37 protein-coding genes (1 of these 37 running past the window's edge) are annotated in these 48,222 nt (G+C 32.9%); 36 read left to right on the forward strand and 1 reads right to left on the reverse strand.

Annotated elements, in window-relative coordinates; translation table 11 throughout:
- The 35 genes from LBP67_09210 to LBP67_09380 all read left to right on the forward strand — a co-directional run.
- On the forward strand, nt 1-64 hold the end of the coding sequence (locus LBP67_09210) for an NAD-dependent 4,6-dehydratase LegB (GenBank protein ID MDR2085156.1). 914 nt of this gene lie to the left of the window's left edge; the window shows 64 of its 978 coding nt (coding positions 915-978); its start codon lies beyond the left edge, outside the window; the stop codon is at nt 62-64.
- Complete coding sequence (locus LBP67_09215; protein ID MDR2085157.1) at nt 57-1,199, forward strand: LegC family aminotransferase; 1,143 nt, start codon at nt 57-59, stop codon at nt 1,197-1,199. Before LBP67_09210 ends, LBP67_09215 begins: the two co-directional genes overlap by 8 nt.
- Nucleotides 1,186-1,824 (forward strand): acetyltransferase, encoded by a 639-nt coding sequence (locus tag LBP67_09220; GenBank protein MDR2085158.1) that lies wholly within the window; start codon nt 1,186-1,188, stop codon nt 1,822-1,824. Before LBP67_09215 ends, LBP67_09220 begins: the two co-directional genes overlap by 14 nt.
- Nucleotides 1,825-1,827: 3 nt before the next feature.
- Nucleotides 1,828-2,832: an N-acetylneuraminate synthase gene (gene neuB / locus LBP67_09225; GenBank protein ID MDR2085159.1), complete on the forward strand. Its 1,005-nt coding sequence runs from the start codon at nt 1,828-1,830 to the stop codon at nt 2,830-2,832.
- Complete coding sequence (gene neuC, locus LBP67_09230; GenBank protein MDR2085160.1) at nt 2,829-3,983, forward strand: UDP-N-acetylglucosamine 2-epimerase; 1,155 nt, start codon at nt 2,829-2,831, stop codon at nt 3,981-3,983. The genes neuB and neuC overlap by 4 nt, the downstream gene beginning before the upstream one ends.
- Nucleotides 3,984-3,988: 5 nt before the next feature.
- Nucleotides 3,989-5,029: a nucleotidyltransferase family protein gene (locus LBP67_09235; GenBank protein ID MDR2085161.1), complete on the forward strand. Its 1,041-nt coding sequence runs from the start codon at nt 3,989-3,991 to the stop codon at nt 5,027-5,029.
- 6 nt (nt 5,030-5,035) lie between these two features.
- Nucleotides 5,036-5,758 carry an acylneuraminate cytidylyltransferase family protein gene (locus tag LBP67_09240; GenBank protein ID MDR2085162.1) on the forward strand — a complete coding sequence of 241 codons (723 nt, stop codon included), beginning with the start codon at nt 5,036-5,038 and terminating at the stop codon, nt 5,756-5,758.
- Between the two features lie 251 nt (nt 5,759-6,009).
- Nucleotides 6,010-7,221: an O-antigen ligase family protein gene (locus tag LBP67_09245; GenBank protein MDR2085163.1), complete on the forward strand. Its 1,212-nt coding sequence runs from the start codon at nt 6,010-6,012 to the stop codon at nt 7,219-7,221.
- A gap of 1 nt (nt 7,222) precedes the next feature.
- Nucleotides 7,223-8,746, forward strand: coding sequence for an oligosaccharide flippase family protein (locus LBP67_09250; protein MDR2085164.1), 1,524 nt, complete (start codon nt 7,223-7,225; stop codon nt 8,744-8,746).
- Complete coding sequence (locus tag LBP67_09255; GenBank protein MDR2085165.1) at nt 8,734-9,744, forward strand: nitroreductase family protein; 1,011 nt, start codon at nt 8,734-8,736, stop codon at nt 9,742-9,744. The genes LBP67_09250 and LBP67_09255 overlap by 13 nt, the downstream gene beginning before the upstream one ends.
- 2 nt (nt 9,745-9,746) lie before the next feature.
- Nucleotides 9,747-10,979 (forward strand): glycosyltransferase family 4 protein, encoded by a 1,233-nt coding sequence (locus tag LBP67_09260; GenBank protein ID MDR2085166.1) that lies wholly within the window; start codon nt 9,747-9,749, stop codon nt 10,977-10,979.
- 11 nt (nt 10,980-10,990) lie between these two features.
- Nucleotides 10,991-11,662, forward strand: a complete 672-nt coding sequence (locus tag LBP67_09265; GenBank protein MDR2085167.1) for a hypothetical protein — start codon at nt 10,991-10,993, stop codon at nt 11,660-11,662.
- A gap of 3 nt (nt 11,663-11,665) precedes the next feature.
- Complete coding sequence (locus LBP67_09270; GenBank protein ID MDR2085168.1) at nt 11,666-12,808, forward strand: polysaccharide pyruvyl transferase family protein; 1,143 nt, start codon at nt 11,666-11,668, stop codon at nt 12,806-12,808.
- Entirely contained in the window at nt 12,801-13,964 is a 1,164-nt protein-coding gene (locus tag LBP67_09275; protein MDR2085169.1) for a hypothetical protein, read from the forward strand. The genes LBP67_09270 and LBP67_09275 overlap by 8 nt, the downstream gene beginning before the upstream one ends.
- 23 nt (nt 13,965-13,987) lie before the next feature.
- Entirely contained in the window at nt 13,988-15,007 is a 1,020-nt protein-coding gene (locus LBP67_09280) for a polysaccharide biosynthesis protein (GenBank protein MDR2085170.1), read from the forward strand.
- Between the two features lie 19 nt (nt 15,008-15,026).
- Nucleotides 15,027-15,890: a sugar nucleotide-binding protein gene (locus LBP67_09285; protein ID MDR2085171.1), complete on the forward strand. Its 864-nt coding sequence runs from the start codon at nt 15,027-15,029 to the stop codon at nt 15,888-15,890.
- A complete protein-coding gene (wecB, locus tag LBP67_09290; protein ID MDR2085172.1) occupies nt 15,890-17,014 on the forward strand; it encodes a UDP-N-acetylglucosamine 2-epimerase (non-hydrolyzing) in 1,125 nt (374 codons plus the stop codon). Before LBP67_09285 ends, wecB begins: the two co-directional genes overlap by 1 nt.
- 11 nt (nt 17,015-17,025) lie before the next feature.
- Complete coding sequence (locus tag LBP67_09295) at nt 17,026-18,234, forward strand: glycosyltransferase family 4 protein (GenBank protein MDR2085173.1); 1,209 nt, start codon at nt 17,026-17,028, stop codon at nt 18,232-18,234.
- 107 nt (nt 18,235-18,341) lie between these two features.
- Nucleotides 18,342-18,854 (forward strand): DUF1016 N-terminal domain-containing protein, encoded by a 513-nt coding sequence (locus LBP67_09300; GenBank protein ID MDR2085174.1) that lies wholly within the window; start codon nt 18,342-18,344, stop codon nt 18,852-18,854.
- 6 nt (nt 18,855-18,860) lie between these two features.
- A complete protein-coding gene (locus LBP67_09305; protein MDR2085175.1) occupies nt 18,861-19,688 on the forward strand; it encodes a KilA-N domain-containing protein in 828 nt (275 codons plus the stop codon).
- Nucleotides 19,689-19,706: 18 nt separating this feature from the next.
- Nucleotides 19,707-20,312: a sugar transferase gene (locus tag LBP67_09310; GenBank protein ID MDR2085176.1), complete on the forward strand. Its 606-nt coding sequence runs from the start codon at nt 19,707-19,709 to the stop codon at nt 20,310-20,312.
- A gap of 111 nt (nt 20,313-20,423) precedes the next feature.
- Nucleotides 20,424-21,953: an amino acid adenylation domain-containing protein gene (locus LBP67_09315; protein ID MDR2085177.1), complete on the forward strand. Its 1,530-nt coding sequence runs from the start codon at nt 20,424-20,426 to the stop codon at nt 21,951-21,953.
- A complete protein-coding gene (locus LBP67_09320) occupies nt 21,946-22,764 on the forward strand; it encodes a GNAT family N-acetyltransferase (protein MDR2085178.1) in 819 nt (272 codons plus the stop codon). The genes LBP67_09315 and LBP67_09320 overlap by 8 nt, the downstream gene beginning before the upstream one ends.
- Before the next feature lie 8 nt (nt 22,765-22,772).
- The gene (locus LBP67_09325; protein ID MDR2085179.1) at nt 22,773-23,003 is read left to right on the forward strand and encodes an acyl carrier protein; all 231 of its coding nucleotides are present in this window, start codon (nt 22,773-22,775) and stop codon (nt 23,001-23,003) included.
- Between the two features lie 12 nt (nt 23,004-23,015).
- Nucleotides 23,016-24,080: a ketoacyl-ACP synthase III gene (locus tag LBP67_09330; GenBank protein ID MDR2085180.1), complete on the forward strand. Its 1,065-nt coding sequence runs from the start codon at nt 23,016-23,018 to the stop codon at nt 24,078-24,080.
- Between the two features lie 11 nt (nt 24,081-24,091).
- Nucleotides 24,092-24,301: a phosphopantetheine-binding protein gene (locus tag LBP67_09335; protein MDR2085181.1), complete on the forward strand. Its 210-nt coding sequence runs from the start codon at nt 24,092-24,094 to the stop codon at nt 24,299-24,301.
- Entirely contained in the window at nt 24,298-25,062 is a 765-nt protein-coding gene (locus LBP67_09340) for an SDR family oxidoreductase (protein MDR2085182.1), read from the forward strand. Before LBP67_09335 ends, LBP67_09340 begins: the two co-directional genes overlap by 4 nt.
- 9 nt (nt 25,063-25,071) lie before the next feature.
- Nucleotides 25,072-25,821: an SDR family oxidoreductase gene (locus tag LBP67_09345; GenBank protein ID MDR2085183.1), complete on the forward strand. Its 750-nt coding sequence runs from the start codon at nt 25,072-25,074 to the stop codon at nt 25,819-25,821.
- Nucleotides 25,821-26,450 (forward strand): MBL fold metallo-hydrolase, encoded by a 630-nt coding sequence (locus LBP67_09350; protein ID MDR2085184.1) that lies wholly within the window; start codon nt 25,821-25,823, stop codon nt 26,448-26,450. The genes LBP67_09345 and LBP67_09350 overlap by 1 nt, the downstream gene beginning before the upstream one ends.
- Before the next feature lie 2 nt (nt 26,451-26,452).
- Nucleotides 26,453-27,118, forward strand: a complete 666-nt coding sequence (locus LBP67_09355) for a hypothetical protein (protein MDR2085185.1) — start codon at nt 26,453-26,455, stop codon at nt 27,116-27,118.
- 1,016 nt (nt 27,119-28,134) lie between these two features.
- Nucleotides 28,135-29,088 carry a hypothetical protein gene (locus tag LBP67_09360; GenBank protein ID MDR2085186.1) on the forward strand — a complete coding sequence of 318 codons (954 nt, stop codon included), beginning with the start codon at nt 28,135-28,137 and terminating at the stop codon, nt 29,086-29,088.
- A 166-nt stretch (nt 29,089-29,254) separates the two neighbouring features.
- Nucleotides 29,255-38,275, forward strand: coding sequence for a PKD domain-containing protein (locus LBP67_09365; GenBank protein ID MDR2085187.1), 9,021 nt, complete (start codon nt 29,255-29,257; stop codon nt 38,273-38,275).
- Nucleotides 38,276-38,311: 36 nt separating this feature from the next.
- Nucleotides 38,312-39,784, forward strand: coding sequence for an OmpA family protein (locus tag LBP67_09370; protein ID MDR2085188.1), 1,473 nt, complete (start codon nt 38,312-38,314; stop codon nt 39,782-39,784).
- 259 nt (nt 39,785-40,043) lie between these two features.
- Nucleotides 40,044-41,192, forward strand: a complete 1,149-nt coding sequence (locus LBP67_09375; GenBank protein ID MDR2085189.1) for an aminotransferase class I/II-fold pyridoxal phosphate-dependent enzyme — start codon at nt 40,044-40,046, stop codon at nt 41,190-41,192.
- A 218-nt stretch (nt 41,193-41,410) separates the two neighbouring features.
- On the forward strand, nt 41,411-42,526 hold the full coding sequence (locus tag LBP67_09380) for an ATP-binding protein (protein MDR2085190.1): 1,116 nt from the start codon (nt 41,411-41,413) through the stop codon (nt 42,524-42,526).
- Nucleotides 42,527-42,530: 4 nt separating this feature from the next.
- Here LBP67_09380 and LBP67_09385 read toward each other — a convergent pair whose 3' ends face one another.
- Entirely contained in the window at nt 42,531-44,300 is a 1,770-nt protein-coding gene (locus LBP67_09385; protein ID MDR2085191.1) for a hypothetical protein, read from the reverse strand.
- Nucleotides 44,301-44,484: 184 nt separating this feature from the next.
- Between LBP67_09385 and LBP67_09390 the strand changes: the two genes are divergently transcribed.
- Complete coding sequence (locus tag LBP67_09390; protein MDR2085192.1) at nt 44,485-48,036, forward strand: T9SS type A sorting domain-containing protein; 3,552 nt, start codon at nt 44,485-44,487, stop codon at nt 48,034-48,036.
- Nucleotides 48,037-48,222: the final 186 nt, after the last annotated feature.

Here is a 48,222-nt window from a genome sequence, read left to right on the forward strand (position 1 = left end):
AATAGACTGGTTTTGTAATGATGAAAATCTAAAAAAATATAAAGCAGATATTTATAATGTATAAAGAAATTGTAGATTTTATCCGCGAATTATATAATAATGAAGATTTTGTTCCTCTTCATTCACCGGTTTTTATGGGTAAGGAAAAGGAATATTTAACGGAATGTATCGACACAACATATGTATCAAGTGTTGGAAAATTTGTCGATCGTTTCGAAAAAATGATTGAAGAATATACAGGAACTGCAAAAGCTGTAGTTTGTGTGAATGGTACCAACGCATTACATTTAGCTTTAATTTTATCCGGAGTTGAACGTGATGATGAAATTATTACCCAATCACTTACATTTGTTGCTACATGTAATGCAATATCATATACTGGAGCTTATCCTGTTTTCTTAGATATTGATACGGATACTTTGGGATTATCACCGGTTGCAATGAAGAATTGGTTGATAAATAATGCTGAAATAAAAGATAATGTTTGTTATAACAAGAATACAGGAAGATGTATTAAAGCCTGTGTGCCGATGCATACTTTCGGACATCCCGTTCATTTGGATGAACTGTTGGATGTGTGTAATGAATATCATCTCGACCTAATTGAAGATTCTGCAGAAAGTTTAGGCAGCTTTTACAAAGGAAAACACACGGGTACTTTTGGGAAAATTGGTATTCTTAGCTTTAACGGAAATAAAACTATAACAACAGGTGGCGGTGGAATGCTATTATTTAATGATATTTCTACCGGACAACATGCAAAGCACCTGACAACCCAGGCAAAGTTACCCCATAAATGGGAATTTATTCATGATACTGTTGGATATAACTATAGAATGCCTAATATTAATGCAGCCCTTGGGTGTGCTCAAATGGAAAACATAGAACTGTACTTGAATAACAAAAGAGATACAGCCGAAAAATATAAAGATTATTTTTCAAGATTTTCAGATATTGATTTTTTTGCTGAACCCGAAAACTGTAAATCGAATTATTGGTTAAACTCAATAATAATGAGCGATAAAAAAGCTCGAAACGGGTTCTTACAATATACGAATGATAATAATATAATGACTCGTCCCGCATGGCAGTTGATGAATAAATTGCCGATGTTCGACAAATGTCAAAGAGATGATTTGAAAAATACGTATTGGTTTGAAGAAAGAATTGTAAATATACCAAGCAGTGTTAGATTATAAAAAAATAATTCTTGTAGGTGGCGGAGGTCACTGCAAATCGGTAATTGATGTTATTGAAAACACAGATTATTCGATTCTCGGTGTTCTGGATATGCCGGATAAAATAGGTTCGGATGTATTGGGATATCCGATTATCGGTAGTGATGAAGATATTTCAATATATTTTGATAAAGCTCTATTTCTTGTTACTCTCGGACAAATAAATAACCCTGAGCCGAGAAAAATGTTGCATTGTAAAATTACTGAAGCAGGAGGAAAATTTGCGACTATAATATCTCCTACAGCATACGTTTCCAAGCATGCTGAAATAGGAGAGGGAACTGTGGTTTTGCATAAAGCCGTTGTTAATGCCGGAGTTTTAATAGGTAAAGGCTGTATTATTAATACTTGTGCCAATATTGATCATGATTCCGTTGTTGGAGATTATTCACATATATCAACAGGAGTAATGGTAAACGGTAATTGCAGAATTGGAAAAGAAGTTTTTATAGGAAGTCAAAGCACTGTTGCTAACAATATTTCGATTGTTGATAACACAGTTGTTAGCGCCGGTGTATTTATTGCAAAAAATATTGTTTCATCTGGAACTTATGTTTCCGAATCGAAAATCAGAAAGATCAGATAAACGATGAATAAAACAATAATAATAGCTGAGGCAGGAGTAAATCATAACGGTTCCATTGATATGGCAAAACAATTGATTTCCATAGCAGCTGAAGCCGGAGTTGATTATGTGAAATTTCAAACATTTAAAGCTGATAATCTTGTTTCCGAAAATGCAGTAAAAGCAGATTATCAAACACGTACGACAGATAAAAATGAATCTCAGCTTGAGATGTTAAAAAAGCTTCAACTTAGTCAGGAACAGCATTATGAACTTATAGAATATTGTAAATCTAAAAATACAAAATTTTTATCTACCGCTTTTGATCTTGATAGCATTGAGTTTCTTTCCGCCCTCAATCTGGGACTTTGGAAAATACCTTCGGGAGAAATTACCAATTATCCGTATTTAAAAACTATTGCAGAAAAAAACGAACCGGTATTAATGTCGACAGGTATGTCGAGTTTGGATGATATTGAACAGGCAATAAATGTATTAGTCGATAACGGACTTAGTCGCGAGAAAATTACCGTGTTACACTGTAATACCGAATATCCTACTCCTATGGAAGATGTTAATCTCTTGGCTATGAATACTATAAAAAACATTTTCAATGTAAAAATCGGGTACTCCGACCATACAGAAGGTATTGAAATACCGATTGCAGCCGTAGCTTTGGGAGCAACTGTTATTGAAAAGCATATAACACTTGATAGGAATCTTCCGGGACCCGATCATAAAGCATCTATTGAACCCGACGAACTAAAAGCGATGGTAAAAGCTATCCGTAATATTGAAAAAGCTTTGGGTAGCCCCGATAAAGTGGTGTCTTCGTCAGAAGAAAAAAATATTACAGTAGCCAGAAAAAGTATAGTTGCAAAAAGAAATATAGCAAAGGGAGAAAAATTCACAGGAGATAATATAACTACCAAACGTCCCGGTAGCGGAATATCTCCAATGCGCTGGAATGAAGTTTTAGGAATGACTGCGATAAAAGATTTTCAAAAAGACGACCTGATAGAATTATGAGAAAAATATGCGTTGTTACCGGTAGCAGAGCTGAATACGGCTTGTTATCACGATTAATGAAATTAATTAAAGATGATCCCGAACTTAATTTGCAGATTATTGCTACAAATATGCACCTTTCACCGGAGTTTGGGTTGACATATAAAGAGATTGAAAAAGACGGATTTGTAATCGATAAAAAAGTTGAAATGCTTTTATCATCTGATTCCAGTAATGCAACTGTAAAATCGGTTGGACTGGCGATGATAGGATTTGCTGATGCTTATGAAGATCTTAAACCCGACTTAATTGTTGTTTTAGGTGATCGTTTTGAAATATTGGCTGCTGTTTCGGCAGCTTTGTTTTTTAAAATACCTGTTGTACACCTGCATGGAGGAGAAATAACCGAAGGTGCTTACGACGATGCTATTCGTCATGCCATTACTAAAATGGCTCATTTACACTTTACTTCTACCGAGAGCTATCGGCAGCGTGTAATTCAAATGGGCGAAAAACCTGAGAATGTTTATTACGTAGGAGCTATTGGTTGCGATAACATCCGGCACATGCCTCTGATAAGCAAAGATGAACTGGAAGAATCATTAAATTTTAAATTAGACAGAAATACAATTTTAGTAACGTTTCATCCGGTTACAATGGAAAGTAATACGGCGGAAAAGCAGTTTGGAGAACTGATTTCTGCTCTGGATAAAATCAAAGATATACGAGTTATTTTCACCATGCCGAATTCGGATACGGATGGGCGAGTGATAATGGATATGATAAAACAATATGTAGAGAGAAATAAAGATAAGGCTATATGGTTTCACTCGCTTGGCGTACAACGTTATTTATCCGTATTACAATATATTGGAGCACTTGTGGGTAATTCTTCAAGTGGAATTATTGAAGCTCCCAGTTTTCATATTCCGACAGTCAATATTGGGAATAGACAAAAGGGGCGGATTTTTGCAGAAAGTGTATTGCATTGTGAATCCGAGACTGATAGTATCGTACGGAAATTAGAAAAAGCATTACAACCCGATTACAGAGAATCACTACAGACTGTTGAAAATCCGTATGATGTACCCGGTACGGCAGAAAAAATCCTGACAATTATTAAACAACATAAAATTGATAGTGCTGTAAAACAATTTTATGATCTAAACTGATTGACATGAATGATTTTTCAAAATATACAATTAATAAAACGGCCACGATTAAAGATGCCTTATTCAAACTGGATACTTTGTCAAGTGATGTGTTGACATTGTTCGTTATGGATGGAACGCGTTTGGTTGGAACATTAACAGACGGAGATATTCGCAGAGCATTAATACGCGATGTATCGTTAACGGACTCGGTTGAACATGTAATGAATGTTGATTATGAGTTTATTTGCTCTAAAGAGAAGAATATGAAAAATCTTCGTAAGATACGTGCAAAAGGGATACAACTTTTACCTTGCATAAATGATAAGAAGGAATTATTACGGGTTTATAATCTTAAAGAAATAAAATCAATATTACCGATAGATGCGGTAATAATGGCGGGAGGTAAAGGAGAACGTTTACGTCCGTTAACCGAAATAACTCCCAAACCGCTATTGAAAGTCGGAGATAAGGCTATTATTGATTACAATGTAGATAGTCTTATAAGTTACGGCGTTGAGGATATTCATATTACTGTAAATTATCTGGCAGATCAGATAGAACAGCATTTCAAGGAAAAGATTAACGGAGTACAGGTTTCATGTGTAAGAGAAAAAACATATTTAGGTACAATAGCCTCAGTAAAACTTATTTCTTCCTTAAAGAATGATGAGATATTGGTGATGAATTCGGATTTGTTCACTAATATTGATTTTGAAGACTTTTACAGACATTTCATAGAAAAGGATGCGGATATGTCGGTTGCAGCGATACCTTATTCAATAAATATTCCATACGGCATTTTTAATTTGGAAGGTAGAAATATTAAAGGTATAAATGAAAAACCTACTTATAACTATTATGCTAATGCGGGTATCTATCTGATTAAAAAGAAATTACTGGATCTCATTCCGGAAGATACTTTCTTTGATGCTACGGATTTTATAGAGATGCTTGTTGCTGAGAATAAAACAGTTATTCGTTATCCCTTAGTAGGTTACTGGGTTGATATCGGAAAACATGAAGATTATAAAAAAGTACAAGAATTTGTCAGACATATTAAATAATCAAAAATGAATATATTAATAACTATTTGTGCCAGAGGAGGTTCAAAAGGTATTCCGGGTAAAAATATAAAAGAGCTTAATGGAAAACCCTTAATAGCATATACCATTGATCTTGCTAAACAAATCCAAAATTTCATTCCGAACGTAGATATAGCTTTATCTACCGATTCTGATGAAATTATGAGTGTTGCAGAAAGATACGGTTTGCCGAGTAAGTATAAACGCCCCGATAATCTGGCAGACGATTTTGTAGGTAAAATTGCCGTAATAGCCGATGTTTTAAGATTTTCTGAAAAAGAAAAGTCCGTTATTTATGATTATGTGTTAGATCTGGATGTTACATCACCTTTACGTAATATTGACGATATACTGAAAGCATTCGAATTGATCCGTAATGATCCTGAAGCCATGAATATTTTTTCCGTTAGCGAAGCAGCCAGAAATCCATATTTTAATATGGTAGAACAACAGGCCAACGGATATTTTTCACAGGTAAAGAAAAAAGAAACTGCCTTTTTTACCCGCCAGTCTTCTCCTAAAGTGTACGACATAAACGGATCTTTTTATATTTATCGTCATGCTTTTTTTGAAAAAGGTTATCAAGAAGCTATTACCGATAAAACAATGATTTATATTATGCCTCATATTTGTTTTGATTTGGATCATCCGATAGATTATGATAAGATGTCTTATCTTATGGAAAATAATAAATTGGATTTTTCCTTATAAAGCACAAATATATTGATGTATGTTGTAGAAATTAGGTTTTATGAGTACAATTTATTTATACTATAATATATTGAAACAAAGCAAGTTCTTATAAATAAAATAAGACGTACTACGGCTATTATTTGCCGGTTGAAAGAAAAGCGACTGATTTTGAAAAGAAATTATTCTACAATAGCTGAATTATAGTAGGATTAGTGCTGAAAGTGTCGCAGAAATTATCTTAGAAAAAAATTATCATAATTGTTTGAGTAGTGAAAAAAAGTAAAGTATCCAAAATATTTTTTTTATTAGTAACTTTTTCCTTCATCTATTTTTTGGCCAGTGGCTTGGAAGAACTGTTTTATGGAAGGCTATCTCAACATTATTCAGGTATCACATATTCCATTTCGGCAATTTCTTCATTAATGCCGTTGGTACTGATTGTCCCCTATTTATTTAATAATAATAGAATCATATTGAATGCCAGATCAAAAATGGTAAAGATTTTTATTCTTTTTCCATTTTTGATATTCATTTCTTTTGTTTTTACTTCAAATGGGTTTACACTTTCTTCTATACAACAAGCTATAAGATTGTGTATTCCGTATTTATATTTTTTATTTTACTATACTGCCATAACTAAAAATCCGGAATGGAAAGATATAATGATTAACATAACAGCGTTAAGTTCTATTGTCATTTCTATTATATCTATACGGATGAATTTCTTTTTAATTTCTTTAGGAGATGTGGGCTCTGCTATGGGATATTTCTCCTTATTGATGTTGCCGTATATTTTATTGTGTAATAAAAAGATAATTAAGTATGCGGCTATCGCGTTTTTACTAGTGGCAATTTTTTCATCTTCGAAACGAGGTGGAATTTTATCATTTTTCTTTGCTTTTGCGGTATATTTCTTTATAAGATATTTTCTTATCGAAAAGAAAAATAAAATTTTAAAAACGGTCTATATTTCTTTCGTTTTTGTTGCCTTAATTGGAGTATTTTACTGGTTTGTAAACAGACAAAACAGTGATATAATAGAAAGAATTGAAAATATTGAAAATGATCAGGGATCCGGAAGAGTTGTTATATGGGAAAATGTTTTGGAATTGATGGGAGAGTCAACCTTAAGGGAATGGTTAATCGGACATGGTATATTTTCTACAGCAAAATATACTAGCGGAAATTTTTCTGCCCATAACGATTTTCTGCAACTCTTATTTGATAATGGAATTTTTGTCTTTTTACTACTTATAGGAATGCATATTTCCTTAATAAAAAAGCTCTTTTATTTAATTAGAATAAAATCTGTTTATGCCGCTTCTTTCGGCGGCATATATGTATGTTGTTTGTTTTTATCTATGATCAGCCATGTTGTAATTTACCCTTGGTTCCCTCTTTTAACCGCGTATTGGGGTATAGTTTACGGACTGAGAAAAGATGAATTGGTAAAAACATCTTCTATTGAAAGAAAAAATTAATATGTCTCAATTTTCTCCTAACCGAATTATAAACAACACATTTGTCTTAAGCATACGATTGATTATATCTATGTTTATTGCATTTTACACTACACGTGTAGTTTTAAATTCGTTAGGAATTACAGATTACGGGATCTACAACGTTGTAGGAGGATTTGTAACGATGTTCACATTTTTGACAGGTCCTTTAAAAACCGCAACTCAACGGTTTCTTAATTTTGAAATGGGGAAAAGTAATAATACCGGAGTTCGGCGGGTTTTTAACACATCGCTATTCTTATATATTATAACTTCTATTATTTTAATCATTATTCTGGAAACTATAGGATATTATATATTTACCGAAACCTTGAATATTCCTGAAAATAGAATGACAGCCGCTAAATGGGTATTCCATTTTACTGTATTTTCTTCTTTCTTTATACTAATTGCTATTCCTTTTGAAGCAATGCTTAATGCTCATGAAAAAATGAATATTATTGCGGGATTAGAATTATTCGGAAGTATATCGCGGTTGGTGGTAGCTTATGTTATAGTATATGTAGCATGTGATAATCTCATTATATATTCTTTTTTGCTTGCTATTATTCCGGTAATCATATTTCTATTTTTATTATTCTATTGTAAGCGAAAATATCCGGAAGTAAAGTATTTAAAAGTTAATGACAGAAAATTAATTAAGGAAATCGGTTTCTTCACGGGCTGGAATCTTTTTGGTGCTGTCGGCGGATCTCTACAACAATATGGAACAAATGTACTGCTGAATATTTTTTTCGGAACAGCCATAAATGCAGCTTATGGAGTATCAAGGCAAGTCAGTAACGCATTAGCAGGGTTTTCCTCAAATTTTATAAGAGCTGTAAGTCCGCAAATAACCCAATCATATTCATCAGGAGAAACAGATTACTGTTATAAATTAATATTCTCTTCATCAAAATATTCATTTTTTCTTTTGCTGACATTAATATTACCTTGCATGATAGAAATGCCGCGTATACTTGATATCTGGCTGAAAGAAATACCTCCTCATACAATACTTTTTTGCCGGCTGATATTGATCGAAGCTCTGATTAATTCGCTGTCTCAACCTTTAATGATTGCTGCACAGGCAACCGGAAAAATAAAGTTATATCAATCTGTAGTCGGAGGACTGATTATTCTGAACTTTCCTCTCTCATATATAGCTCTTACTATGGGTGCTAATGAGTATAGCGTTCTTATTATTGCAATTATAATAAGCATAGCTTGTTTTGTTGCCCGTCTTCTTATTCTAAAAAAAATAATGGATTTCCCGGTTAAAAGCTTTTTTAATTTTGTTATACAAAAAGCTTTACTTGTTTTAATAATAGCTCCGATTATTCCCCTTCTATTTTATCATTTTACAACTCAATTCCCTTTTAAAATACTTTTTACTTTTATTATTTCAGTATTGAGTTGCGTTATTATCATATATTTTCTAGGAATCAATAAATCCGAAAAAAGATATTTAACTGAATTAATTAAAAAAGTATTATGCAAACGATAATCAGAAAATTATTACCCGCAGGATTACGAAAATTTCTAAGGAAGATTAATAACAAAATCACTGCAAAAAAATATTATAATTATGATCTGAAAAGATATTTAAAATATTCTTCTCTTAACAATAATACCGACGATCCTGAAAAACTGATCCGTTCCATAATGCTGTCATATCATATAATAGAAAAGGGACTGACAATGCCCGAGACTAAATTAGGATTTGGGAAGGATGTTGTTAAAATATTAACAAACAATGTACAGGATTATATTGCTAAATATGGTAGCAACAATATTCAACTAATACATGCACAAGGCGTTTTGAACGAGTATATACATTTTCATATAAATAACAACTATACTCCGGATAAAGACCTGTCGGAACAAATATCAAAAATAAATATTTTAATTGGAAATGAATACCGTACAAATCAGAGAGTTATAAGTAATCAGGAATATTTCAATAAACTGGATATGCCTTTTCCCGATTTCTCTCAAAGCAGGCATTCAATAAGAAATTTTACTTCGGAAAACATTGATACTGATCTTATAATCAAATCTATTGATTTGGCGAGGAATACACCAACCGCCTGTAATCGTCAACCTGCCAAAGTACATATTTACGAAGACAAAGAAAGAATAAAGAAAATCTTGGATTTGCAAGGAGGTTCCAGAGGATTTTCACATTTGGTTAATGTCTTACTTATTATATCGGTAAAATTGGATGGTTTCGGAACATTGAGAGAAAGAAATGCTCCATATATCGACGGAGGTTTTTTCTCAATGAATTTATTATATGCACTTCATTACCATAAAATAGGAGTGTGTACATTAAATTGCAGTAATACTCCCGACAAAGATAAACTATTAAGAGAGCTATCGGAAATACCGGATAACGAAGAATTCGTAGTAATGTTAGCTTGCGGAAATGTTCCCGACTCTTTTAAAATTGCTTCTTCACCGCGTAATAACTTAACAGACTATTATTCATTCCATAAAATATAATAATGAAAGTTTTATATCTGGGCCCCAGCATCTATCTACCTAAACATGCATCGTTTAAGGACTGTTCGTCGGGATTTGATATGATGGTTTATGATATAATCGAAAATATATCCAATGATCCGGATAATAATGTAATTGTATTAACTTTAAAACTCACTGAAGAATTTGAACACAAAAAAATAACTTTCCTATCCCATACTAAAAAAGATATTATACGAAATATAAAATTTAAAAATGTAATTGAAGCCGTAAAGTCTTTTTTTATATTTAAACAACCATTTTCAGAAAGAGTAAAAACCGCCGTTTATCATTTAAATATAGGATATATAGAAAAGGTAATAAAATTACAGAAACCGGATATTATTCATATACACGGTATTACAAAAGATGCTATATCACAATTTAATACCTGCTTAAAAACGGGTGTACCTTTTATAGTAACTTTGCATGGATTGATAGGCTTAAGCGATACAATAAAAATACCTGATTTTTATAAAAAACTTGAATATAAATTATTAAAAAAAGCCGCACAGAATAATGTGCCGGTTACCGTTATAAGTCAGGGAATGATAAATAGAATTTCCGAAAAATATAATTTAAGCACAGATAATATTCATCTGATCTCGAACGGAGTAAAAATAAACAAGGTAGATAAAACAAACACAATAGATATAAAAAAAGAATACAATATTAATGATTCTAAAAAGATAATTTTATGTATCGGCAGTGTAACCGAAAACAAAAACCAACTGCAAATTGTAGATGCGGTAGAATTATTACCGGATGAGATCAAAAATAAATTTCTGATATTAATTATAGGATCAGACATGTTGGATGGAGCATTAGAAAAAAGAATTTCGGAGAAAAAGCTTGATGATTACATAAAATACGCCGGTTTCATAGAAAAAAATATGATATGGAATTATTATGAGCAAGGAGATTATGTTTTATTGGCAAGTAAAAATGAGGGCTTTGGACTTTCAATAGCAGAAGGGTTTTTTCATGGTTTACCTACTATCACTTTTTCGGATTTGGATGCTATTCCGGATTTGTATAATGAAAAAGTAATGATGTTAGCGTATGATCGAACAACAGAAAGCCTAACAAATGCTATTAATCAAGCAATCAGCAAAAACTGGGATAAAGAATATATTAAACAATATGCCTGCAAATTTTCTTATAATAATATGATTCGGAAATACCAACAATTATATGATTTATTAGTAAATAAATAACATTATTATCTATGAAATCAATTTTATCTTGTTCATTTTTAAAAACGGTTTATTTCAATTTTAAAATGTTACCCTTTAATCAGGCAATTAAATTTCCTTTTATTATAGGAAGGAAAACGCATTTTATCTCGTTGAAGGGCAATATTAAATTATTAAATCAAAAGTTATCTTCCGGCATTATTAAAATTGGTTTATCTAAAAGTGTATTATATGGAAAGCGGGAAACTGTCGATTTACATATAGACGGTACACTTGTTATTGATGGTTATGGAGAAATATTAAGAGGTTCGCGTATTTTTATCGGGGAAAATGGAAAATTATCTTTAATGAATGGATATTTTCATTTTAATGGAATTAGAATAATGTGTGCCAACGATATTCAAATAAATTGTCCGATTAGTGTCGGACAAAACACTCTTATTACTGATTCTGATTTTCATTATACAATTGATACGTTAACCGGAAAAAGAAACGTAGAAATAACCAAGCCTGTAATAATAGGTTCACACAATTGGATATCGATGGACGTTACTATTCTTAAAGGAACAGAAACTCCAAATTATTGCATTATTGGCGCTAAAAGTTTACTTAATAAAAAATATAATATTGAGGAAAATTGTTTAATTGCTGGTGTTCCGGCTCAGTTAAAACTAAAAAACATTAGAAGAGATTTTAATACATAAAACATGAAAAAAATCGGAATACTTACTTTTCAACGGGCACATAATTTAGGGGCGATGCTTCAGGCTTTTGCTCTCCAGCAGCAAATACTGGATTCGGGATATGAATGTGAACTTATCGACTATAGGAATATAGGAACTCCCGAATATTATGCCCGGTTATACAAAAAGAAAAATCCGAATATAATAAAATATTTTCTTTACCGTTTATTGCGCACATCTTTCTATCATAAATACCATAAAAAATTCAGGAATTTTCAAAAAGATAATCTTAAATATTCAAATTATTATTTTGAAGACAAAAATGTTCTGATAAAAAATAAAGTAGATGAAAATTATGATACGATAATCGTAGGAAGTGATCAGGTTTGGAATCTGGATCTTACTGATAATGATTTTTCTTATTTCCTTGACTTTTTTAATGATAATTCAAAGAAAGTTTCATATGCCGCCAGTTTGGGAAAAATAACTTATGAAGAGGATATTTTAAAAGAAATAGTATCTCTTATCAATAATTTTTCCATGGTTTCAGTACGCGAAACAGAAGGTGCTGCATTATTGAAAACATTAACAGATAAAGAAATTAAAACGGTTTTGGATCCCACATTGCTATACCCAAAAACATATTGGCTTAAAAAGGCAGCCGTTCCTAAAATAAAAGAAGAATTTATTTTCTGCTATGTAATAGGAACAGTACCTCAGAAAGCTATGGAATTATGCAGGTATTTATCTGATGTGTTCGGAATAAAAATAATAATAGGAGGTAATAATAGCTTCAGAAGAAAAAAAGAAGGAAATATCAAATATCTAAACTCATTGTCACCTTTCGAATTTGTAGGTTACATAGCAAATGCCAAAGTTGTTATTACCAGTTCCTTTCACGGAACAGCTTTTGCCATAAACCTTAATAAAGATTTTTATTCTATTCCCGTTAACTTTAATGACCCTAAATTATCAAGAAATTCCAGAATAACCAGCTTATTAAATTTAGCCGGATTGCAGAACAGATTTTTTAATAACGAAACCTCTTTACCTAAAATCGAAGAAATTTCTATTGATTACGAGGATGCAAATAAAAAAATGGAATTTGAACGCAAACAATCAATTGATTTTCTAAATAACGTCTTGAATTTCCGGAAACATGAGTAAATTGATTAATATACTTGGTCAATATCAAGCCAAATTATTTACCTTAAACATTATTGCAAAAAACAGGAAAGATAATTTTGCTGTGCAGAAAGAATTTCTGGATAGTCTGAAAGAACCTAAAGACGACCTTGAAAGAATGATTTTAAAAAATCGTATCCAACTACGTCATACTTCTTTTATCAAAGTTTTTTTTAATATTATCTCTTATATAATATTACCTTTCTTTTTACTTTATGTTTCTTTAAGGAGGAAACCTAAGAAAATTGAAAAAACCGATATTTTATATTTAGATTGTGTAAATTTAAATGAAGTAAAACCGGTTGCGCTTGAAGAAGAGTTTCCTGATTATAAAATTATTTCTTACAACCATAATTTTTTATTATTAAGGAGCGACCTGAAAATTATTTTTAAAGCTATCTTCAAATACAAATGTCCGGGTTGGCTGCTATTGCGATTCACAATGAAGCTATCATTTTACCGTTATTTAATCGAAAAATATCATCCTAAAAGTATTGCTATCACAAATGAATTATCGCCGACATCAACCGGTCTGACTTTTTTCTGTGAGCAAAATAATGTTGAACATATAAATTTCATGCACGGTGAAAAATTTTATTCTCTGGAAGAATCATTTGTACATTTCCATCGTTTTTATGTTTTTGATGAACATTATAAAAATAACTTTTTATCGTTGAAAGCTTCGGATAACACTTTGTTTATTATTCATACTCCTCCTAATTTTATTATTAATACGGATAGATACAGAAAAGAAGATAATATGACCGATTTCACTTATTATCTTTCCGGTTATAGTGAGGAAGAATTTATCGGAATCAGTAATATTATAGAAAAATTACAAAAAAGCGGTTATACCATAAAAATAAGACCTCATCCGCGTTTCAACAATTATAAACTTATGAATAAGTTTATTCCTGAGGAAATTATTGAAGACCCGAATACAATATCCATTGAAGAATCAATTTCGTCTTGCAGGCATGGAATGTCTGTATATTCCAGCGTTTTATACAAATGCGTTATAAATAATATACCTATTGTTATCGATGATATAAACTATAAAGAAGAGTTTGAATCGCTTAAAGATAAAAAGTATATTATTTTTTCTAAACCCTTTCAATTATTATCAGATATTATTTAGTATCTAAAATCAATCCAATTAATATGTTCAAAAATAAAATATTACTTATCACAGGCGGCACCGGCTCATTCGGGAACGCAGTTCTTAATCGCTTTCTTGATACAAACATAAAAGAGATCCGGATATTTTCGCGCGATGAAAAGAAACAAGACGATATGCGCCATGCCATACAGAATCCGAAAGTAAAATTCTACATTGGTAATGTGCGTGATAAACGTAGTGTCGATAATGCGATGCGTGGAGTAGATTATATTTTTCATGCGGCAGCTTTAAAACAAGTTCCTTCCTGTGAATTTTTCCCTATAGAAGCAGTAAATACAAATGTGTTGGGAACACAAAATGTATTGGACTCTGCTGTAGAATTCGGAGTAAAAAATGTGGTAGTATTATCAACAGACAAAGCTGCTTACCCGATTAATGCAATGGGTATAAGTAAGGCTATGATGGAAAAAGTTGCTATTGCAAAAGCCCGTTCCTTGGGAGATAACCCGACAACAACTATTTGTTGTACGCGATACGGAAATGTAATGGCAAGCAGAGGCTCCGTTATTCCATTGTTTATTGATCAAATTAAGGCAGGTAAAGATTTAACTATTACAGATCCTAATATGACACGCTTTATGATGACATTGAACGATGCGGTAGACTTGGTTTTATATGCTTTTGAGCACGGAAACAGCGGGGATCTTTTTATACAGAAAGCTCCTGCCGCAACAATAGATACACTTGCAAATGCAATACTTGAGCTATATAAGTCATCTTCAAAAATAAAAATTATTGGTACACGTCACGGAGAAAAACTATACGAGTCGCTTGTTACAAGAGAAGAAATGGCGAAAGCTGAGGATATGGGAAAATATTATAGAATACCCTGTGATTCAAGAGACTTAAATTATGATAAGTATTTTATTGAAGGAAAAGAAGAAATTTCCGAATTTGAAGATTATCATTCTCATAACACAAAGCGTTTGTCTATGGAAGAAATGAAAGAGCTGCTTTTAAAGTTAGATATTATTCACAAAGATATCGATAAGAATTTGTAGAACCAGACCTTATTAAAATATGAAAATACTTGTTTTAGGTTCGATTGGGATGGCAGGGCATACAATTACCCTGTATTTTAAAGAAAGGGGTTATGATGTAACCGCCTTTTCAATTTCTTCTTTTCCCTATGTGGAGAATAATATTATCGGAGATGCATTCGATCAAAAATTATTTGAAAAAATTATTACAGATGGGAAATACGATGTAATTATTAATTGCATAGGATTACTTAATCAAATTGCGGAACAAAATCAAGCTAAGGCAGTATATCTGAACAGTTATTTGCCACATTTAATATGCGATACCCTGAGAGATAAAAAGACCAAGTTAATACACATGAGTACAGATTGTGTTTTTAAAGGAAATACAGGTCCGTATTTTGAAAATAGTTTGAGAGACGGATTAACTTTTTACGATAGGAGCAAGGCTTTAGGGGAAGTTGAAGACAATAAGAATCTGACTTTCAGAAATTCAATTATTGGTCCTGATATGAATGAAAAGGGTATTGGATTATTTAATTGGTTTATGAAACAGAATGACACAATTTCAGGGTATACCGGAGCAATTTGGACAGGTGTTACTACGCTGACATTGGCAAAAGCAATGGAACAAGCTATTAAAGAAGATTTGACCGGACTATACAATTTAGTAAACAACGAAAGCATCTCAAAATATGGTTTAATGCTGTTATTCAATAAATATTTTAAAAACAACAGTCTGGAAATTAAGAAAGATAATAAATTTCAACTCGATAAATCGTTGAGAAATTCACGGACAGATTTCGGTTTTATTGTTCCATCCTACGAGGAAATGATTATAGAGATGAAAGATTGGATTGAAAATCATTCTGAATTATATCCACATTATAAAAACATACAGTAATGAATAAATTAAACTTAATGACCTTTGTGGGAACACGACCTGAGATTATTAAATTATCTGAGGTAATAAAAAAGTGTGATATATATTTTAATCATACATTAGTGCACACAGGACAAAACTATGCATATACGCTGAATGAAATTTTCTTTAATGATTTGGAGTTGCGCGCTCCCGATTACTATTTAAACGTAGTTGGAGAAAATTTAGGCGAAACAATAGGTAATATAATTGCAAAGTCGTATAATCTATTAACAGATAAAAAGCCCGATGCAATATTGGTATTGGGAGATACAAATTCCGCTCTTATTGCAATTAGTGCAAAAAGATTAAAAATACCTATTTTCCACATGGAAGCCGGAAACAGATGTTTTGATGAAAATCTGCCCGAAGAAATTAATAGGAAAATTGTAGATCACATATCGGATATTAATCTTCCTTATACGGAACATGCACGCAGATATTTATTCTCGGAAGGACTAAGAAAAGAATATATATTCGTAACAGGATCACCAATGGCTGAGGTTTTGAAAGTACATTCACACAAAATAAACAATAGCAAAATATTATCCACAATAAAACTTGATAAAAAGAAATATATTTTGCTATCCGCACATAGAGAAGAAAATATTGATAACGAAAAGAATTTCTTTGAATTGATGAATTCAATAAACGAATTAGCGGCAACTTATCAAATTCCTGTAATATACAGCCTGCATCCGCGAAGCGAAAAATTTATCAAAGAAAGAAACTTTACATTCAATTCTTATGTAAGGACATTAGAACCATTTAGTTTTTCAGATTATAATTGCCTGCAAAAGAATGCTCTTTGCGTTGTTTCAGACAGCGGCACTTTAGCGGAAGAATCGGCAATGTTGCATTTTCCTGCCGTATCAATAAGAACATCTACCGAACGACCTGAAGCAATAGATAAAGGTGGATTTATTATAGGATCTATTTCCAAGAAATCTTTATTGCAAGCAGTAGAAATAGCAGTGTCGATGGAGCAAAATAAAGAGCCGGATGCTGCTGTTAATGATTACCAAGATGAAAATGTTTCGGTTAAAATTGTTAAGATAATCCAAAGTTATACAGACATTATTAATAGAAAGATTTGGAATAAATAATTATCTTATTTATGGATATTTTGTTTTTAATGCTCACGGCACCCGATTTTGGAAATCCCATGGAGGGTGGTATGTATAGTGAATTGGCAAAAACTTTCCTGGAAAAAGGACATAATGTTTTTCCGGTTGCACCCGCATTATCTTACAATAAAAAAACAGCAATTGTAAAAGAAGGCGATTTTGATGTATTACGCATTAATACTTTAGATTTATTTAGTGTTAGCTCCATTAAAAAAGGTATTGCCAACATTCTATTATCTTATCAATATAAAAAGGCTATTACAAAATATTATAAGAAATATAAATTTGATTTAATTATTGTTCCTACACCATCCGTACTTTTTGCCGATGTTGCGGTTTTTTTGAAGAAACACTTTAGTGCTGAAGTTTATTTAATACTTAGGGATATTTTTCCTCAAAATGCTGTTGATTTAAATATGATTAAAGAAAACAGCTTGATCTATAAGTTTTTTAGGAGTAAAGAGCAAAAGCTTTATAAAGTAGCCGACAAAATAGGTTGTTCTTCTCAAGCAAATATCGACTACGTAATTGCTCATAATCAGAATGTAGACAAAAATAAACTTCACATTTTATATAATTTTCAAAAAAAGACGGAAAGAAAATTACCCGATCCGGAAATTAAAGAAAAATACAATATTGATAATAAATTTGTAATTGTATTTGGCGGTAATTTTGGTATTCCGCAAAAGATTGAAAATGTTATTGCATTTGCCAAACGATGTGAAATATATCAGGATGTCGAATTATTTTTAATCGGTAAAGGAACTCAAAGACATAATGCTGAAAACTTAGTAAAAAAAGCAAATGTAATTAATATTAGATTTGTCGATTTTGTTCCTCTTAATGAATATAAATCATTACTCCAATTTTGTAGTATCGGATTAATAAGTTTAAATGAAAAATTTACCGTACCTAATACGCCATATAAATTATGCGACTATTTTGATGCCGGCATTCCTGTATTGGCATCAATAGATAGTGCTACAGATCTGGGGAAAATATTGGTAGAATCAAATACGGGACTATATTCCCAAGCCGGAAACACAGATCAATTAATATCTCAGCTTGAGATTTTATATAATGATAAAGATCTCAGAAGAAAGATGGGAAAAAACGGACAAAAATTTTACGATGATTATATGACAACAGAAGTTGCGTATAATGTAATTATGTCGAACATACTTAATCAGGAGGTTTAGTTATGGTGTCACCATTCGGATATGGTAATATTAACTAAAGAAATAAATAACTTTGCAACTGTAATTTTATTGAAATTATCACTATAGTCAACAAAGGAGAATATCACATGACTACCGATTTAACAAAAGAATCTAATTTCAAGCAATGGTTTTGCGAGCTTAAACTTCGTATACGTGAGAGTCAAATAAAGGCTGCAATAAAAGTAAATAGCGAATTGCTGCATTTGTATTGGGATTTAGGACGTGATATTATTACCAGAGAGATGGATGCAGTGTGGGGAAGCGGATTCTATTCACGTTTGAGTAAGGAGTTAAAGAACGAATTTCCAGATATGCAAGGATTTTCAGTTACTAATTTAAATTATTGTAAACGCTTTTACCAGTTTTATACAAATTACTCAGAACTTCAGCAACAAATTACAGAAAAATTCTACCCCCAAGCTGAGGGCAGAATCCAATTAGCTGATAATGATAACGATATAATTCACCCCCAACTTGGGGGTGAATTTCAAATAAATCCATTATTCTTAATTCCATGGGGTCATCAAAAATTGATAGAGTCGCGCAGTTTTAATAAATTTTATTGGAGTAGATTTATATCAATGTTATTAATAATTTAACAAAATATGGCAAAAACCAATAAAATAATTGTATCAAACACAGAGATTGCAGTTACACAACTAAATAATGAAGATTATATTTGTATAACTGACATGGCAAAGGCAAAAGAAGGAGATGCCCGTGCCGCGGATATCATCAAAAACTGGATACGTACCCGAACAACGCTTGAGTTTTTAGGAACTTGGGAAGAAATGTATAATCCTAATTTTAAAGTGGTCGAATTTGACCACTTTAAAATGCAGGCAGGTTTGCCAAGTTTTGTGTTAAGTGTAAGTCAATGGGTAGAAACAACCAACGCTATAGGAATTTATGTTAAACAAGGAAAGTACGGTGGAACATATGCTCATAAAGACATAGCCTTTGAATTTGGATCTGCCGTTAGCGCTATTTTCAGACTTTTCTTGATCAAAGAATTTCAACGCCTTAAAAATGACGAGAATAACCGCTTGTCGTTAGAGTGGAATCTGCAACGCACTTTGTCAAAAATCAACTATAAAATTCATACAGATGCAATCAAAGAAAATCTTATTCCACAAAAAATAACGAAACAACAAACAAGTATTATTTATGCAAATGAAGCTGATTTATTGAATGTTGCATTATTCGGCATGACGGCCAAAGAATGGCGAGAAAAAAATTCTGATAAAAGCGGAAATATCAGAGATTTTGCCACGCTGGAACAACTTGTTGTATTGAGTAATATGGAAAGCATCAATGCATTACTCATTCAACAAAATCTTTCACAAGGAGAAAGATTAATTCAATTAAATAAAGTTGCAATCACTCAAATGAAGTCTTTGATTGATAACGACAAAATTAAACGGTTAAAGTAAAAAAATAACAAATCAGAAATGTATAAACACTTCTTTAAACGTTTCCTCGATTTTTTCTTATCCCTAATAGGTTTTATAATAATATCCCCTTTTTTTGTTATTATTACCGTACTTTTGTTGTTTGCAAATAACGGCAAACCGTTTTTCATCCAAAAACGTCCCGGTAAAAACGAAAAGATTTTCAAGATTATCAAATTCAAAACAATGAACGATAAAAAAGATAAAAATGGAAATTTATTGCCGGATAAAGATAGATTGACCAAAGTCGGTAATTTTATTAGAAAAACATCATTAGATGAAATACCGCAACTATTAAATGTAATAAAAGGAGATATGAGTTTGGTAGGTCCAAGGCCTTTAATTCCGGAATACATTCCATTATATAATCCGGAGCAAAAAAGAAGGCATGATGTTCGTCCCGGAATTACCGGTTGGGCGCAGGTCAATGGAAGAAATGCAATATCTTGGAAACAGAAATTTGAATATGATATCTGGTATGTTGACAACATTTCATTTAAACTCGATATAAAAATATTATTTTTGACGATAAAAAAAATCTTTCTTAAAGAAGGCATCAGTAAAGAAGGAGAAGTTACAACTGTTGCCTTTAATGGAAACAATTAATAATTTTAAGTAATGAAACCGACACTGAATATTACACCTGAGAGAATGAATAAAATTTGTCGGCTGCATATAACGATTAAAACAAAAATAAACGATTAAATTTATATTCGCATGAAAATAAATATTATTGAATATTTTATAGAAACTGTTTTAAATAACAAAAATAAAACAGCGGTTATTGACGGAGAAAGAAGTATTACTTTTGAAGAACTTGATAAATATTCCAGAAAATTAGCGGCATTAATAATTCAAAAGAAAGATATTAAGAATTTACCTGTTGCAGTATATTTACCGAAAAGTATTGAATCGGTATGTGCTAACATGGCAATTACATATAGCGGCAACATTTATATGAATTTAGATATTAAAACTCCGGCAGAGAGAATAAAAAATATTCTGGAATTAATATCACCGGCTATTTTAATAACTAATTCAAATCTGATAAAAAACATTGAGTTAATAATTCCGCAAAATGTAATAGTCATTAATATTGATGAAGATATTCAAGATGGTGGAACTTACGAACAAGAATATTTGATTAAACGTATTTCAAATCTTATTGATACCGATCCGTATTGTATAATAAATACATCGGGTTCAACCGGAACACCTAAGGGAGTTGCTTTGAACCATAAAAGTTTCTTCGACTTCATTGAGTGGTCGGTTGATACTTTGCATATCGGGAATGAAGAAGTAATCGGTTCTTTATCGCCGCTTGTTTTTGACATCTATAGTCATGAATTATGTATGATGATGGCAAAATCAAGCACAATAGTAATAATCCCCGATTCTTTATCGGCTTTTCCTGCTGCCATATTGAATTTAATGCAAAAGCATAATGGTACCTATATCTTTTGGGTACCAACAATAATGGTAAATATTGCTAATATGGATTTATTGTCAAAAGTAAGTTTACCTTCCTTAAAAAAGATTTGGTTTGCAGGTGAAGTTTTTCCGACAAAACAGTTTAATTATTGGAGAAAAAGCTTGCCTGATTGTATGTTTGTTAATCTATACGGACCTATAGAAATTACGCTTGATTGCACGTACTATATTGTTGAAAGAGAAATCTCTGATGATGAACCTATTCCAATCGGATATCCTTGTAGAAATACAGATATAATTATCTTAAACGAGAAAAATAAAAAGGTATCGGACGGGGAAGAAGGAGAATTATGTGTGCGTGGCACATCCTTAGCTCTAGGATATTATAACAATTGGGAAAAAACAAATGCGGCCTTTGTGCAAAATCCATTAAACAGTGCTTATCCCGAAATTATTTATAGAACAGGAGATATTGTTTTTACTAATAATTTGGGTGAAATTGTTTTTAAAGGCAGAAAAGACAGTTTAATAAAACATTTAGGTTATAGGATAGAACTTGGAGAAATAGAACACGTTGTAGTCAATCAATTGAAACTAGTAAAGAACTGTTGCGTTGTTTATAATTATAAGAAAAAAGAGATAACATTAATTTATGAAACTCCTGAACCTATGGATGTTTCCGACATGCGTAAAAAGCTTTCTGCAGTCTTTGCAAAATATATGATTCCTACGGGTTTTATTCACATGTTGGAATTACCGCGAAATACAAATGGGAAAATAGACAGGTTACTTTTATCAAAAAACATAAATGAATAAAGTAAATTCATATCAAGAAATAGTCAGCAAAATAAGCGAGATAAGAAATTATAAGAAAAAGTATATTACAAACTTTTACTTAGATGAAGCCCGCTGTAATTTTCTGTTTGAAGAAAATTGTTTATTCTCCGCATTAATTGGAGAAACTTATTTTATATTTCAAATTGATGATAACTTTTATCATTTATATTATTGTTCATCTGATAATGAAAGTTTAAAATCTGATATTAAAAGTTTTATCGACCAATACCATGAAAACAAAATTATTATGGTAGATATTATTGGGAACGAAGAGCAAATAGTGCCTGTAAAGACTAATTTTATGGAATCCGGTTTTACCTCATATCAATTATTGAATAGAATGAGTAAAGTAACAATACCTGATGATATTGTAGAGTTGGAGGACAAAAATATTATTAGTGCAACAAATAAAGATATTGTTGTTGTGAAAAATTATCTTGATGAATTCTTTGATAAATATTCGGAACAAATTCCCACATTAAAAGAGTTGCAAATATGGACAAAAGAAGATTCTATTTTAGTCTATAAAAAAAATAATGTAATTTTGGGCTTTATAATATTTGAGATAAAAGGCGTTACTTCGTACCTGCGTTATTGGTTTGTTCATCCCGAATATAGAGAAAATAAAATTGGTGCTAAACTTCTGAAAGAATATTTTCTCAAAAGCAAAAACACCAAAAGACAACTATTTTGGGTAATAACTTCAAACGAGAATGCTATAAAAAGATATGTTCATTACGGTTTCTTACCGGAAAAAATATATGATGAAATACTAATGTATAAAAAATAATAAATACTATGAATAAGAGGATTATCGAGATACTTTCGGAATTACGTCCTGAATTTGATTTTTCCGAAAATGTTAACTTTATTGAAGAAGGAATGTTGGATTCCTTCGACGTTATTAATTTAGTTACAAGCTTGGATCAAGAATATAATATTTCTATAGACGGAATGGATATATTGCCTGAAAATTTTTCTTCAGTAGAAAGTATCATTAAATTGTTAAGAAAAAACGGAGTAAAATAATGAATTAAGAAAATGAATTTACTTTTTAAAAACAAAAAGATTTCGGGAATACTTACCGTTCTTCCTTCAAAAGAAGTTTTGTTTGAAGACGAAATCGAAAATTATAACTTTTCTGCTGCAAAATCTATGAAGCTTAAAATGGCAATGGGTTATAACAAACATAGAATTGTAGATGAAGATACTTCTGTTTCGGATTTATGTGTTTATGGACTGAGACATCTGTTGGATCATAACTTATTGAAAAAAGAAGATATTGATGCGCTGATTTTAGTAACACAATCTCCCGATTATTTTATGCCTGCAACAAGTAGTGTTATTCATGGCGAATTAGAATTAGGCAGAGATGTTTTCTGTATGGATATTAACCAAGGGTGTGCCGGTTACATTGTAGGGCTTATTCAGTCATTTATGCTTCTGGAACAAGAGCAAATAAATAAAGTTGTTCTGTTAAATGCCGATATATTAAGCCGAAAAGTTTCTAAACGCGATAGAAACAGCAATCCGTTAATAGGCGATGCTGCAACAATTACAATAGTTGAAAAATCCGAAACTCCGAATACTATTTACGGAACAATAAAAATGGATGGATCTTCTTCAGATGCTTTAATGATTCCTGCGGGAGGATTTAAAATGCCGGCAAATGCAGAAACTTCTGTTATGCATGAAGATGCGGCAGGAAATTTCAGGTCTTTGGAAAATTTAGTTATGAAAGGCGATGAAGTCTTTAACTTTGTACAAACAGAAGTTCCGCCTATGATTGAGGAATTATTATCCTATGCAAGACAAAATAAAGATGACATAGATTGGTATATGTTTCATCAGCCCAATAGGTTTATGTTAAATAAACTGGCAGACAAATTAGGCGTTCCGCATGCTAAAATGCCGTCGAACATTGTAGAAAACTTCGGAAATGCAAGCGGTGCAACAATACCTACTAATATCAGCTATAACATAGGAAAAGAATTGGAAAATAAACAATTCCGTTTTTGTTTGTCGGGTTTCGGCGTAGGACTTACTTGGGGAGCGTTACTTATGGATATTGGAAATGTTGATTTCAATGAGATTATTTACTATTAAAATAAATTATTATGGAAAAAATTTATGAAGAACTCGCAGAATTGCTTGAAGTTGATAATATCAACGACGATGATGTTTTAAAAGAGTTTGAAGCTTGGGATTCACTAACAATTTTGTCGATAATTGCTTTAGCTTCGGAAAACTATAACAAGACTTTGCTTGCAAAAGACATCAATGGAGCAGAGAATGTCGGAAATTTAATAGCTTTAATTACAGCATGAAGATAATAAATCCGTTAGACTTAACCGGCAGAAAATATCTTATTACAGGAGCAGCTTCGGGAATAGGAAGAGCAAGCAGTGTCTTTTTATCACAATTGGGAGCAGAATTGATTTTAGTTGATATTAATGCTCAGGAATTGGAAAAAACCGCTAGTTCATGCCCTTCAAAGGTATTATTAGTTGCATGTGATTTATTGGATATACCAAAACTGAAAGAATCAATTATTAACGCAGTCTCGGATTTTGGTAAAATACATGGTTTGGTTCACATAGCAGGAAAATCATATATTTCTCCATTAAAAGCAATAAGCGAAAATGGAGTATTGGATACATTTAAGTTAAATACCTATGCCGGACTGGAATTAGCTAAATTGTTCATAAATAAGAAAATTTATGCAGGAGAACACGGTTCAATTGTATTTATTTCTTCTGTTTACGGAATAGTAGGGTCACCGGCAAATGTCGGATATGCGGTTTCAAAGGCAGGAATTATTGGCGCTACTAAGGCTCTGGCAATGGAGTTGGCGCCTCAAAAAATAAGAGTTAACTGCGTTGCACCGGGTTTTGTTAAAACCAAAATGATGGATTCTAACACGGGATCTTTCGATGATAATTATTTGTCTGTTTTGGATAATTTACATCCTTTGGGACTCGGTGAACCTGAGGATATTGCCAATGCAATTTCTTTCATGCTATCGGATATGTCAAAATGGATTACAGGCGCAGTTATGAATGTAGATGGTGGTTTTACTGCCCAATAAATGTTTTATATGGATAATAAAGAATATATTTTAGTTACAGGTGCTTCTTCCGGAATGGGTAGGGAGATTGCAATAAAATTATCTGAATACAACAACATTATATTGAATGGAAGGGATTTAGAACGTTTAGAAGAAACAAAAAATCATTGTTCATCGAGTCATACCCATTTAATATGGCAGTATGATCTGTTTAATGTTGAAGACGTAGAGCAATCGCTTATTGAATTTTTAAAGGTAAACGATATTAAAGTTAATAAATTTGTTCATTGTGCAGGATTTATGAGTACATATCCGTTGAAAATGGTTAATTTATCATTAATACAAAAGACTTTCAATGTAAATGTATTCTCAGCTTTATTAATTACTAAAGTTCTTTCTAATAAAAAAGTCAATGAAAAATCATTGTCGGCAGTTGTATTAATTTCGAGCAATATTAGCAATTTCGGAGCAAAAGCCTTTAGTGCATACGGAGCATCAAAAGGAGCATTAGATTCCATGATGCGCTCCTTAGCTGTTGAATTAGCTCCTAATGTAAGGGTAAATTCAGTTCTTCCGGGCGGAGTAAGAACAACAATGACAGAACACATGTATCAAGATGAGGAACTAATCTCAAGAATGGCTTCATCATATCCGCTTGGCTTAGGAGACGTTACAGATATATATGAAGTTGTGAATTTCTTACTGTCGGAAAAAGCTAAATGGATTACAGGACAACAAATTACAGTCGACGGAGGAAGAACGATTAATATTTCAGGTTAATGCAACTCGAAATACTTAAACTTATTAACAGCCCTGTTCCGTCAAATTGTTACATAATTTTTAGTGAGAATACTAAAAATTGTATTATAGTTGATCCCGGTAGTTTTTCGTCCGACATATTAATGTCCGAATTACTTAATGGGAATTTAACGCCTCAATACATTATTCTTACTCATGAACATTTCGATCATATTTGGGGGTGTAATGAATTGATAAAAAATTTTAACCCGACAATAATTTGCTCTGCTGCATGTGCCGAAAGAATAATAGACCCTAAAAAGAATCTTTCTTTATTTTATGATCAACAAGGATTTTCTGTGTCGGGTAATATTTTATTGATTGAAAACTTGAATTATTCCTTAGAATGGGAAAAGAATAAAATAGATTTCTTTATTTCTGAAGGTCATACAGATGCCGGTATATGTTTTTATTTTGACAAAAATATTTTTACGGGCGATACACTTATTGAAGGAGAAAAAACAGTAACAAAACTATTTTGCGGCTCTAAGAAGAATCTGTTAAAAACAATTGATAAAATTAAAGAGTTTCAAAACAATGGATATGAAGTGTTTCCCGGACATGGCAATACTTTTTTTCTTGATGGATACGATTTAAACAAAATGTTGTAATTATGAATAAGTTAAAAGATATAATATTTTTCGGCACCGGAGCTGTTGCCGCAGAGATAACCTCATACTTGGAATCCAATAATTGGTTAGATGATAATCAGTTTCAAATAAAAGGTTACGTTGCCTCAGATGATAACGGTATAATAAATTGGGAAAAATATCATTATAAATATCCTTATTTGGGAAAATTAGAAAGCTACACAATACAATCAAATGATTATTTTATACTTGCTTTAGGAAACTACAAAGTAAAAAGGGAAATAGCTACACATATAAAAAATAATGGAGGTAATTTTGTTTCTTATGTACATCCTTCTGTATGTATAGCAGATTCAGCAACCATTGGAGTAGGAAATATAATATATCCGCAGATTATTATCGGACCGAATGTAAAACTCGGAGATTTTAATCTGTTAACTTCACAATCTATTATAAGTCATGATTCATCAATTGGAGATTATAATTTCTTTGCAACAGCTTTACTGTGCGGATATAATTCGGTAGGAGATGATAACTATTTTGGAATAAGAGCCACTACACTTCCAAGTGTTGAAATCGGCAACAGAAACATTATACAAGCAGGAATGATCGTCGACAAAAACATAAACGACGATACAACAATATTTTATAGATACAAAGAGAAGATAATAGCAGTTACAAAAGAATAAATAATACAAAAAACAAGTAAATACAGGAGAAGATATTAAAAATACAAATAGCCTGATTAATAATTTTGATAATTATTAATAAATTCAGCTTTTCAATTAAAGGCTAGAATAAAAAATACACTTTAAGAACAATTGCATTCGTACTTCCCTTACACACATTAGGGCAATGAATGCATAAAGGAAGCATTTGATACCAAAGGGTTGTCCCGTTAGGAACAAATGTAAATGATTTAGGATATTCTTTTAAAAATGTTTGCGTATTGCATTTACTGTTTCGATAAATCATAATCGAACGGCTAAAGAGAATAATTATATTTCAGAATACATTACAAAGAAGAATTATGTTTTCGAAAAGTGATTGATTAAGTTTATTGATATTTAAGTATAATACAATAAAGAATCTAAACGAAGAATATCCATATACATCTCCCTCCCGCAAATTCTTAGCTAACAATCAGACTTATAAAATAATTTAAATTTTTAGTACGAAAACTAAACTTTTGATTACCTTTGTACTTTATTTTGTACATTTATTGGAATTATTTTATACTATGTTTAAAGGTATAGTCTTTTAAAGGAAATACGTGGAGAACCGCTTTTGTTTATTGATAAACAGATTATAAAGCTTTAAAAAAGCAAAACAGGATAGATAAAGGCTATATTCTAAAAACAAACTATCTCATATTATTTATGCGGAAGGTATATTAAAATTCCTGTATATTTTTGTTGTATTAGGAATTTCTAATATTTCATAAATAGGAAGGATCTTAAAATTCATTAATGTTATTCCTTGAAATATGGCGGAGTAATTATCTTAAATATTAACTTACTGTTATGGTTTATGATTATTTAATGGAGGATATATTCAATTGTAACATATAGCAATGTTTTTTATGTAACAGTAAAATAATACATTCTTAGAAAATCTGACATTGTTGTTTAGTTGATGAATATAGAACAGCTTTTTTTACACATATTAAAAAAATGAAATAATTCACATAAAAAATAAAAGGAAAATGAAAAAATTAGTACTATTTAAAAGGTTAATGTTTCTGATTGTTTTATTTCTTGTTGTGGGAGATGTATTTTCACAAGATTGTGATTTTACTATTACCGCAAATACACAACCAATGTCTTGTCCTGGTAATGGACAAATTATGGTTAATGTAAGTAATATGACAGGAGATTTTAGTGACTTCAGATATTCTCTAAGTTCCGCAACAGTAAATATTAACAATTCTACAAGTAATGTTTTTAATGGCTTATCTGCCGGCACTTACAAAGTTGTGGTTAATGCTATTTGTACTTCTTCCGGAAATATTATTGTTTCAAAGACGTTACAAGATGTAGTTATTAATTCAACTTATGTTACGCCGGATTTGGGATTGGTACAGGGAGATTTTACTTCTTCGCACCAATATGGAACAGTCCCCAGTTTTATGTGTTCTCCTACTGGCCAGATACAATTACGGATACAAAACGGTGTATTTCCTTATTATGTAGAGATATATAAGGACAATACTTATTTCAGAACCGATAATTTCTCCGAGCGTATGTATAGCGGAACAGCTTCCAATATGTATAATTATAAAGATTATTATACTATTGAGAATCTTCCTCCAGGAAATTATACTTTTCACGTTACCGATGGTTGCGATTACTCGCTCCCGTTTGTTACTGGAAGTGTTTCGAGCTTGAGCGATACATATCCTTTGAATAGCGCCTATATTTTTCGCGATCCGCCTCAAATATCGGATAATATAGTCAGATTTTCAATATTACAAGGAATTAGTAGCAACAATAGTTATTATTATTATGGTTATACACAAGCTCAGGGAATTGCAAGCTGGTGGGAATATTGTGTAAGTACAGACGGAGGAAATACGTTTTCCGTATGGAGTGATGTGTCTGCCGATGGGATTGTACAACAAACTTTAAATATGCCTAAGTTATTGCGGTTTATATGGTAAATCGATACAACTAAAGGTCAGAGATAAAATATGTCAAAAAGAATATACTAAAAATTTTTCTATAAATCAGCCTACTGTTAATTCAGCGTATTCGTATACTACAGACAGTTCGCAAACTACTCCTGCCTCTTATGATGCTTGTGGATATACTGCTCAAAAAAGTATATTGAATCAACACACGTCGTCTTTTACTCAGCAAACGAACAATTATAAAGCTAATCAGTTGAGTAATAGCTCTGCGGATTTTTATTATACACCACCGTTAAGTATTCTGGTTGTGGATAATGGGACAGGACAGGTGATAAGTCAGACAACTCAAACTAAAGCTTCATACAATTGGCGGCAAGATGTGGCTGTTACACCTGATATGGATGGGAAAAACATCAATATAACTGTTACTGATAAAAATGGTTGTGTTATTAGTAATCGCAACCAGTTATTCGATTATGTTGAAAGAACCACTACCAATGGAGGTACTAGATATAATACAAATTGGCAAATCAATTCGAGTGCTCAAACAGGCGATAATTGTGGCGATTATGACCGGAAAATCAGCATTGTCAGAAAAAACCCGAGCAATGATTTTTTAGATAGTACCTATATCCATTTGGTACAAAGTCCCCAGAATAATAAATATAATTTTTCGGCACTTTATTTGGCAGCTTCTAACCAGTGGGTTATAAATAAAGAAAATCCGATCAACACTGCTAATATTTATGCAAGTTCGGATGCGGCAAATAATTTGACGATAGCGGCTCCCGACTTGATAAGCGGTACTTATGTTTTTGAAATGACAACACAATGTAAGAAAGAAACAATAACGAAAAGTTTTACTTTTCCGAATTTCTTATCCGTTTCTGAAGAACCGAAATATAATATCATTACTAATTGCGGATTTTTAGATATAATTCCTGTTGCCGGACAAATTCAGTCTGATGGACAGAATACAACTACTTATTTTGCAGTTATAGCAGGAGAACCGGGCGGATACTCTTCCGCACCTGTTACTAAAGGCGGTAAATTAGAATTAACAATACATGGGGAATATACTATCAGAATGTACTCAAGTATTAATAGTTCCAGCGTTTGTGGTATCCATGATACAACGATTATTTTCGAAGCGTCCAATATCGAATTTAATTATCTGACAGCTTATGTATGTAGTCCGGCCGACACAAAAGCGCATGTAAATGCCAGAGGAAAATCCGGAAAAAGACCATACACTTATAGCCTTTATAAAGATATCAACGAAACAATCCTATTAGCTTCCGATACCATAGGAGATTTTTCCGAAGTGGATGCAGTTATGGGCGATATACTATATATGAAAATTGAAGATGTTTGCGGTGCAAGTTTCGTTTCTTCTATTGATGTTATAGATTTGGAATCTTTAAGAAAAGCATGGTTTGGAAACAATGGATTAAAAGAGTTGAGCATTTGTGAAGGAAGTACTATCTATTTAAGAGGTATATCATTAGGAGATGTTACATATTCTTGGACCGGCCCGAACGGATTCGCGGACACATTACAAAATACCCAACTTACGATCCTTCGCGGAACTGCAAATGAGGGATGGTATTATTTGAACGTAAACAATTCTTTTTGTCCGACAGTAGTGGATAGTGTTCACTTGCTTATCATGCAATCTCCATCTGTTACTATTATGGATAATGCAGCTATTTGTCCGGGCACCGAATATACTGTAAAACTGAAAGCTCACGGTGACGCACCTATCAATTATACAGTAGTAACTGAGATTAATTCGATTAAAACAGAAATACCGTTTACTAATGTGGCTGATGGACAAGAAGATGAACTAAAGGTGTCTCCTCTGTCCACCATGAAAATATGGGTAAAAGAAGTAAATGACAGTCAGTGCTCGTATGAGATTCCCGAAGACACAATTACTATTAATATTAAATCTATATCATCTAGTTGTAATATAACGGCTTCTATGCAGGAAATGTGTTATGATGAAACCGCACAACTTACCGTAAGCTCCACATTAGATATACCATATACAATTAACTGGTATAGTGACATCGCTTTAACCAACATGGTAAAATCTGAGCCCATTACTGTATTAGGACAACAATCAACATTGAGTATTCCTAATGTAAAAAGAGATACGATATTTTATGTCACAGCAAGCAATGATGCCTATTGTGAATATAAACCCGGTATTACTGTTGGTAGTGTTAATATGAGTAATAACATTACTACCATAAATTGTGGAGAAGGTATTAATTTTTATGATACCGGAGGCCCTGACGGAAATTATAAAAACAATGAAGATTTAGTTCAGACATTTGTTTCTACCGCCAATGGTTCCCCTGTAAATATTACGTTTAGTTCTTTTATAACGGAAGATGCCAATTATGATAAGATGTATATTTATGATGGTGGAAGTATCAATTCGCCTGTATTGGCTTCTCAGTTAGGAGGTGATTTAAGTGCCAATTTACCCGGTCCTTTTGTTTCTACAGGCGATAGTCTTACCATATTATTTGTATCCAACTTCAATAATTCTTTTGCCGGATGGAATGCCGTGGTAGGTGTCGAAAACAAACCTGTCGAAGTAATAGCTGAGGTATTGGATTCTATTAAAGTAACTATTACCTCAAGCCAACCATTGCCTATCCATTACATTGGATCAACTGTTTTGAGCGCCAACGCTTCCGGAGCACATGGTACATACAACTACAGATGGTACACCAGTACAAACGGTACGGATTTTATATTGGATGCTCAGGCTACTACTTCCGATTATGAAGTTACTAATCTTACCATTCCTACCTACTACAAAGTATTAGTAAACGATAATAATATCAATGCATGCGCAGATGAAGCCGAAGCAGTTATTTTCTTGAATGCGGCCGATATTAACTTAACATTGAGTCTGTTGACTCCGGCGCAAAATATTTGTCCGGATGAATTTCCGATAACATTAAGGGTAAATAACAATGGTACGCAGGATGCAACTAATGTGGTAATCAAAATATTGTTGCCTAACAATATATCAAGAGAAGGTTCACATAACCTTGAAGTTGCTTTTCAGACAATTGCAGCTAATAGTTACGAAGAGTTGGAAATAAATCAGCTGAATATAATTCCTTCTATAAAAGTAAATGAAGCACAAATAAAAGGACAGATATGGTCTTGCGACCAGGGCGATAACAATGTCAATACTGTATATGGCGATTGGGACTGGCAAAGAGAACCTAACGAAGCTGATGAAAATATACTTTTGATTGATATAAACCGCGTGGTTACCAACAACGATATTGTTGCTTTAAATGATACTGTATGTTATGGTGATAATGCCGTATTAGAAGCAAGTACTACGTTTAAATATCCGCAAACTTTTATGTGGTTCAGTGATTCTATCGGAACCGAAATGATAGCTGAGCAAACATTATTAGAAGCGTCTCAGAGTCCTGCTAATCTTACTATTCCGGCTTTGATGAGCGATACTACCGTATATGTTACTTTTTATAATGATAGTATTTGCCGTTACACGATAATAGATAAAGAGTATAGCTATAATATATTTATGTTGGATGGGAAATCCGATATTGCAATTGATGAAATAGTTTCATTTTTTGATTCGGGCGGGCCAATCGAAAATTATGGTATAACGGAAAATTATACTTATACAATTGTATCTCCTTCAGGTGATCCGATTATTGTTAAATTCAAGTCGTTTGAAATCAACGAAGCTACTAACGAAATATTGAATTTGTATGATGGTAACAGTACAAACGCACCTTTGTTAGTATCACTAACAGGTACTCCTGCCATGCCGGCAACATATACAACTACTGGAAATAGCTTAACATTCAACTTTCAATCTAATGATGAACCTTTGAGTGGTTGGGAAGCCGAAATCAGTACAGTACAAAAATTAAAGCCCGTAAAAGCGTTTGTTAAATCTTTTGCAGATCCCGCTGCTGTTACGGTTACTTCGACTACCATTTGTCCTGACGCTACTGCAGACTTGATAGCTTCATCGACTTTAGATTATCCGCAAACTTTTGTATGGTATTCAGACAGTATCCTTACCAATATCGTATATAGCGAAATTGTTGATGGTATAAATAAAACATATTCGACATTCACATTGTCTAATCAAACTATAGATACTGCCTATTATGTAACGGTAGGAAATAATATGTTTTGCAATCTTACTAATGTAGGCCTTGATCCTACAGGTTACAAACCACGTAAGGCAACAATAACCATAACACAGCCTGTTGTGAGTATAACTGGAGCCGACGAGCTTTGTGTAGGAGCCTTTACCACACTATCGCCAACAACCGGCGGAACATGGGCAAGTAGCGATGCAATCATTGCTACGGTAACAAATGATGGTGTAGTAACCGGAGTAAGTGCAGGTGATGTAAGATTTACTTTTACAGACAATACTACAGGTTGTACTAACATAACAGATATTGTCAGGATAAACGCATTACCGACTATTAATGTTATAAACATAGCTATTTGTTATAATGATGATGTTGATCTTACAACAGCTGTATCAGTACAGCCTGGAATCAATGCCTTATTCTTTACAGATGCTGCAGCTTCAATTCCTGTTGGAGATCCGACACAAGTTAAGGATATAAAAAACAACACGACATTTTATGTTAAAGCAGAGAATAGTACTAACTTTTGTCAAAGCAGTTTACAATCGTTCAATGTAATTGTAAACCCGTTGCCTACATTAAGTGTACAAAACATAGCTATATGTATGTTTTCAGATGCCGATCTTACTATGGCTGTAAGCAATGTGGTTGCAGATACATTGTTATTTTATTCGGATCAATTAGGAACTGTGCCGGTAATAACACCGAATGCTGTAAATGGGATTCTATCCGATGAAGTGTTTTATGTAAAAGGATTGAATAAATCTACTGGTTGTACAAGTAATATGTTGTCTTTTAACGTTATAGTAAACGGCGCTCCGTCAATTACTTTGTTGAGCAATAATACACCGGTTTGCGAAGGAGGTTTCATAAATATAGAATATGAATTAGAGAATGTAAGCGGAGCTGTTGTGACCGGATTACCACCGGGAGTTCAAACAAATGCTACGGCAACACTATTGACTATTTCCGGTACTCCTACAATAGCAGGAACTTATTACTATACCATAACAACAATCGGGCAAGCTACTTCTTGTGACCCGGCTACACTACAGGCTTCCGTTATTGTACATCCGAATCCGGCCGCTTCATTTTCTTATCAAATAGAAGCGAATCCTTTATCTATAACTTTTGCAGATCAATCAACAGTTTCATCAGGAAGTATTGTTAGTTGGGAATGGGATATGGGCAATCTTTTTCAGTTCGCAGGAGACGGTAGCCCGTTTACTTATGGATATACAACTGTCGGAATTTACAATGTAACATTAAAAGTAACGACAGATAATGGATGTAGCGCATCAATTACACAAACATTACATACTGATGCCAATGTTAAACCGGGCTTTGATATTGATGTTGAAAATCAATGTATAAGCAATAACCGTTTTGTGTTTTCTAATACTTCTGTTATTCATGGAACAACGGAAGTAGAATATTTATGGGACTTTGGCGATGGAATAACAAGTTCAAATGTTAATCCTGTACATTCTTATACCAATCCCGGATCATATCCTGTATTATTAACAGTTACTACTGACAAAAATACGATTAGCGAGTCTGTGCAATCAATATCAAAAATTGTGAATGTAAGACCGGAACCGCCGGTATGGGTAGAAGATTTAGAAATTTGCCTGGGCGAGAGTGTTGACCTTACTACTGCATTACTTCCTATTTCAGGTACAACTGTTTCTTATTACAGGGATGCTGTCGGAACAATTCTTGTTTCAGACCCAACAAACGTAATAGATGTGGAGTCTACAACTTTCTTTTATGTAAAACTGTTGTATAACGTGACCGGTTGTGAAAGTCCGCTTACAGGGTTCAGGGTAAAAGTAAATTCTGTACCTGACTTAGAAGTGCAGGATATCTTTGTTTGCCTCGGCAATAATGCAGTAGATATTACACCTGCAATAGTATCTTATTCGGCCGGAAGCACACTTCAGTTCTATAGAGACGCTGAGGGTACCCAGCTGATTATGTCTCCTCAATCTGTAAGCGAAGTTACAGCTATTTCTCCATTTTGGGTAAAAGCGGTATATCCGAATGGTTGTGAAAGCGAAATGAAACTATTTATGGCAAAAGTTACAGTGTTACCTTTTGTTGAAGTAAAAAATATAAATGTTTGTACGGGAGGTGAGGTCGACCTGAATTCGGCGGTAACTATTTATGAAGGAAGTTATGTTCAGTTTTATGAGGATATTAACGGCACTAATCCCGTTTCATCTGTTGTGACCGTAACTAATAGTCCGGCAACCTATTATGCAAGAGCAATATATACCATAACAGGTTGTGAAGGAGAAATGGAATCATTTGTTGTAACCACCAATCCGGTTCCGGATGTCATTATTGGAAATTTTGTATATTGCCATGGTGAAAGCGTACCTGAATATACCTTTACGGGTTCCGTTACAGGAAATAATTTTAACTGGAAAAGGGTTGTAGGTCATGATTTAGGTCTGACAGAAATAACAGGTACAAATGTGATTCCTGCATTTACAGCTCAAAATACCGGTGTATATCCATTAGAGGCTATTTATGAAGTAACCCCGGTGTATACTGAAAATGGTGTTAGTTGCGAAGGCGCATCAGAATATTTTATGATTATTGTTAATCCGATTCCTGTACTGGCTCCTGTGGTAGATATGGTACATTGTTACGGAACAGAAGTTGAGCCGTATTTGTTTACGAGCAATATTCCTGATGCCGATTATAAATGGAAGCGGGTAGGAGGAGATGTAATTTCTTTGATTCCTGAAAACGGAGAGAATTTTATGCCAGGGTTTACGGCGATGCTCAATAACGGCACTGCACTTACAGCACAATATAAAGTAACTGCCGACTTCAGCTATGCTAATAAAACATGTAATAATGGAGATACTATAACCTTCAATATTACTTTGTTACCCGAAATAAAGGTTAATATAACCAATGCAGACCAAACCGTTTGTTCCGGTACTGCTATACAAGATATTGTCTTTGGTTCAAATGTTCCGACTAACAATGTTACATTCCGTTGGGAAAGAATTTCCGGAGTTTTACCGGGAATGGTTACATCCGGCACCGGTAGTATTGCCGCACAAATATTTACCAATACCGGTAGTACATCCGTAACCGCCTTATATTTAGTAACACCAATATATCATTACAATGGTGTAAATTGCGAAGGCATACCCGAAACATTCTCAATCACGGTCATGCCGGAAATACAGATAACAGCTATTCCAGATTTCACCTTCTGTTCCGGAGAACAAGTTCCATTGTATGTATTAGGAAATAATCCGTCTGTTAACTATTCCTGGCAAAACGATAATGGTATCGAAGTCGGATTACCGGACTCTGGAACAGGCAACTTACCCGCCTTTACCGCAACCAATGCTGGCGACGAAGCGATAACTGCAATTTACCGCATAACCGCTTCAACTGTACTGAATAATGTAACGTGCGAAGAAGAGGTTTATGTTTCAATAACAGTAAATCCCGTCCAATTAGTAGATGCGGTATCAAGTATAACATTATGTAACAATGAACTTCTGGAAATTATCTTTACGGGAAGCGCAGATGATTATGAATGGGAAAGAATCGGCGGCACTAATATAGGCATTCCGCTTCAGGGTACAGGAAATATTATAGATATTGCGGTTGTGAATATTACGTCATCACCTATAACAGCAACCTACCGGGTAAGACCTGTAGGAACTTGTCCTGGCAACGAAGTGATTTTCGACATTACGGTTATATCTACTCCAGTACTAAATAATTTACCCGTAGATATTGTTCATATTTGTTCAGGATCTACTTTCGATTATATTGCATCAAGCAATACTAATAATGTAATATTTAGTTGGATAAGAGATGCTAATCCTGATATAAATAACGGCGTGGCGGCTTCGGGAAATAATGCTCACATAAATGAAGTGCTTATCAATACCTCGACAAATCCGGTTGTTGTTAATTATCAAATTATGTTAGAAGTCAGTTCGTGTGCACCTGTAGTTGAAAATATAGCAATTACAGTTCATCCGGCACCGGAAATAGATATTAATTATTCGCACATGTTTTGTACAGGCGCGTTTTCGGTGATAATACCTTATGTTACAACAAATAATCCTACGGATTATAAGCTGATATTTTCGGATGTTGCCATTGCGGCAGGATTTGCAAATATAGCAGACTTCACAACTTTACCACCGGATGAAATAATAATACCTGTACCGGAATTTGTGGCAGAGGGTAATTATTCTGGAATAATAACAGTGAAGAAAGGTGATTGTACTCGCGAATATCCTTTTGAAATCAGAGCAGTAAATTCATTTTATATTATTGAACAACCTAAGTCGTTACAAAACTTATGTTCCGGTTCTTCGGAATTCGAACTAACCGTTCTAACAAACAAAGAGAACTTGACATATCAATGGTACCATAATGGTCAGGCAATATCGGATGCAACTTCCAATACATATATTGCTGAGTTTGGTTCGGCAACGGCGGGAGAGTATTATGTTGAGATCAGTAATGTTTGTATTACTTTAACAAGTGATGTGGTATTTGTAACGGAAAATCCGGTTACTATTGAACACGAATGGGACAACGTGATTTATGTGAAAGACTATGATCATCATTTCGTAAGATTCCAATGGTATAAAGACGGTTATCCTGTAAATGTTAATGGATTTGCTCAATATTATGGGGAAGAACAAGGACTTGATGGTACATATTATGCAAGATGTTATTATGAAGATGGTTCGTACATCGAAACTTGTCCGGTAACAATTATTAAAACCAAAACTCCAATTGAGGTTAAATTGTACCCTAATCCTTCCTCTGCAGGTTCTACATTTTATGTGTCGATAGATAATAAAGAATTAGAATTGGATTCTGTTGAAACTTATATAGAAATAATAAATATGTTGGGACAAGTTGTAACTAAAACTCGTGCTATTGGATCTGTAATAGAGGCAAAAGCTCCTTTAGTATCAGGCACTTATATTGTCCGTGTTTATAACAATACACAAAATATTACTCAACGTATGATTGTTAAATAATAATTTATCACCCTTGATAATAAAAAAATAAAATATATGAAAAAAATTAGTTTTATAGTTATATTGATAATGTGCTCTGTACTAACAGTTAATGCACAGCAAAAAGGTTCTTATTTAAATGTTCAAGCAGGTATAGGCCCAAGCGGTTTAAATTACGACCTTAAAGGAGCTACTTCTAATGGAGATAATCAATTGAAAGTTGGGGCAAATGCTCTGATCGGTTATTCATACTTTTTTAACCGTCATTGGGGATTAGGAACGGGTGTAGGGTTCTCATGCTTTAATAGCAGAGGATTATATAAAAATGATTTTTCCGATGCCGATTATTTTAACCTTGGAAATCAGATAGGCAATAATAATGGTAATGACAATGAATATGAACTGAGAGCTCGGCTTGCACATTGGGAAGAAAAACAATCGGTTTATACTTTAGACATTCCGTTAATGATACAATACCAATATAAGTTTGGCGATAAAGAAGGATGGGGAATATATTTTGGTATAGGAGTTAAATTGCATATTCCTTTAAAATCGGAATATGAAGTGATAGACTCTGATTATTCAAATGACGGCAGGTTAAATGTATCCGGATTATTTCACGATTCTAATATCGACTACGGTTCACCTTCCAACTATTCTATTTCTTATCACGGATTCGGTACGATACACAATCCGAATGAAAAATTAGACTGGAACGGTGATATAGATCTCAAATTAGGAATTTCGGGTATTGCAGACCTTGGTTTCTTATTTTCATTAAGTCGTCGTATTGACCTGACCGTTGGCGGTTATCTTAATTATGGTTTCAATGACGTGAAAAAAGGAAACTCCAAACCTTTGATGGAAGCTCCCGAGCAATATCTTCCGTCTGCAGAAAATAATGTGGGTAACGGAATCACATATAATGGAATGATCAACTCGGATCGCGTAAACAAAGCCAACTTTATTTCCTACGGAGGAAAAATAGGACTAAGGATTAAACTGGGTAAAATCGAACATAAAGAAAAACTACCTGTAGAGTGTGATACTTGCTCTGCTAAAGTAGAGCTTATCGGTTTGGATAAATTGATTCAAAAACTGGATAGCTTGCCGAGACAAGAGCCGCAGATAGTTACACAATATATCGAAGCTAATGCAAAAGCTATTGAATGCCTTTCTCCTGAAGAACAGAAAATAGTGCTTCAGAAGATATATTTCGATACAAATAAGTCATTCTTGAGCCAAGAAAGTAAAAACGTATTGGATCAGATCGCAGACATACTGAAAGCTCATCAGAATATTGATTTGAAAATATTTGGTAATACGGATGATGTTGCTAACGATCAAATCAATATTCCGCTCGGATTAAGAAGGGCACAAGCAGCGAGAGATTATTTGGTAACAAAGGGAATTGCTAAGGAACGCATGTCAACTTATACCCAATCGAGCTATACGCCTGTTGTGCCGAACACAGATGCTCACAACAGAAGTTTGAACCGCAGCGCTGAATTTGTTGTAGTAATGGAATAAGAATAAGCTTGTATATAAGAACTTAAGTTGTTTAAAAAATAGAAAATATTATTCTGAGTATTGGAAAGCTAATTTTCCAATACTCAGAATTGTTCTTATAAAAATTATATTTATATATTTGCAGCTGATTTCCCTTTAGAAAGTCACTGTTTCTAAATTATGAAAATCAGGATGTGTTTTGATAAAATATTTCAATTTTTCTGTTTGCAAAGCAACAAAAGTTATTCTTAATAACTTTTGAAATAAATATAGTAATTATATGGTAAAGAACAAAATCCATCTTTCCCTTGCCCACATGTCGGGTAATGAACAAAAATACATAAATGATGCATTTGATTCCAATTGGGTTGTCCCATTAGGACCGAATGTAAATGGTTTTGAAAAAGACTTGGAAGATTTCCTGGGCGGGGATAAAAATGTTGTTGCTCTTAGCTCAGGAACGGCGGCGCTGCATCTCTCATTAATACAACTCGGAGTGAAAGCGGGAGATGAGATTATTTGCCAGAGTTTTACATTCGCTGCATCGGCAAATCCAATTACATATCTGGGAGCAAAACCTATTTTTGTGGATAGCGAACCCGAAACTTGGAATATGTCGCCCGAATTTTTGGAAGAAGCTATATTAGATAGAAAAGTAGTTACAGGAAAATATCCTAAAGCAATTATTCCCGTTCATCTATACGGAATGCCTGCAAAAATAAAAGAACTGCAAGATATTGCCTCAAAATATCATATTCCTATTATTGAAGATGCTGCAGAAGCTTTAGGTTCTGAATACAAGGGTAAAAAATGCGGTACTTTCGGCACTTTCGGTGTTTTAAGTTTTAATGGGAATAAAATTATTACAACATCAGGAGGAGGTGCTTTGGTTTGTTCCAATGAAGAACAGAAGAAAAAAACAATGTTTCTGGCAACACAGGCGAGAGACGAAGCCCCGCATTATCAACATTCCGAAATAGGTTATAATTATCGTCTAAGTAATATTTGTGCGGGAATCGGCAGAGGACAAATGGAAGTGCTGGAACAAAGAATAGCAAGAAGAAGAGAGATAAATGCTTTTTACAGAAAAGCATTTAAAGATATAGAAGGAATCACATTTCAAACGGAACCGTCCAAAGATTTTTATTCGAATTATTGGCTTACAACTATGATAGTTAATCCAATATTAACCGGCGACATTACCCGTGAAAACATTCGTTTGGCATGTGAAGCCGCAAACATAGAAACACGACCGCTTTGGAAACCGATGCATTTACAACCTGTTTTTGCTGATGCACCGTTTTATGGTAACGGCACAAGCGAAAAATTATTTGCCAACGGCTTGTGTTTACCTTCCGGAACGAGTTTAACTGAAAAAGAATTAGATGAGGTAAAGAAAGTTGTGATTAGAAGTTTGAGAATTCAATAATTCAAAATTCGAAGATTATTTTATCGATTTTATTATTGAATGAATTATTTCGGATTATTTCTTTGCAATGATAAACTAATAAATAATCAGTTAATTACTATATTAGCTAATTTTCATATTAATTTAAGGTTTATTATTCTTTTTTGCGTAATTCTTTTTTGCGTAATTGAATCTTTTTATTTAACTTTGCACCGAAATTAATATCTAAAATATAATCCATGAATCCATTTAGTTACGGTACAATAGTTAAGGGTAGCAGCTTTTATGATAGAAAGGAAGAACTTGAACGTATTGTAAATACACTGTCGGGAGGGAATAATATGGTGCTTTATGCGCCGCGCCGCTTCGGAAAAACATCTTTGGTTTTCCGGGCAATGGAAAAACTGGAGAAAAACGGATTTATATGTATTTATTTCGATTTTATGCCGGTTTTTTCAGCGGAATCTTTTGTTCGACTTTATTCTAAAGCGATAGCAGAGAAACAAACTAATCTACAGAAGTTTGCACAAATGTTTTCTTCTCTGATCAAAAATATCCGCCCCGTTTTAAGTTTCGGTCAAGATGGTTTACCGGAATTTTCAATTGATTTCGCCGGAGAAAAAGTTGATGAGGCTACTATTTCACAATTACTCGATTTGCCGGAAAAAATTGCCGGAAATAAGAGAGTTCTGGTTTTCTTTGATGAATTTCAAGAAGTTGAAAAATTGAGCAAAATAAATTTCGAAGCTCTGCTTAGAAGTAAAATACAACAGCAGGAAAAAATTAATTATTTATTTTTCGGTAGTAAAACCCATTTGCTAAAAGAGATGTTCGGCGACAAAAAGAGAGCGTTTTATAATGCTGCGTCGCAAATGAGTATCGGAGGACTTCCGGAAGAAGATACAATCGCATATCTGCAACAAAAATTCGCAACTTCAAATATAACAATTCATGAGAAAGAAGCATTATATATAATCTCGATAAGTTCGAATATTCCTCATTATATTCAAATGCTTGCGGCGGAAATATGGCAATATATGATAAACAACTTAAATGTAGTTACAAATGAGATTATTGATGCCTGCGTCAATCGTTTGGTCGAACTTAAAAGCGATTATTATATGGAGTTGTTCAATCGGCAATCGAACAGTAAAAAAAAATTATTGCAAGCGCTTACAAAAAGTGGAGAAAGTATATTTTCAACAGATTATGTAAGGAAAAACAATTTGCCTGCTGTTTCTACTTTACAACGAGCTGTGTCGGAATTAATCTACGACGGAACGATTGAAAAAAATAAAGACAAATATTTCATTGCCGACCCGTTCTTCAAACTTTTTGTTGAAAAGAAGACATAAGGATTTAAAGATTTCGCACAAAATCATCCAACGATTGTTCCTTCCCCAAGTTCAATTTTTTCTTTAAATGATACCGGTTGCTGATAACGCTTTTATGGTCTATAGAAAGCATTTCAGCAATTTCTTTTGAGCGCATGCCGATGCGTATATATGCACACAAACGCAATTCATTCTCAGTAATATTGGGAAATAGTTCTTTTAATTTTTTGAAAAAACTCGGATGAACTTTTTCAAAGTGTATTTTTGATTTCTCCCAATCATTATCTCTACGTGAATAGGACGAAACAAATTTCTGCATTTCCCGCCAAATTTTATCGGAAATATCATTCGACTTATAAAAAGGTTTGAAGGTGTCAAGCATTTGTTCTAGTACTCTATTCTTTTCGATAATTAACAACTGAGTAGTTGCCATTTCTCTCTCTTTAGCCTCAACTTGTTTTTCAAGTTCGATTTTTTCCAGTTTATTAGCTATTTCCTTGTTTTTTAATTCTTGATCCAGCTGCTTGATTTTTAAGTAGTGTAATTGTTTTTTTCTATTAAGATACAGAAGAATAAAACTGATTGCAACAACTAAAAGTAAGAGTACTGCTATAACTAATAAAGAACGGGTCTGTTTTATTTGTGATTGTTGTTTGATAATCTGCATTTCTTGTTGGTAACTCATTAACTCTGTATGAGTTTTTATCTTTTGCAGTTCACTGGTTTTTTCTTGAACAGCTAAAGAATCACGAAGTCTTATAGCAGTGTTCAGATATTCATACGCTTCCTTTTCATTATTATAGCTGCTTTCAATTTCTGAAAGCAAATAATAAATATGGCTTTCGTATCGTAAAAGATTTAATTGCTGTGCGTAGGGTAAAGTCATTTTAAGAAAATAACTTGCTTTATCATAATCCTTCATTCTATAGAATAATATTCCAATGCTGTACATAACATCACATTTTCTACTTAAAAGAGGATTTGAAATTTCATTAATGTAGATATACGCTTTATTGAGATAATAATAAGCCGTATCTAAATTTCCGGATGAAGAATAGGAATTTCCGATAATCATATTAAGAAATATAGCAATAGTAGTATCATTCTGATTTTCAACAATTGTTAATTCTTCTTTAATCTGAGGTAGTACTTGTTTTCCCATTCGCAGAAGGATGCTGTACCCATTTATTCTCATTATTAATGCGGTTTTTTCGAGTTTAGCATCATTAAATATTCTTTGACAATTAATGTTGTACTCTAATGCATTTTCATCTTCACCAACGTAACTCCATAACATTGAGAGGTAATTATAGGTTAAGCCTATAAATGCAGGATCATCCGTTTCATTTAATAATTGCAATACTTCTTGTAAATACCTGTAAGCACTTACATAGTCCATTCGGGCATCAATATTCGCAGCAGCTTTAAATAACAATAATTTTGCATATTCTTTTGGGTGTTTATCCTTTGATAAAACAATCAAAGCTTCATCTATCAAATAAAAAACATGTTTGTAATTGGTTAGAGTATCTGCAAAATTTACTATCGCATCTAAATATTGTATCCGAGCATTATTTAGAGGAGAATAATTAAGATTATTTAATTGATATAACTTCTGAATTTCCTGTCTGTCTTGTTCGGAAAAACTAAAATCACCATTGTTGAAATATTGATAGTGAATTTCATTATACAAAGAATCATATAATACTTCAAAATTGGAGTACTCATTATTTGAATATGCAGAAAAATGAATAAGCCAAAATAAGAAAATTGTAATTTTGAAAGATGTTTTCATACTGATAATTAAAAACATGTTTTCGTATTAATTGCAAATATACATTTTTTTATTAATTATTTTTTCTATATCAATCTATATTTTTTCTATATCGTGTATATAAGTATATCGTTTCTGATTTTATATTTTTGCCTCCGATTCGAGAAATATATTGAATATATTGTATAAATTAAATCTATAAAAAATGAAAAAATTATTTTTACTATTAAGTTTATTTATTTCGGTTAACATTTTTGCACAGACCGAAAATTCTTTTAAATTTTCGCTTGAAGAAAAAAAGCATGAAAAAACAACATTGAAACAAAAAGATCAAATAAATAACATTTCTTCGATGCGTGAGGTAACATCATTGCCTTATGATAAAAGACAGGAAGTTATTAAAGAAATTGCGGAAAAAGGGTTAAGTGATAATAATCAACAAAAAGAAAAATCCGGAGCTTCTAAAGCTATTCATGAAAGATTAGACAGTATTATATCATACCATCCTAACGGAGCTATATATAACGGACAGTTTATTACTTATGATGATGAGTTTAGAATGATTCGCTTACTGAATTGTAACCGCGTTTCAAACTCTTGGAATACCGTTGAAGATTATATTTACGAATATGATGAAAACGGAAACCTTACTCTTTATCATACTAAAGTGCCTGAATATGGTGAGGAATCTAAAAAGGAATATACTTATAATGATTTAAACCAAATTATTGTTTATGTAAACACTTATAAATTAGGGTCAACATGGTATAATAATATGAAAGAGGAATATGATTATGACGAAGATGGCAACATGATTGATGTTATGATTTCTTATGATAATGGTGCCGGCGGATGGGCTTATGGTGAAAGGGAAGCGGCTGCTTATGATGAGTTAGGCAGACAAATTTTATGGCAATCATATTCTTGGACAGGCAGTTCTTGGTTCGGAGGTTATCAGGACGAATACACTTATGACGATTTAGGACACCAAACTTCTTATGTTATATCTTATTGGAATGGTTCAACATGGATTTATGATATGAAATATGAACATGCATATGATGGTAATAATATATTGACTCAATTGGTTGCTTTCTGGAACGGAACAAATTGGAATGGACTTCCTAATTTGGATGTTTATACTGAGAAAACGGAGTTTGCTTATGATGAATCGGATAGAGAAATAGAGCAAATTTACTATCAAATGAAAAATGCAACTACGGGCGCGTGGGTTGAAGAAGGTTCAATGTATACAGTTTGGACAGATTTAGGTAACGGTGAAACACAATCAGTAAAAACATCTTATGATGACGATATAGTTGGCGGCGGACAATATTATCAGATGGTTACAAAAAAATATAACGCAAACGGCGACCTTACTTATGAAGAAGAAGAGCATTTGGGTTGGAATTCTTATACTTTAGATACTTTCTTGTATGACGAGAATAATAATCTTATGGAAAGTAAAAGCTGGAGTCGTGAAGGTGGTATATTATTGGCCAGTCTTTATCTTAGATTTGAATATGATAATGATAATAATCCTATTTTACAAGAGAATTATTTTGGCCAAGGAACAGGCCCTAATGATTGGTTGTTAAATGCATACTTCACATTTGAATATGAAAATAATTATCGTACAAGACATCTTTTTAATTCTGTTTTATATCCTGACAATAACTGGGGCTGGGGCATTGATCTCGACTTTTCTACACCTGCTTCTACGTTAATACAATTCTACACCGCAGAATATTTCCAAGATCGTCATTATGACCATAAAATAACTCATACGTATGATTATCAAACTTCAGGAGGTAATTGGTATATTTTTGATTTTATACGTTATTATTCTGATATAGAACTTCCGGATCCATGTCCTGTTGTAACAAACTTAAACGTATCTTTTGTTTATATGGGTTCGGGTCAAGCTACACTTACATGGACTGCACCGTTAGAAGTTAATAATCCTACTTATAATGTTTATCGTAATAATGTCCTAATAGCCGGAAATTTAACAAGTGCTACTTATACCGATTCCGGTTTTACGCCCTTGTTTCTTAACGAATGGTGCGTTGAAACAATATGCCCCAACGGAGGTTCAGAGTTTGTTTGTGTTACGGGAACTTATGTGCCGCGTTATACTATTACGGCAACATCAGGCACAGGAGGAGCAATTACTCCTTCAGGTAATATTGTTGTATCCCATGGTAATGATCAAACATTTAACATTACTACGAATACTGGCTATGCAATAAGTCAAGTATTGATAGACGGTGTAAATAATCCTGAAGCGGTTAATAATGCTGAATATACTTTTAGTAATGTAGTTCAAGCTCATGCTATTTCAGTAGTATTTGCTCTTGCAGAATATACAATAACCGCATCGGCTGGAAATGGCGGAGGCATTACTCCATCAGGAAATATCGGTGTAAATCACGGACATTCTCAAACATTTACAATAACTCCTTATTCCGGATACAATATCTTACAGGTATTAGTTGACGGTGTTAATAATGCGCAGGCTGTTGCAAACGGTACTTATATTTTTGAAAATATTACTTCTAATCATACAATAGATGCACAATTTGAAGCTATTACATTTGTTGTAAATGCAAGTGTTAACGGTGGTCATGGAGCAATTTCCCCTTCAGGAGAGATTGAATTAAATTATGGCAGTTCACAAACGTTTACATTTACACCTGAAGATGGATATAAAGTGTCTTCTGTTATGATTGATGGTGTAAATAATGCAGCTGCAGTTGCAAACGGAAGTTATACTTTTAACTCGATTATTGCACATCATACGATTATTGTTTCTTTTGAAATAAAGACTTATAATATTTCAGGCAGTGCAGGTGTCGGAGGAATGATTTCACCGTCGGGAGCTATTGTTGTTGAACATGGTGCAAATCAAACTTTTACTATTACACCTAATACGGGTTATGTAATTGCTTCTGTTTTAATAGATGGGATTAATAGTCCGTCGGCAGTAGAAACGGGCAGCTATACTTTTGAACAAGTTACCGGATACCATAGTATATCGGCGCATTTTGATGTAGCAACTTATACAATCACAGCAAGTGTTGTTGGTGGTAACGGAGCTATTAACCCTTCGGGTGAAATAGAAGTTAATCACGGAAGTTCAAGATCATTTACATTTACACCGAGTACAGGTTATAAAATCGAAAGCGTATTAATTGATGGTGTTAATAATCCTAATGCAGTTGCAAATGGAAATTATAATTTTACTAATATTACCGCAGATCATACTATAACCGTTTCTTTTGAAATAAAGACTTACACAATCACAGCTATTTCAAATGGTGAAGGAACAATAGATCCGTCTGGTGATATAGAAGTTGAACACGGTACAAATCAGATGTTTAATATGGAACCTGCACAAGGTTATAAAATTAATACTTTAAAGATTGACAATACAACTGTTCAGGCTACTGATAGTTATACTTTTGAAAATATTACATCAAACCATACAATAGAAGTAACTTTTGTTGAAGATTTGGGTATTGATAATATTGAAATAGTAAAAATTAATATTTATCCGAATCCTGCTCAAAGTTATATTATTGTTGAATCTGAGAATATTATAAACAATATTCAAATTTTTGATATGATGGGAAGAATTGTTCTAAATGTAAATAATATTAGTAATATTCAAGCAACCGTAGATATTTCTCAGCTTAAAACAGGAGTTTATTCAGTTAATGTTGACAGTAAAATTTTCAAAATAATAAAGGAATAAGTATTTAAGGTTAATTTTTAGATGTAAGGATTTTAATTTCTTTACGTAAAAAAGAGGCTCATTGAAGCACGAGTGGTCGGAAGAAATACCGATCACTCTTTTTTTGTTTTGAAAAATATTGATGGATCTCCCCCACAGTAAACAATAATCATAGCAATTGCTAAATCACGGATTTCCATAGCAAAT

This window comes from Bacteroidales bacterium, from assembly GCA_031276035.1.
Lineage (GTDB): Bacteria > Bacteroidota > Bacteroidia > Bacteroidales > BM520 > RGIG7150.

Bases quoted from the DNA above. Each gene is read 5' to 3' on its own strand.
- LBP67_09215 (MDR2085157.1), top strand. From the start codon at position 57: ATGTATAAAGAAATTGTAGATTTTATCCGCGAATTATATAATAATGAA.
- neuB (MDR2085159.1), top strand. From the start codon at position 1,828: ATGAATAAAACAATAATAATAGCTGAGGCAGGAGTAAATCATAACGGT.
- neuC (MDR2085160.1), top strand. From the start codon at position 2,829: ATGAGAAAAATATGCGTTGTTACCGGTAGCAGAGCTGAATACGGCTTG.
- LBP67_09235 (MDR2085161.1), top strand. From the start codon at position 3,989: ATGAATGATTTTTCAAAATATACAATTAATAAAACGGCCACGATTAAA.
- LBP67_09240 (MDR2085162.1), top strand. From the start codon at position 5,036: ATGAATATATTAATAACTATTTGTGCCAGAGGAGGTTCAAAAGGTATT.
- LBP67_09250 (MDR2085164.1), top strand. From the start codon at position 7,223: ATGTCTCAATTTTCTCCTAACCGAATTATAAACAACACATTTGTCTTA.
- LBP67_09255 (MDR2085165.1), top strand. From the start codon at position 8,734: ATGCAAACGATAATCAGAAAATTATTACCCGCAGGATTACGAAAATTT.
- LBP67_09260 (MDR2085166.1), top strand. From the start codon at position 9,747: ATGAAAGTTTTATATCTGGGCCCCAGCATCTATCTACCTAAACATGCA.
- LBP67_09265 (MDR2085167.1), top strand. From the start codon at position 10,991: ATGAAATCAATTTTATCTTGTTCATTTTTAAAAACGGTTTATTTCAAT.
- LBP67_09270 (MDR2085168.1), top strand. From the start codon at position 11,666: ATGAAAAAAATCGGAATACTTACTTTTCAACGGGCACATAATTTAGGG.
- LBP67_09275 (MDR2085169.1), top strand. From the start codon at position 12,801: ATGAGTAAATTGATTAATATACTTGGTCAATATCAAGCCAAATTATTT.
- LBP67_09280 (MDR2085170.1), top strand. From the start codon at position 13,988: ATGTTCAAAAATAAAATATTACTTATCACAGGCGGCACCGGCTCATTC.
- LBP67_09285 (MDR2085171.1), top strand. From the start codon at position 15,027: ATGAAAATACTTGTTTTAGGTTCGATTGGGATGGCAGGGCATACAATT.
- wecB (MDR2085172.1), top strand. From the start codon at position 15,890: ATGAATAAATTAAACTTAATGACCTTTGTGGGAACACGACCTGAGATT.
- LBP67_09295 (MDR2085173.1), top strand. From the start codon at position 17,026: ATGGATATTTTGTTTTTAATGCTCACGGCACCCGATTTTGGAAATCCC.
- LBP67_09300 (MDR2085174.1), top strand. From the start codon at position 18,342: ATGACTACCGATTTAACAAAAGAATCTAATTTCAAGCAATGGTTTTGC.
- LBP67_09305 (MDR2085175.1), top strand. From the start codon at position 18,861: ATGGCAAAAACCAATAAAATAATTGTATCAAACACAGAGATTGCAGTT.
- LBP67_09310 (MDR2085176.1), top strand. From the start codon at position 19,707: ATGTATAAACACTTCTTTAAACGTTTCCTCGATTTTTTCTTATCCCTA.
- LBP67_09315 (MDR2085177.1), top strand. From the start codon at position 20,424: ATGAAAATAAATATTATTGAATATTTTATAGAAACTGTTTTAAATAAC.
- LBP67_09320 (MDR2085178.1), top strand. From the start codon at position 21,946: ATGAATAAAGTAAATTCATATCAAGAAATAGTCAGCAAAATAAGCGAG.
- LBP67_09325 (MDR2085179.1), top strand. From the start codon at position 22,773: ATGAATAAGAGGATTATCGAGATACTTTCGGAATTACGTCCTGAATTT.
- LBP67_09330 (MDR2085180.1), top strand. From the start codon at position 23,016: ATGAATTTACTTTTTAAAAACAAAAAGATTTCGGGAATACTTACCGTT.
- LBP67_09335 (MDR2085181.1), top strand. From the start codon at position 24,092: ATGGAAAAAATTTATGAAGAACTCGCAGAATTGCTTGAAGTTGATAAT.
- LBP67_09340 (MDR2085182.1), top strand. From the start codon at position 24,298: ATGAAGATAATAAATCCGTTAGACTTAACCGGCAGAAAATATCTTATT.
- LBP67_09345 (MDR2085183.1), top strand. From the start codon at position 25,072: ATGGATAATAAAGAATATATTTTAGTTACAGGTGCTTCTTCCGGAATG.
- LBP67_09350 (MDR2085184.1), top strand. From the start codon at position 25,821: ATGCAACTCGAAATACTTAAACTTATTAACAGCCCTGTTCCGTCAAAT.
- LBP67_09355 (MDR2085185.1), top strand. From the start codon at position 26,453: ATGAATAAGTTAAAAGATATAATATTTTTCGGCACCGGAGCTGTTGCC.
- LBP67_09360 (MDR2085186.1), top strand. From the start codon at position 28,135: ATGAAAAAATTAGTACTATTTAAAAGGTTAATGTTTCTGATTGTTTTA.
- LBP67_09370 (MDR2085188.1), top strand. From the start codon at position 38,312: ATGAAAAAAATTAGTTTTATAGTTATATTGATAATGTGCTCTGTACTA.
- LBP67_09375 (MDR2085189.1), top strand. From the start codon at position 40,044: ATGGTAAAGAACAAAATCCATCTTTCCCTTGCCCACATGTCGGGTAAT.
- LBP67_09380 (MDR2085190.1), top strand. From the start codon at position 41,411: ATGAATCCATTTAGTTACGGTACAATAGTTAAGGGTAGCAGCTTTTAT.
- LBP67_09385 (MDR2085191.1), bottom strand. From the start codon at position 44,300: ATGAAAACATCTTTCAAAATTACAATTTTCTTATTTTGGCTTATTCAT.
- LBP67_09390 (MDR2085192.1), top strand. From the start codon at position 44,485: ATGAAAAAATTATTTTTACTATTAAGTTTATTTATTTCGGTTAACATT.